The sequence below is a fragment of the Microbacterium sp. 8M genome, from assembly GCF_902506375.1.
In the GTDB taxonomy this organism is placed as follows: domain Bacteria; phylum Actinomycetota; class Actinomycetes; order Actinomycetales; family Microbacteriaceae; genus Microbacterium.
This window is the reverse complement of sequence record NZ_LR733284.1, coordinates 1,081,147-1,137,951: the sequence shown is the minus strand read 5'-3', so window position 1 is coordinate 1,137,951 and position 56,805 is coordinate 1,081,147. Positions and strand designations below refer to the sequence as shown.

Genomic DNA, 56,805 nt, shown 5'->3' with positions numbered 1-56,805 from the left:
ACCGGCGGTGCGGGTAGCCCGTCTGCCCCGCCATGTAGTTCACGGCGACCCGCCCCCACGGGATGTACCGCGCCGTGAAGATGAGGGCGGCGCCGCGCTTGTCGAGCTCGTACCTGGCCCACTCGAACATCTTGTGCACGCGCGGCCGGCGCATCCACGCCCACCGCTCGGTGCCGATCGTGCGTCCGAGGAGGTACGCCATGTTGTCGCCCGCCACTGCGCCGACGAGCGCGACGAGGCCGAGCACGACCAGGTTCGGCTCCCCGCTGTGCAGCGAGAGGGCGGCGAGCGCGACGAGCGCCGTCTCGCTCGGCAGGATCGTCGCGAAGCCGTCGACGAAGAAGAACACCAGCAGCACCGGGAACAGCCAGAGCTGTCCGGCCGCATGCAGCAGCCAGGTGTTCAGTAGGTCCATGCGCACCACGCTACGTCGCGCACGGACCGCCGTCGTCATCCCTGAGAGTGATGTTCCGAACTGTTCATCCAGCCCGTCATGAGCGGAGCGACGCGTGCTCAGGCCGCGCCGGCGTGCTCCGCGCACGGCACGGCGACGCAGGCCGGGCACACCACCGCCTGGTGGCGGCACGACGGATCGGGGCAGTTCGCGGTGCGGTTCGTGGACGCGCCGCACCCCGCGCACACGCCGATGACCGCCGCGTGGTCGGAGAAGTCCACGGATCCGCGACCGTCGAACACGTACAGGGACCCGTCCCACAGCCCGTCGTCGCCGAAGCGCTCGCCGTAACGGACGATGCCGCCCTCGAGCTGGTAGACCTCGCCGAACCCGCGCGCGGTCATCAGGCTCGACAGCACCTCGCAGCGGATCCCGCCGGTGCAGTAGGTGACGATCGGGCGCCCCTTGAGGTCGTCGTAGGCGCCCGAGTCCAGCAGGCCCACGAAGTCGCGCGTGGTCTCGACCTCGGGCACGATCGCGCCGCGGAACCGGCCGATCTGCGCCTCGAGCGCGTTGCGCCCGTCGAAGAACACCACCTCGTCGCCCCGCTCGGCCACGAGCTCGTGCAGGGCGTCAGGGGTGAGGCGGGTGCCGCCGCCGACCACGCCGTGCTCGTCGACGCGCAGCTCCTCCGGAGCGCCGAACGAGACGATCTCGTCGCGCACCTTGACGCTCAACTTGGGGAAGTCGACGCTGAAGCCGTCGGCGTCGACCGCGGTGCCCTCGCTCCACTTCACGTCGGCGTCGCGGAAGGCCGGGTAGGCACGGAACGACCGCAGCCACTTCTTCACTGCGGGAAGGTCGCCGCCGAGGGTGCCGTTGATGCCGTGCCGGGAGATCAGGATCCGGCCGCGCAGGTGCAGCGCGTCGCACAGGTCGCGCTGCCAGAGCCGGATCGCCTCGGGATCCGGCAGGGGCGCGAAGGCGTAGAACAGCACGATCTTCGGGGTGGGCACCCAGAGATCCTAGTTCGCCCTCAGATGCGTCGGCGGCGCCCGCGTCCGGGGTGGACGTCGTGGATCACGCGTCCTCGTGCACGGCCGACCGCCGCCGCGCCCATGCGCCGGCCGACTCGCTGGACAGAGCGAGCAGCGCGAGGCACTGCAGCGACGCCGACAGCAGCGTGCCGTTGACGGCGAGCACGGCCCGGCCGTCGAGGTAGTCGATCGCCGTCGAGAGCACGCCGATCGCAAGGAGCACCATGAGCACCGCGCGCGAGCGCCGGCCGCGCCGCAGCACCGCCCAGGCCATGAGCAGCTGTGCGAACGACACGAGAGCCCCGAATCCGATCGCCACGAGCAGCACGGTCGCCTCGTCCGAGGGCCCGTCGGTGAGGATGCGACGGGCATCGGGGTCGGTCAGCACTCCGACGACCAGCCCGACCAGGTCGACCAGCGCACCCAGCACCACGACGCCCACGGCGAAGAAGGTCGCGAGCGGCGCGCGTCGGATGGAGCGCTCCGCCGTGGTGCGGAGCGACTCGCCGTGGCCCTCGCGGGCGCGATGCCGCACCGGGTCCAGGGCCGAGCCGGAGTCCGCGGCGTACGCGGCGCCCGCAGCCGGAACGGCCCCGGGGTCGGCGGCGCGGTCGGCGGCGACCGCCTCCGCCGGCTCCGCCGCGCCCGGCACGGACACCCGGGTCACGTCGAGGATCGGCAGGTGCCCGTCCGTGATGAAGCGGTCGCCGCCGCCGTTGCGGGAGTGGTACCCGGTGGTGAAGTCGCGCAGGTCGCGCACCCGCACCGCCGGATCCGCGCCACGCGCACTCTGCACCACGAAGTCGCGTTCGATGTCGGTGTTCTCGTCGATGCGGTGCGTCACCTGCAGGGTGAACAGGCTCAGACCCACGTCCGTGTCGTAGGTGCCGGCGCCGAGCCAGTCGGCCCGCGCGCCGCCGGGCAGCAGCCAGCCGGGCGGAGTGTGCCAGAACCGTACGTGGTGCCGCTGCTTCGGGTTGCCGGCGACCTCCTGCTGATACGCGACATCGTGACGGCGGCCGAACAGCATCAGCGGCGACACCGGCGCCGTCGGGTAGCTGCGCCGGGTGAGCGTGGAGACGATGATCCCCCAGGTCGACGCGGCGGTGATCTCGTCGGCACGATGCCAGCCGGCTCGTGTCATCACCTCATCCAGCTGCTCCGCCGTGCCGTCGACGCCCAGGTTGACCGGATCCCCGAGCAGGCCGTCGGCGGTGCGGGTGCGCCCGAAGAAGTAGTCCGGCACGTAGAGATCGGACAGCATCCGGTGCAGACGCGGGAGCACGAGGTAGGCCATGATCGCCCACACCGGCACGAACAGCAGCACCGACCAGGCGTAGCGGAACGTCTGCAGCGAGATGATCACCGCGAGCCACACGGCGGACGCCGTCCCCACCAGGAAGGCGATCCGGTCGACGACCGTGGATGACGGCAGCGGCTGCTGCATCCGCAGCGCCCAGCGCCGCCGCGACGGATGCTGCCCGTCGGCGTGCTCTGGGTCGATGCCGGTCACGGTGGCTCTCCTTCGCGGTCGTCCTCATCCTGGCACGGGCGGCCGCCTCGCGCGCGGGGGCTGAGGGCCTGGTCCGGACCAGCCTTCGGGATCCGATAGACTGATCAGGTTGTCCTCCTGGTGACGTGTCCGAGCGGCCGAAGGAGCACGCTTGGAAAGCGTGTGTTGTGCAAGCAACCGCGGGTTCGAATCCCGCCGTCACCGCCAGGCAGAAGGCCCCGCCTCCCCGAGAAACACGGGAGGCGGGGCCTTCGTCATGAGCCGGCGGCTATTCGATGAGCGCCTCCGCGACCTGGGACAGATGTCGGGACAGCATCTCCCGCGCGGTCTCGGCCGATCCCGAAGCGATCGCCTCGACGATCTGCGCGTGCTCTTCGTCCGACGAGGACTGCCTCGCCTTGGTGATGTTGAGGAACTCCGACTGAGGATCCAGCGCCTGCCGCAGCGAATCGACCATCGCCGCGAGCACCGGGTTGCCGCTGGCCTCCGCGATCAGGCGGTGAAGGTCCCCGTCCAGGCGGACCCACGTCCGCAGGTCCGCCGTGTGGCGCATCCGGTCGACGAGGGAGCGCATCCGCTCGAGCTGCTCGGGCGTGCGACGCTCGGCGGCGTAGCCCGCAGCGGGGATCTCGATGTGCGGCCGCGCTTCGATCAGGTCGACCGCCGCATAGCCGCCGAACGTGAGCTTCGGCCGAGGGCTCTTCGCGCGGACGTATGTGCCGCTGCCGGTCAGCGTCTCGGTCAGCCCGAGGGTCGCACACGCCCCGAGCGCTTCGCGGAGGATCGCGCGGCTCACCCCGAACCGCTTCGCCAGCTCGACCTCTCCGGGAAGACGGTCGCCGACCGCCACGCCGTCGCTCGCGATGAGGGCCAGCAATGCCTGGAACGTCGCCTCCGCAGCGCTCACACGCTTGATCGGGGTGACGGGAACTGCGTCGTCGAGCACGATCTCCCCCAGCTCTTCGGGAAGCCCCAGCATACCGGCGGCCCGCCGCTGCCCCGGCGGGCTGTTGCGACCACCGTTTCCGCACTCTAAGCTGTCCGACAGCTAGACAGAATTGCCATCAATGGTGAGGGAAAGGTTCGAGGTGACGCGGAACAACGACGTTCAGGTCGACAACGGGATGCAGGAAGCCGTCGCCGACATCGGCGACCAGGGGTATCGGAAAGCGCTCAAGCGCCGGCACATGAACATGATCGCCATCGGCGGGTCGATCGGAACGGGCCTGTTCCTGGGAGCCAGCGGTCGCATGGCGATCGCCGGCCCGTCACTGGCGGTGGTCTACATCGTCTGCGGCCTGTTCGCCTTCATCGTCGTCAGGGCGCTGGGCGAGCTGGTGATGTACCGGCCGTCATCGGGCGCGTTCGTCTCGTACGCGCGCGAGTTCATGGGTGAGAAGGGCGCCTTCACGGTCGGCTGGCTGTTCTTCCTCGACTGGGGCACGACGGTCATCGCCGACATCACGGCGATCGCTCTCTACACCCACTTCTGGTCGTTCTTCACGCCGATCCCGCAATGGGTCATCGCGCTGGCCGCGCTCCTGATCGTCATGGCGATGAATGTCACCTCGGCGGTCCTGTTCGGCGAGCTCGAGTACTGGTTCGCGCTCGTCAAGGTGGGCGCGATCGTGCTGTTCGGCATCCTCGGCGTCTTCCTCATCGTCACCCAGACCCCCATTCACGGGCACCGGCCCGGCCTCGCCATGATCGCGGACAACGGCGGGTTCTTCCCGATGGGCATCGGCGCCATGTTCGTGATCGCGCTCGGCGTCGTCTTCGCCTACGGCGGCACCGAGATGGTCGGGGTCGCCGCAGGCGAAGCCAAGGACGCGCGCTCCGTCGTCCCCCGCGCGGTCAACTCGATCATGTGGCGCATCATGCTCTTCTACGCGGGTTCCGTCGTGCTCTTCACCCTCTTGATGCCCTGGAACGCGTACAAGGCGAACGAGAGCCCGTTCGTGACCGTCATGAGCGCCATCGGGATCCCGCACGCCGGCGACATCATGAACCTCGTCGTCCTCACCGCTGCCATGTCCAGTCTGAACGCGGGTCTCTACTCCACCGGCCGGACGCTCCGATCGCTCGCGATGGCCGGAACGGGCCCGAAGTTCGCCCGGCGGATGAACAAGGCGGGCGTGCCCTACGGCGGGATCCTGATCACCACCGGCCTGGGCGTGATCGGCGTGTTCCTGAACATGGTGGTCCCCGGACAGGTGTTCGAGATCGTGCTCAACCTCGCCGGGCTCGGGATCGTCGGCGTCTGGGCGTCGATCATCGTCTGCCATTGGCTGTTCATCCGGAAGATGAAGCGGGAGGGACGGGAGCGCCCTGCCTTCCGGCTGCCCTGGGCCCCCGTGACCAACGGCATCACCTTGGGCTTCCTGGCGCTGGTGGTGCTGCTGATGGCCCTCGACCAGGGGGTCGGCCGCATCACGCTCATCGCGTTCGTCGCCGTGATCGTGCTGCTGGTGGTCGGCTGGTACGCCGTCCGAGGGCGGGTCGACGCGCAGGCGCTCACGACTGCGATCGAGGTGCCGGACAGCCCCGACCGGGCCGTCGTGCGGGAAGGTGCGGATGCGGATGACTGAGCCGGCACGGAGCGGCGGCGGACTCCTCACGCTCGATGGATCCGCACCCGCGGGCCCGCTCGCGATCCTCTACACGGGGGGCACGTTCGGCATGGTGCCGTCCTCTCGGGGCCTGGTGCCCAACCCGCGCCTGCGGAACGAGATCGAAGCGCTCATGGCCGTCGTCCGCCCGCGCGGAAGGCGGGCGGTCGACTGGACCTACTCCGAGACGGCGCAGGCGGTCGACAGCGCCGAGCTGGACTGCGACGCGCTCGGTCGGCTGGCGGACCAGATCCGGGAGATCATCGTCAGGGATGATCCACGCGCGGTCGTCGTGATCCACGGCAGCGACACCCTTGCCTACAGCGCCTCCTTCGTCGCCTTCGCCCTCGCCGATCTGTCGACGCCGATCGTGTTCACCGGCTCTCAGCGCCCGATCGGCTTCGAGCACACGGACGCGACCGAGAACTTCGCGCTCGCGGTCGCCTCGGCCGACGGCACCGATGCGAACGGCGTGCACATCGCATTCGGCGGGCGCCTCCTGCCCGCCATCCGTGCGACCAAGCGCTCGACCGAGAGTCCTCAGGCGTTCGCGGCCCCGCGGCCGCTCGCGGGCGAACCGGTCGGAGTGGACCGGCGCGTCGCAACGGCTCTGCGCCGCGCCGCAGGCAGCCCCGCCCCCAGAACAGGGCTCGTCAAGGTCGTCCCGGGAGTGAATGCGGCGCAGCTCGTCGCCGTGATGAACGAATGCCCGACCGGGATCGTCCTCGAGTGCTACGGATCCGGCACCGCACCGATGGCGAGCGGCGGGCTCGGCGCCGCGATCCGCGCGGCGACCGAGCGGGACACGGTCGTGCTCGCGGTGACGCAGTGCGAGGACGGGCCGGTGACGCTCGACCGTTACGCGGTCGGATCCGCTCTGGCCGAGGCCGGCGCGATCGGGGCCGGCGACATGACGAGCGAAGCCGCACTCGGAAAACTGGGCGCCCTGGCGCGTGCCGGGTTCACCGGTGCCGAGCTCAGGGAGCTTCTCGGAAGGAACCTGCTCGGGGAGCGCCGAGGATGAGACGCCCCGCGGCGAGGCAGGACGGACATGCGCGACCGTCGGTCTCGGCGCGAGGGATCAGACGCGGTGTGCGGCGGACGGGATGTCGGGGGATCTCCCGCCCGCCGCGCACCGCCATCGCCTCAGGCCGCGGAGCTGCCGCGGATCCTCAGCTCTGCGCGCCGGGGATCCGGATGCCGTAGGTCGTGCTGCCCTCCCCGGAGGCGAGCTGCGTGAAGCCGAGCCGCTCGTAGAACGCGCCGGCGGCGGCGTTGTCCGCATTCATGGAGAGGTGCAGCGCCGGCACGCCGCGGCGGCCGAGTTCGGCGAGCAGCGTGTCGATCAAGCGCCGCCCGAGGCCCTGACCCTGGGTCTCCGGCAGCAGGTCGATGTGCAGGTGCGCCGGGTAGTCGCGGACGATCGCGTCGTCGCGGGGCGCCTGCCGGTCGCCGTAGGCGAGGAACCGGTCCTGCGCGGTGGGCTCCGGCGCACCGGAGGGACGGTAGCGGTCGCGACGCGACGGCCACCATTCGTCGCGGAACCAGGCGGCGAACGGGTTCGTGTCGTCCGTGGCGACCACATACCCGATCACGCGACCGTCCTCGGCCTCCACCACCCAGCACAGTCCCGGATCCCGCAGCGCGTACGGCACGGCGAACAGGTCGCCCCAGAGAGCGTCGTCGGACAGCATGCCGGTGGCGTCGCCGCCGACGTCGGCCGTCTTCACGCACACGTCGTAGAGGCCCTCGACGTCTTCGGAGCGGAACGGTCGGATGCGTGCCACGGAGTGCCCTTCGATCGGCGCCCCTCGATCGCTGAATGACCGGGGACCTGCGGATCTGTTCAGCCTAGCGAGGCGGATCCGCGCTCCTGCCGCCCGGCGCCTCGAGCTCGGCCGGCAGCCATACCCAGCGCCACAGCACCGCGGCGACGAGCAGGGCCGCGCCGGCGCCGATCAGCGCGCCGCCCACGGTGTCGCTGAACCAGTGCACGCTGAGCACGGTCCGCGAGAAGCCCATCGCCATCGTCCACACCGCGCCGCCGATGGCGACCCACAGCGTCGGGAACAGCAGCCACAGCACGACCGCGAAGGTCGCGGCGTGTGCGGTGTGCCCCGAGGGGAAGGATCCGAAATCCGAGGCGATCAGGAGGTCTTGCGGACGATCGCGCCCCAGCGCCTTCTTGACCAGCTGCACCAGGCCCGCGCTGGCCAGGAACACGATGAGGGAGAACAGCGCGCCGCGCCAGCCGCGCGCGATCCAGGCCAGCGCGGCGACCAGCAGCGGCGTGAGGATCGTCGCGACCCACCCGCCGCCGAGCACGTTCATCACCAGGGCCGAGCCCGTCAGCACCGGGTTGCGCCACTCGACCATCTCGAGGTTCCACGCGTCGTCCAGGGCGACGATGAGGTGCGGCGCGGTGGCGAGCACCACGGCCGTCGCCAGCGCCACCCCCACGCCGAGGAGGCCGAGGAGCAGAGCCAGCCGACGCGTCATCCGGCCATTCTCCCCCGGATCCGGTCCCTGAGCCCGTCGCAGGACCCGGATCCGGGGCGCGGACGCGGAACGGGGTGCGATCGACCAGACCGCACCCCGTTCCCGATCCGGTCCCTGAGCCTGTCGAAGGGCCCGGATCCGGACCACGTCGCTTCGACAGGCTCAGCGACCGAGGTCTCGCCCCTCAGCCCTTCGTCGCGCCGGCCAGCAGGCCGCGCACGAAGAAGCGCTGCAGCGCGAAGAACACGATCAGCGGGACGATGATCGAGATGAACGTTCCCGCCGACTGCAGGAACCACTTGTCGCCCCAGGATCCCGACAGCGAGTTCAGCGTCTGCGTCAGAGGCAGCGACGACTCGGGGGCGAAGATCGTGGCGACCAGCAGGTCGTTCCACACCCAGAGGAACTGGAAGATCGCGAAGGACGCGATGGCCGGCATCGCCAGCGGCAGGATGATGCTGAAGAAGATCTGCCCGTGACCGGCGCCGTCCACGCGCGCGGCCTCGACGACCTCGCCGGGGATCTCGGCGATGAAGTTGTGCAGCATGAAGATCGCCAGCGGCATGGCGAAGATCGCATGCGCGATCCACACCGTCGCGAAGCTGTGATCCACGTCGCGCAGCTCCAGGCCGGGGAAGATCTGCGTGCCGAACAGCGTCAGGCCGCGCGAGAACAGCGAGAGCAGCGGCACCAGAGCCATCTGGATGGGCACGATCTGCAGCGCGAACACGAAGACGAACACGAGGTTCTTACCGGTGAAGTTCATCCACGCGAAGCCGTAGGCGGCGAGCGACGCGATGAAGATCGGCACGATCGTGGCCGGGATCGTGATGGCCAGCGAGTTGATGAACGACGCCCCCAGCGTCAGCGCGGTGCCGCCCGAGGTGAGGGCGTCGGCGTAGTTGCTGAGCGTGAACGAGGGGTCGACGAACACCGTCCACCAGCCCGTGCTGTTGGAATCGGCGCCGGGACGGAACGAGGTGACGAAGAGCCCGAACGTCGGGATCGTCCAGAAGATCGCGATGATCACCGCCGCGATCGTGGCGCCCTTCGATGTGAGGCGCTTCTGCGCGGTCGCCTCGTGACGGCGGGTGTCCCGCGCGACCTGGCGCTTGTTGCGGTTGTCGGTGACGATCGCCTGGGTCGCACTCATCAGCGGATCTCCCTCTGCTTGGCCATCTGCCGGGCGTTGTAGATGATCAGCGGCAGCACGAACAGGAACAGCACCACGGCCAGTGCGGACGAGTGCCCGTAGCTCTGGAACCGCTGCTGCTGGTTGACCATCTCGAAGCCGAGCACGGTGCTGTTCGCCCGGCCGCCGGTCATCACGGCCACGATGTCGTAGACCTTCAGCGAGGCGATCGTGATCGTGGTCAGCACGACGATGAGCGAGGAGCGGATCCCCGGCACCGTCACGTTGCGGAACCTCTCCCAGGCGTTCGCGCCGTCGAGCGCCGCGGCCTCGATCTGCTCGGTCGGCACCGCCTTGATCGCCGCCGACAGGATCACCATCGCGAATCCGGTCTGCGTCCAGATGAAGACGATGAGGAGGCAGATCGTGTTCACGAGCGGCGTGGTGTCCAGCCAGCCGATCGGCTTGCCGCCGAACATCGTCACGATGGCGTTCAGCAGACCGATCTGGTCGCCCTGCCGGTAGTCGTAGATGAACTTCCAGATGATGCCCGCACCGACGAACGAGATCGCCACCGGCATGAAGACGAAGACCTTGAGGATCTTCTCGCCGCGGGCGCGGTCGATGAACACGGCGTAGGCGAGGCCGAAGATCGTCGACACGATCGGAGCGATGAGCGCCCAGATCAGCGTGTTGATCACGGACCAGAAGCCCTCCGGGTTCGTGAAGACCCACTGGTAATTCTCCAGGGCGACGAAGTCCTTGCCGGTCTTGTCGAAGAACGACTGGATCACCGTGCTCACCGCGGGGTAGATCAGGCCGATGAGCAGCAGCGCGGCGGCCGGCGCCATGAAGAGCACGAGCTGCAGCTTGTAGCCGGCTCCCTCCCGCGCCCGGAAGTCGGCGAAGAACAGCATGCCGCCGGCGAGGAGCGCGATGATCATGACGTAGACCACGGCGTGCTGGTACGGCCGCAGCAGCATGAACGCGAGCACCGGGATCACGAAGCACGCGACCAGGCGCAGCCAGAAGAAGCCCTTGCCGTGTCGCGGCGCGTACTCGATGAGCAGCAGCAGGATCCCGGCGACCACCGCGAAAGCGACCAGCACGATCGGGATCTGCAGCAGCGGATTGAGACCGCCGATCCAGACGAAGAAGCTCTTCAGCGAGAAGCCGAGGCTGGTGGGCACCGGCGTCTCGGGTTCGGGGCTGACCAGCAGCGCGAGGAAGACGCCGACGATCGCGACGGCTCCGATGGCCATGCCTCCGATCGTGACCGATCGGGAGGCGGTGGTGCGCCCGGAGGTGCGGGCTGGGGTCGCCTTGGGTGGCGACATCGTGGTTTGCGACATGTGGACCCCCTTCTGGGTTCGCCGTCGAACTCTGTCAGGATCTGGCCAGCCGAAGACTGCGGGGCCGTCCGCCGACGCGGACGGGCCCCGCAGCCTTCGCAGGTCGTGTCGTCAGACTAGTTCTTGTAGCCCGCCTGGATGTCGCTCAGCACCTGGTCCGTCGGCTTCCCGTCGATCCAGCTGACCATGCCCTTCCAGAACGATCCGGAGCCGACCGTGGACGGCATCAGGTCGCTCGCGTCGAAACGCAGCGTGGTGTTCGGGTCCTGCACCGTCTTCATCGCGTCCTGCAGGAACTCGCTCGAAGCCAGCGACGGGTCGGCGTTCTTGTTCGCGGAGATCACGCCGCCGAGCTTGACGCGAGCGTTGGCGAAGTCGGCCGACGACATGTACTCGAGCACCTTCTTGGTGGCCGCGTTGTCGCTGAAGCCCGCGACGAACTCGCCGCCGCCCTCCACGACCTTGTCGCCTTCCTTGATGCCGGGCATCACGAACGCGTAGACGTCGCCGTCAGGGGCGACCTTCGGCGCCGCACCCGCCTTGGTCTTCACGTCGAGGAAGTTCGACGAGAGGAACGAGGCCTGGTGGGTCATGATGCAGGTGCCGTCGGCGACCTTGGCCGCGACGTCCGCGAACGCGGTGGAGTTGATGCTCTTCACGTCGCCGAAGCCCGCGTTGACGTACTTCGGGTCGAGCAGGATGGAGCCCACGGCGTCGAACGCCTGCTTGATCTGCGGGTCGGTGAACTTCACCTTGTTGTCGACCCACTGGTCGTAGACGTCCGGGCCGCTCTGGCGCAGCACGAGGTCCTCGATCCAGTCGGTGCCCGGCCAGCCGGACGCGTCACCGGAGGCGAAGCCCGCGCACCACGGCGCGGCGCCGGTCTTCTCCTGGACCGTCTTGGTGAGCGTCAGCAGCTCGTCCCAGGTCTTGGGGACCTCGACGCCGAGCTCCTTGAACTTCGCCGGCGAGTACCAGACGTAGCCCTTCACGTTGGCGAGCATCGGCGCGGCGTAGAACTTGCCGTCGAACGTGCCGTACTTCTTCCAGTCCTTGGACCAGTTCTTGTCGACGTTCGCCTCGACCTCCTTGGGGGCGGTCTTGACGTCACCGGTGTCGACGAGGCTCTTCAGCAGACCCGGCTGCGGCACGATCGCGATGTCGGGAGCGCTGCCACCGGTCACCTTGGTGACGATGTTGCCCTCGAAGCTCTTGTCGCCGGTGTACACGACCTTGATGCCCGTGTCCTTGGTGAACTGGTCGAAGGACTTGTTCAGCAGGTCCGCCTCGGATCCCGTGATACCGCCGGAGATCTTGACGGTCTCTCCCTTGCCGGACGAATCCCCGCCGCCCGTCGAGCTGCCTTCGGCGCAGCCCGCGAGTGCGAGGCCGGACACCGCGACCAGCGCCAGGGGCGCGATCAGGCGACGTCGCTGAGACATTCCCATACGTTTTCTCCTTCGAATTCGCGGGGGCCATTTCCCCAACGCTGGGGGCTCCTCTCGGGAACCGCTTCCAGGCGACACTAGTGACCCTCCCACCGGTTTCGCAACGTGGTTCGGATCACAACTGGATAACCTGGGCCCTTCGGACGTGAGGAACGTGGGAGCGCTTTCAGGGAACCGGTTCCATGCGGCCCGGGATATCGCTATCGTGAGGAGATCGGTTTCGAGGAGGAAACGCCGTGACGGGGATCATCGATGTGGCGCTGCGCGCGGGCGTGGCGAAATCGACGGCCAGTCGGGCGCTCAGCGGCAACGGCTACGTGTCGGCGGAGACGCGCGAGCGGGTCGTGCGCGCCGCCCGCGAGCTCGCCTACTCCGCGCACTCGAGCGCGTCCAGTCTCGCCACGGGGCGCACGTCGACGATCGGCGTCATCATGCCGATGGTGGATCGCTGGTTCTTCTCGGAGATCCTCCTCGGCATCCAGCACGCGCTCATCGCGAACGGCCTCGATCTGGGCCTGTACTGCGCGCCCGAGGGCAGCGCCGACCGCGCCCGCATGCTCGATCACGCCCTGGCCGGACGGCGCTTCGACGGGATCATCGCGATCTGCCTGGAACCCGGCGCACACGAACTGGAGCGGCTCGCGGAGACCGGGCTCCCCCTGGTCTCCGCCGGCCCGTTCCCGGAGCTTGCCGACACCGTCACCATCGACGACGTCGCCGCCGCCAGAGTCGCCACGGAGCATCTCATCGAGCTGGGGCACGAGGACATCGCGTTCCTCGGCGCCGAGCGCCGCGAGGATCTGTTCAACTACGGCGAGGGTCAGCGCCACGAGGGCTACTGCCTCGCCATGTCGGCGGCGGGCCTGAGCTCCCGGATCCGGGCGGTGCCGACCGGATCATCCATTCCCGAGTCCTTCGAGACCGTCGCCGCGCTGCTGGCCGACCGCCGCCACCGCCCGACGGCGATCGCGGCCGTCTGCGACGAGGCCGCCATCGGCGCGATCCTGGCCGCGCAGCGGCTGGGGATCGGGGTTCCCAGCGAACTCAGCGTGATCGGCATCGACGATCACCGCTACGCCGAGATGTTCAGCCTCACCACGATCCGGCAGAACCCGCGCGAGCAGGGCGCTGAAGCGGTCCGGCTGCTGCTGGCCCGCATGCAGGCACCGGAGGCGCCGCTGGAGCACGTGACCGCCCCCTCGACCCTCATGGCCCGGCAATCGACCGCAGCGCCGCGCGTCGTGGCCTCCCGTTGACGCACGAATGCCCCGGGAGAACCCGGGGCATTCGCAGCGTCGGAACGCGAGGAGAGGCGCCGTGCACCTCGACCCGACGGACCTTACTTGAGGGTGACCGTCGCGCCGGCCTCCTCCAGGGAAGCCTTGGCCTTCTCGGCGGTCTCCTTGTTGGCGCCCTCGAGGACGGCCTTCGGGGCACCGTCGACGACGGCCTTGGCCTCGCCGAGGCCGAGCGAGGTGAGCTCGCGGACGACCTTGATGACCTGGATCTTCTTGTCGCCGGCAGCCTCGAGGATGACGTCGAACGAGTCCTTCTCCTCCTCGGCCTCAGCGGCACCCGCGCCACCAGCGGCGCCGGCGACGGCGACGGGGGCAGCAGCGGTGACGTCGAACTTCTCCTCGAACGCCTTCACGAAGTCGCTGAGCTCGACAAGGGTCAGACCAGCGAACTGGTCCAGCAGCTCCTCAGTGGTGAGCTTCGCCATGATGTATCTCCTAGATAGATGGGGGTTTGTGGATGAAGACCTCGAGGCTCAGGCGGCCTCGGCGGTCTCCAGCTTCTCGCGAAGAGCGTCGATGGTGGCCGCGGCCTTGCCCATCGTCGCCTTCATCATGCCCGCGGCCTTCGCCAGCAGAACCTCGCGGCTCTCCAGGGAGGCGTACTTGTTGACCTCGTCGGCACTCAGGGCGTTGCCCTCGAAGATGCCGCCCTTGATCACGAGAAGCGGGTTGGCCTTGGCGAAGTCACGCAGAGCCTTGGCGGTGGCGACGAAGTCACCGTGCACGAACGCGACGGCCGACGGACCCTTGAGGTCGTCGTCCAGCGCCGTGATCCCCGCGTTGTTCGCGGCGATCTTGGTCAGCGTGTTCTTCACCACGGCGTAGCTCGCGTCCTGACGGATGCTGTTGCGCAGCTGCTTGAGCTGGGCAACCGTCAGACCGCGGTACTCGGTCAGCAGAACGGCGTTCGAGTCCTCGAAATTCTTCGTGAGCTCGGCGACCGATGCATCCTTCTGCGCCATGGTCACTCCTTGATGAGTACGGGATGCTCCACGGCGGTGGAGCACCGGCCTCGACCGCCGCGCTCTGCAGGCAAACAAAAACGCTCCGGCGCAAGCGCACGGAGCGGGATCCAGGATATGGAGATCGTTCGTGTCACCTGCGCGGGCCTCTGCCGTACGGATCCGGGGATCCGGCAGTGCTTCGATCGTCTCGTGCTCGCGCACACGACGATGACCAGCGGTCTTCGGTTACCCCCAGACTACGGCATCCACCCCGCTCCCCCAAATCGGCCCTGTGGCCGGCCCAGCTCTTGCTCCCGCGCCGGGTCGGATCCGGACCCCGCGCCGAGTTGGATCCGGCTCTTGCGCCGAGCCACCCCTATCGGCGCGATCCACCCCTCTGCGCACCGCTCGGACAGGGGTGGCCGGGCGACAAAGGGGTGGTTCGGGGGCAAGCGCCGAGGCTCACAGCCAGATCCGGCGCGCGCCGTGCGGGGTGATCGCGAAGGCTCCCAGGAACGCGGCGAACCCTCCGACCGTGCTGACCGCGTCGGATCCCACGCGCGCCACGCCCCATCCCGTGCTGCCGCGCACCCAGTCCTCTCGCCGTTTCTCCTCGAGGACGACCTGGCCAGGATCCATCCCCCCGGCGAGCTCGGGATCGAGATACTTGCCGATTCCGTCGCACTCGAGGAAGATCCGGTGCTCATCAAGACCGATGTCCATCCAGTAGGTCGTGGAGTTCGGCCCCGGAACAGGCACCTGCACGCGAGGGCGCGGAAACCCGAGTTGGTGCAGCCGATAGCGCGTCACGCTCTCGAGCGGCCCCTGTGCGCGCCCCTCGGCGAGCGTGAACAGCTCACGGGCCTGACGGATCCCTCGCGCCCCCGGCCGGCGTGCGCGATCCTCGAGCTGCTTCCGCATCGAATCCTCGGCCGCTGCGTCAAAGTCCCACGGGACACCCGCGACCTGCGCCAGCGCGGCGTCCACGACCGCGAGCGCGGAGGCGGGCGGGAGCATTCGCCCCAGGTCGTACGCGGTGCGCACGAGTCCCGTGCAGCGGATCCCCCCGACCCGGACGATGTCGCCCTCGGTCAGCTCGCCCTCATGGCGGAAGACGTCGCGAGCGCTGTGCCGGTCGACCGAGCCCAGCATGACGTGCGCCGACCGTGGCACCCACCGATGGAGAGGGAGCCCCAGGAGAGCCGCCGCCGACTCGTGCGAGAAGACCGGATCGGATCCCCGTGCAGCCATCCACGTCGCCACGACCAGCGCCTTGTGACGCGACTCCGGCCACAGCTCGCGCCAGAACACGCCGGGGAGGTACCAGCCCCGACGAACCCGGTGCAGCTCACCGGTGGACAGCGCACGTTCGATCGCTCGTCCGCTCGCGCCGCGTTCGAGATCCTTCCGGGAGAGCAGAATCTGCCGGAGCTCATCGATCGAACAGTGGCGCATCGGTCCACTGTGCGCGCGGCGCGAGTCGCGTCGGCCTCTCGTCGCGGATCCCGTGCATTTCTCCCCGTCCGCTCGCCCTGTGCAGGACGGCCGCGCCGCTCCTGCCTGCTGTGCACGACGGCCGCGCCGCTCCTGCCTGCGGAGCCCCGAGCCACCCCGTTCCCACCGAACCACCCCCATATGCGCCGTACAAAGAGGGGTGGTTCGGCGCAAAAGGGGTGGTTCGGTGCGAACGGGTACCCAGGACGTGGCCAGGCGGGGCGGGGGTGGGGGGGGACGCCCTGCCCACTCGGCGCGCCCCGGCGTGCCCGGTGCATCGGCGTCGGCGGGCGGAGGTAGCCTCGATGGGTGACCCCGGAACTCGAAGCGCGCATCGTCGCCGACTCGCGTGACCGGGTCGCATGGCTGCGCGCACGGGCCCGCGGCATCACCGCGACCGACGTCGCGGGGCTCACCAGCGAGGCCTCGATCGCCCGCGCCGCAGACGCCAAGCTCGGCGCCGGTCCGCGGTTCGGCGGCAACGCCTACACCGACCACGGGCGCCGTCGCGAGCCCGAGATCGCCGCCTGGGTCGCCGCCACCCACGGCATCATGCCGTCGTCCGCGCTGTTCCGCGCCGAGGTCGAGGCGCGCCACCTGGCGACGCCCGACGGCATCATGCAGGATCCGGCAGGCCGGATCACCCTCGCCGAGATCAAGACCACCAACAAGTCGTGGCGGCAGATCCCGCGCACCTACCTGCGTCAGGTGTGGTGGCAGCAGCACGTGCTCGGCGCCGAGCGCACGCTGTTCGTGTGGGAGGAGCACGACGACTTCCGCCCGGTGCACGACGAGCCGCACTGCGTGTGGATCGACCGCGATGAGCGCGAGATCGAGAACCTGGTGCACCTCGCCACCCGGCTCATCGACGAGCTCTACCACCGCACGACGGGCCGCACTCCCCCGTCGCGGACGCCGGTGGTCGCCGAGAGCCGCCGCGAGGCGCTGCGCGAGCGCGACATGTTCCGAGCGCTCGCGCTCGCTGACTGATCCGCAGCCCGACAGGCCTTCCGGCGGTCAGTGGCACTGCGGGTTGGCCCCGAGCGCGCCCGTCGTCAACGTCTTCGTGAGGCTCGCCGACTTCCAGTTCGTTCCCGCCTGATCGACGACGGTGAAGGTGACCGTGCTGCCCAGAGCGTTGCTGAGGATCCCGCCGAGCAGCCCCTGGTTGAGAACCATCGTGTGCGTGTACGGCCCCGTGCCCGTGGAGCTGAACGTGCCCACGTAGTTCGACGGGTTGGCCGTCAGCGCCGAGATGGGCGCCGTCGTCGGCGACAGCGGGTACGCCGATTGCCAGGTGACCGTGACCCCCGTCAGGATCCCGACGGCCTTCGTCACCGTGCATGTCATGTTCGTGGGGTTCGAGAGCGTCCCCGCCGTGATGGTCCCGCTCGCGGCGTACTCCGCATCCGTGTACGAGGCATCGGTCAGCGCCGGCCGCGGAGCGAGCAGCGCCGCCGCGCACGCGCCGACGACGAGAGCTCCGAGGACGCAACGGCGCCAGGGCACGCGCCGCGCCGCGGTCAGGAGCCCTCTCCCCCGCGGCGTCGCCCGAGCAGCTGCAGCAGCGCCGCGGCCGAGAGCAGGGCTCCTCCGCCGGCTCGCAGGAAGCGACACGGTCCCGCCGGTGGGCGGCAGCTGCTCACCGGGACCGGCCTGGACCCGATCGCCGAGCGCCGCCGGAGCGCGCCCGACCCGAGGATCACGGCGACTCATGGGTTCCCCGCCGGGGTCCGGGAGCCTCCGCCTCGTCCTCGGACGCGCGACGGCGCGGCCAGAACGCCCACACCACCAGGACGGCGACCCCGATCGTGATCCCCCCGAGCACGAAGGGATTGCCGAACGCCACGATGACCGGCGCGAGACCGGGGATCGCGAAGCGCACGATCCGCACGGTCGAGACCGGATAGGGGGCCACGTCGTCCTGAGCGTTCGCGTCGCCTCGCAACGTCAGGAGGCGCTCACCCGACGTGGAGCCGTCCGCGATCGCCCGCACGCGGTGCGTGACCGGCAGCTCCCCGGGGCGATCGACGGTCACGACGTCGCCGACGTGCACCTGCGACGCGGGTATCTGCTGCACGATCGCGACGGATCCGGTCGGGATCGTCGGAGCCATCGACCCGGTGCGGAACATGATGAGCGTGATGTGCGCGGTGAAGGCGAGGATCACCAGCACGATGCACACGAGGCCCGCCAGCGCCGCGATCCAGAGCAGGACCTCGCTGAAGACCCCGCGGACGGATCCGCGACGCCGCCTGGTGCCGTCGGCGCCCGGTCCGGTATCGCGGATCTCCTCGGCGGCGATGCGGTCCGTGTCGGGCCGCCCATCGGTATGCGTGGCGGCTGCCGCGTTCTCGCGCGCGGCACGGCGAGTGGTCGGCTGCGTCGTCTCGGTCATGCTGTCCTTCTCTCCGTGTGAGCGGCGGCGGATGTGGGGTGGTGGATCGGGATCTGCGGTGATGGATCGGGGATCCGCGGGTGGTTGCGGGAGGGATCAGCCCGAGGTCGCGACGAGCTGCCAGGTCTGGCTGATCGCCAGGCCCTGCATGCCGTTCGACGCCCCGACAGGCAGAGAGATGGCGAAGCAGTAGTACACCGGCGTGCGGTCGGCGGCGAGCATCTGCGACACGGCGGCCGAGGTGCCGAGGGTCGAGCCGTCCGGGATCACCGATGCGCCGCTCGCGTAGCTTCCGGCGTTGCACTGCCCCATGGCGCCCACGGTCCGCACGCCGTAGCGGAGGTCCGACAGACCCCCGCTCGGCGTGCCCGCGGAGACGAGGACCCGTCCCGCGACCGAGCCGCTCGTCGCGCGCACGGCGAACGCGGCGTACGACGTGCCACCGGGGAAGAGCCCGGTCACCGCGGGGCTGAAGCTCAGCGCTGCGGCGCTCGTGCTGGTGTGCTCGGAGTAGTTCGTCCCGTCCAGCGAGCCTTCGATGCCGAACCTCGCCGCCGTGAACGTTCCGTTCGCGTACTCGGCGTCGTTCCAGCTCGCCAGTGTGGAGGTCGGGCCCGTGCCGAGCACGAGCCCGCCGGCGAGCAGAGCCCGGATCCGCAGCAGCCGGATCCTCCGCTCGCCGACGGGCCGCCCGACCCGCCTTCCCCCACTGGCCCGCATCACGGATCAGTTCGAGGTCGCCGTGAACTTCCAGACGGCCGTTCCGGCCCCGCCCTGCTGCAGCACCGCCTGGGTTCCGGCCGTCGCGACGAAGCAGAGCTTCTGCGCGACGCCGGCCGTGGTCGGCGGCGTGCCCTTGGCGAGCGAGAACGTGGTCGCGCCGGTGGCGGTGCTGAGGTTCGCGCCGGACAGGATGAGCGTGCCGGTCGTGGCGACGTTCACGTCGCACGCGGTGGCGCTGGGGATCGTGTAGACCTTGTACGAGATGGCCGACGCGTTGACGCCCGTGCCGGACGTCGCGTCGAGGGCGGGGGTGACCGTCGCCGGGCTGGTCGTGTTCTTGTCGAGCTGCAGCCAGTACGACGCGTACACGCTGTCGCCCGGCGTGAGGTTGCTGAAGTTCGCGGAGAACGTCAGGCCCGCCCCCGGCGCGGTGGCGTGATCGGCGTAGGTGGTGCCGTCGGTCGAGCCCTGGAGGTTGAAAGAGCCGGCGGTGAAGGTGCCGGTCGCGTACTCGGAGTCGTTCCACGCGGCGAGCGTGATGGCGGCGCCGACGCCGAGGACGAGGCCTCCGGCCAGCACGGCGAGGACCTTGCGGCGGGTACGAGTGGTGCGTGTCACGGTGGTCATCAGGAATCCTTTGAATCGGCTGGGACGTTTAACCCCATGCTGGATTCCGAAATACCGGTTGACAAGAGGACTGAACGGGTCTTCAGGCTTCCTTCGCACAACCTTGAGGTGAGGCCGACGCGCCTGCAGGGGACCTTGAGGAGCGGGCCCCCGTGCGGGCGAACCGCCTCGCTCCGGGCCTATTCCGCCGGGGCGAGCGCGATCACGGGCGCCAGAGCGTCCCGGCTCACCGTGATGGCGGGGCCCGCCGCGTCGATGAGCACGCCGTCCAAGCCTGGCTGCTGCACCATGACCGCGCCGATCTGCTCTGCGGAGAACGGCAGCGGCTGGTCACCCCGGCCGAGCGCGATCACCTCGAGCGGGTGGCTGAACAGCTGCAGGAAACGCCGCCCGTCGGGCGTGTGCGCCTCGGCGACGCCATACTGTCCGTCGCCGTCCACGTCGCTCACCGCCACCCACAGCCGCGCCGTGGTCAGGGCCTCCGCCACGCGCGCCTCGGAGTCTGCGGCGCGCGGCGTCGCCAGCAGCGTCTTGACGGCGAAGGTCGGATCCGCCTCTTCCAGCGCCTTCTGCAGGATCTCCGAGGGGAACACCACCCGGTGCGGCTCGGAGGCGTTGTCGATGATGAGGCCGGCGAACGGCCCCTGGACGACGTTCTGGTAGACCGCCTGGACCGGCTGGACGACCGCGGACGTCTCGGACGGATCCTCATCGCCCTGCTGCACGGAGTCGCGCACCGCGGCCGCCGAGCTGAACGCCAGCATGAACGAGTTCTCCCCGTCGTTGACCACGGCAACGGCGAGCGGCTTGCCCTCCCTGATCTGCTCGCCCGCGTCCCCGCTGACGCGCAGGAAGAGGTTCCCCTGCAGCGACTGGCGCAGCACACCGAGCAGCTCGGCCTGGCTCGGGTCCGGCCCGAGCATGGCCAGCGCTTCGCGCAGCAGCACGTTGTCGGGCATGCCGGGGATCGACTCGGTCTGCTCCGGCGGATCCGCAGGAGCGAGCGGAAGCGGCGGGCGGCCGGACGACGCCGGGGCGGACGGGCTCGGGGCGGACGCCGTCGGCGCCTCCTCGACGCCGGGGGCGGTCAGGTCGTGGCCCGCCTCGGGGGCCGGCGCGGGTGCTGCGACCTCCGGGCCGGCCGGAGCTCCGAGCCCGCGGAACGCCTGTACGGAGACGTTCACCACGGGCGTCGCGTCGCCGGCTGTGTCCGCCGCGACATCCGCGGTCGTATCGGCAGCGGTCGTGTCGGGAGCGGCGGCGTCCTCCTCGGCGGCGGGAGCGGACTCCGGCGTGACGACGTCGTCCTGCTTGCTACGGCGCGAGAAAAGGCCCATGGGCCCAGCCTAACCGCGCCGGCCGGCCGTGAAGGCCGCCGATCGACACCGGATCCTCAGAGCTTCTGGATCGGCGCGATCTTGACGAGCAGCTTCTTCTGCCCCGCGGAGTCGAAGCGCACGTGGGCGATGCGCTTGGCACCCTCGCCCGTGATCGCCTCGACCTTTCCCTCGCCGAAGTCGTCGTGGCGGATCCGGTCCCCGGCGTTCAGCTCGAGATCGCCGTTGTCGCGCACCTTCGCGGTCACCCGGTTCGGGAACTTGTCCATCGCGGTCGACAGGGGCTTGAGGCCCTCGCGCTGGGGCAGCGGTCGGGCGGCGAAGCGGTCGCCCGAGCCCCCGGAACCGCCGAAGCCACCAGGGCGGCGGGCGTTGAGCGCGCGCGACTGGGTGCCACCGCGGGAGTTCACGTCTCCCGGCGACTGCCGCCAGTCGATGAGCTCGGAGGGGATCTCCTGCAGGAACCGGCTCGGCATCGCCACCGACACCTCGCCGAACTGCGCACGGGTCATCGCCAGCGACAGGTGCAGCCGCTTGCGGGCGCGGGTGATGCCGACGTAGAACAGGCGGCGCTCCTCCTGCGGTCCGCCCGGCTCGTTCGCCGAGATGCGGTGCGGGATCAGGTCTTCCTCGACACCGGTCACGAACACGGCGTCGAACTCGAGCCCCTTGGCGGTGTGCATCGTCATCAGCGACACCACGCCGGACTCGTCGTCGAGGTCGTCCGCGTCGGAGACGAGCGCGACCTCGGTGAGGAAGTCGGAGATCGTGCCCTCGGGGTTGTTGCGCGCGAAGTCGCGGGTGACCGCGATGAGCTCGTCCAGGTTCTCCAGGCGCGCCTCGTCCTGCGGGTCCCGGCTCGCGCGCAGGGCGTCCATGTAGCCGCTCTTCTGCAGCAGCAGCGTGAGTCCCTCGGCGACCGCCGTCGGAGGTGCGATCTCGCCGCTGGCGGGCAGCATGATCTCGGTCGCCTCGCGCAGCACGGCGTCCAGCTGCGCGATCGCGGCCTGGATCTTCGGCCCCACCCCGAGCTGCGTCGGATGCGCGAGCGCGTCGCGGAAGCTCAGCGAGTGCTCCTCCGCGAAGCGTGCGATGGAGGTCTCGGTGACATCGCCGATGCCGCGGCGCGGCTTGTTCAGGATCCGCCGCACGGCCATCTCGTCGGCGGGGTTTGCGACCGCGACGAGGTAGGCGAGCGCGTCCTTGATCTCGGCGCGCTCGTAGAACTTGGTGCCACCCATGATCTTGTAGGGCACCGCGGAGCGGATGAAGATCTCCTCCAGCGCGCGCGACTGCGAGTTGGTGCGGTAGAACACGGCCATCTCGCCGTACGGCATGCCGGCGCGACGCAGCGCCTCGATCTCGTCGGCGACGAACTGGGCCTCGTCGTGCTGGGAGTAGCCGGTGAACCCGACGATCGCGTCACCGGATCCCTTGTCGCTCCACAGCTTCTTCTCCTTGCGGTCGAAGTTGTTGCTGATCACCGCGTTGGCCGCCGACAGGATGTTCTGCGTCGAGCGGTAGTTCTGCTCCAGCAGCACGACTTTGGCGCCGGGGAAGTCGCGCTCGAACTCGCTGATGTTGCGGATGTCCGCGCCGCGGAAGGCGTAGATGGACTGATCCGAGTCGCCGACGACGGTGAGAGCGGCGCCCGGCTCGGCCCCCGCGGCGTCGTGCGGATCGGGCTCAAAGATCATCATGCCGTTCGAGGCATACGGTTCCGGGGCGCCGCCGCCTTGGACCGGCCGGGTGAGCTCGTGGATCAGGGCGTACTGGGCGGCGTTGGTGTCCTGGTACTCGTCGACCAGGATGTGCCGGAAGCGGCGCCGGTAGGTGTCGGCGATCTGGGGGAACGCACGGAACAGGTAGACGGTCTGCCCGATGAGGTCGTCGAAGTCGAAGGCGTTCGCCTTCTGCAGCTGGCGCTGGTAGTCGGCGAACACCTCGGCGAAGACGCGCTCCGCCGGATCCGACATGTTCGCCTGCCGCGCGAAGGACTCCGCATCCTGCAGCTCGTTCTTCAGCTTCGAGATGCGCGACTGGATGGCGGCCGGGGTATACCCGTAGGCGTCGGCCTCGTGCTCCTTGACGAGCCGCTTGATGAGGGCGCGCGAGTCGCCGGAGTCGTAGATCGTGAACGACTTCGTGAAGCCGAACTGCTCGGCCTCGCGGCGCAGGATCCGCACGCACGCGGAGTGGAACGTCGAGATCCACATGCCTCGCGCGGTGTCGCCGACGAGCTGCTCGACGCGCTCGCGCATCTCCCCTGCGGCCTTGTTCGTGAAGGTGATCGCGAGGATCTGGCTCGGCCACGCCTCGCGCTGACGCAGCAGCAGGGCGATGCGACGGGTGAGCACGCTGGTCTTGCCCGATCCCGCGCCGGCGACGATGAGCAACGCTTGACCGCGGTAGGTGACCGCGTCGAGCTGCTGCGGGTTGAGCCCCGCGAGCAGATCGGCGTGCGCGCCGGCTGCCGCTCCCTGCCGGCCTCCGTGAGAGGACCCTTCGGCGGGCTCAGGGACCGGCGGGAGGATGACGGGAGAAGGGGCTTCGCTCATGACCTCTCAAGTCTAGGTCGGGCCACCGACCTCGAGTCCGGCCGTCGCTCCGGTCACGCCCGGAATGCGTCCGCCCCGAGGTCGGGATGGTCCAGGAACACCCCGTCGAGGCCGGTCTGCGCGATCCTCTCCCACTCCGCCCGGTAGTCGCCGTACGCCGCCGCGTCGTCGCCGATGCGGAATCGGGGATCGAGGAAGGCGTTCTCGGGACGGCAGGTCCAGGTGAGGACGCGCAGGCCGCGCCGGTGCGCCGCCGCGACGAGCTCCGGACCGTCGGCGCGCAGCAGGATCTCCTTGTCGACGCTGATGCCGTCCACGTCGCGGGCGAGCGCGTCGAGCCCGGCCGGCGTCAGCGCGTCCGCGTAGGCCGGCGCCGCCCCGCCGTCGCGGGCGACCAGATCCGCCGGCGATCCGCTCGCCTCGAGGAGGTAGATGAAGGTGCCGGCGACGCCGCGCGCCCGCAGCTCGGCCAGCACGGTCTGCTCGAACGACTCGACCCACAGAGGATGCTCCCCCGACGCCCATCCGGCGGCGCGCAGATCCCGCTCGACTAGTGCGGCCAGGTCATGCCCGATCCCGGCGAAGTACGTGGCGTGCTTGATCTCCAGGACGACGCCGATGTCGCGTCCGTGCTCGACCGACGCCTCCTCGACGAGCCGCAGCAGGTCGCCCAGTCGCAGGATCGGCTCGTTCCCGTCGTACTCGGCGGATCCCGGGCGCAGCGCGGGGATCCGCTCGCGGCAGCGCAGCGTGGCGAGCTCGGCCCAGGTGAAGTCCTCGGTGAACCATCCGGTGAGGGACTCCCCGTCGATGCGCTTGATGGTGCGCCGCTCGGCGAACTCCGGATGCTCCGCGACGTCGGTGGTGCCGGAGATCTCGTTCTCGTGCCGGATCACGAGCACGCCGTCTGCGGTGGCGACGACGTCGGGCTCCACGGCGTCCGCGCCCATCGCGAAGGCGAGCCGGTACGACGAGGCGGTGTGCTCGGGACGGTAGCCGGGGGCACCGCGATGACCGATGAGGAGCGGACCGGCGGCCCGGTGGATCGGCGGGACGTCGGGCGGGATCCGTCGGGTCACGCTCTCAGCGTACGGCAGTGCCCTGCGGAGATTCCGCGGCTATCGTAGAGGGAAGATGACCACCACTTCTGAGGAGTGAGGCCGACCATGAGCAACTTCGCGTTCAACAACCCGGCGTTCAAGGAGCGGGATCCGCGCGCCGTCGCAACCTATCCCGGAGGCGCCCAGGCAGGCCAGAACGGTCAGTACGCGCCGCCGCCCCCGGCGAGCCAGCTCGCCGCCGCCCAGCAGGCCGCCGTCAACGCGAACCTCGAGGGCATGTATGCGGCGCCGTCCGCCGGTGCCATCGAGACCGACCGGATGACCGTCGAGGACACGGTCTGGAAGACCGCGGGCCTGTTCGGGATCCTGCTCGTCTTCGCCGCGATCGGCTGGGTCTTCACCCTCGGCGGGGTCGCCGTGCCGCGCACGCCCTCCGCCATCGCGATCTGGCCGTGGGCCGTCGGCGCGCTCGGCGGCTTCGTGCTCGCCATGGTCGTGAGCTTCACCTCGCGCAAGAAGGTGCGCCCGGGCCTGATCTTCGCGTACTCCGCGTTCGAGGGCCTCTTCATCGGCGGCATCTCCGCGTTCTTCGAGGTGCTGTGGCCCGGCATCGTGCTGCAGGCGACGCTCGCGACCGCAGCGGTCGTGGCGGTCACGCTCGCGCTGTTCGCGAGCGGCAAGGTCCGCGCGTCGGCGAAGATGACCAAGATCGTGATGATCGCGATGCTCGGCTACCTGCTGTTCTCGCTGCTCAACGTCGTCCTGATGGTGTTCAACGTGCTGCCGGCGAACCAGATGTTCGGCCTGTACAGCGCAAAGGTCGCCGGGATCCCGCTCGGCCTCATCATCGGCGTGCTCGTCGTGTTCCTCGCCGCGTACTCGCTGGTGATGGACTTCGACCAGGTGCAGCAGGGCGTGCGCAACGGCGCCCCGCGCGTGTACGGCTGGCTCGGCGGCTTCGGCATCATGGTCACCGTGGTGTGGCTGTACGTCGAGATCCTGCGGATGATCGCGATCGCGCGCAACAACTGACGCCGTCGCAGACACCGCTCGAAGGCCGCTCTCCTCGGAGGGCGGCCTTCGTCGTCCCCGGAGCACGTACCGCGAGCGGACAGGTTCTGAGCGAGCGCCGCGGGACCAAGGACGCCGAGGCGCTGCGCGGTCAGCCGCGCGCCTTCTGCTCGAGCAGCGCGCGCTCGCGGTCGTTGCCGGCGAGGGCCGCAGCGGCGGCGAACTCCGAACGCGCCTCGTCGTCGCGCCCGAGTCGGAGCAGAAGCTCAGCGCGCGTCGCCGGCAGCAGGTGGTAGCCGCGCAGCGCGCCCTCCGCGATGAGGCCGTCGACGATGCGCAGCGCCGAAGCCGGGCCGGTCGCCATCGCGACCGCTGCCGCGCGGTTCAGCTCGACCACCGGCGACGGCGCGATCCGGCCCAGCGCCTCGTACAACACGACGATGCGCTCCCAGTCGGTCTCCTCGACCGACGGCGCGACGGCATGGCACTCCGCGATCGCCGCCTGCAGCGCATAGGCGCCGCGCCCGCGCCCGAGCCCGTCGGCACGAGCCAGGGCGGCACGCCCGCGCGCGATCCGTCCCCGGTCCCACAGGCTGCGGTCCTGGTCGGAGAGCAGCACCGGATCCCCGTTCGCGTCCACCCGCGCCGGGAACCGGGCAGCCGTCAGCTCCATGAGCGCGAGCAGCGCGTGCACGTCTGGTTCGCCCGGCATGAGCGCGGCCAGCACCCGGGCGAGCCGGATCGCCTCGCGCCCCAGGTCGGGGCGGAGCAGATCCTCCCCCGCCGTTGCGGCGTGCGCCTCGTTGAACACCAGGTACAGCACACCGAGCACGGCGCCGAGCCGGGCGGGGAACTCCTCACGCGGCGGCACCTCGAACGGTGCCCTGGCGGCGGCCAGGGTCTTCTTGGCGCGCACGATGCGCTGCTGCACCGTCGCCGTCGGCACGAGGAAGGCCCGGGCGATCTGCTCCGTCGTCAGGCCGGCCACGACCCGGAGTGTGAGGGCGACACGCGCCTCGCGGGAGAGCACGGGGTGGCAGGCGATGAACACCAGCCGCAGCACGTCGTCGTCGATCGCATCGGGATCCCACGGATCCGCGTCGAGTGCGGCGTCCTGCTCCTGCTCCAGGTCGTGCGCGATCACGGCGAGCCGGTCGTCGTAGCGCTCGCGACGTCGCCAGCCGTCGATCGCGCGGCGTTTCGCCACGGCGGTCAGCCACGCCGCGGGATTCGCGGGCACTCCATCGCGCGGCCACTGCGAGACCGCCTCGAGCAGCGCGTCCTGGGCCAGGTCCTCCGCAAGCCCGAAGTCCCCGGTGAAGCGGGTGAGCGTCGCCACGATGCGCGCCGACTCGATGCGCCACACGGCGGCGACGGCGCGCTCGACGTCCGAGCCCGCCGTCGCCGCAGGGGAGCCTGTCATCGGAGTCACTCGGCCGCGCGAGCAGCCGCCTCCTCGCGCCAGCCGGCCTCCTTCTGCACCCACTCGTTGTCGGCGGGGAAGTCCTCCAGCTCGGTGACGCGACGCACCTCCAGGAAGGATCCCGGCCCGAGCGGAGCGCGCTTCGCCCACTCCGCGGCTTCCTCGCGCGAGGACGTCTCGATGATCCAGAACCCGTTGAAGAGCTCCTTGGTCTCCCCGTACGGGCCGTCGGTGACGAGCGGCGTCTCCGCGGAGAAGTCCACGACGAAGCCCTCGGCCGCGTCGGTGAGCCCCTCGCCTGCCAGCAGCACGCCGGCCTTGATCATCGACTCGTTGTAGCGGCCCATCGCCGCGATGACCTCGTCGAAGGGCATGTCCTTGTACGCCTCGACGGCCTCGTCGGTCGCGCGCATGATCAGCATGAACTTCATGGTGTCTGTCTCCTCCTGGGGGTCGTCTCTCGACCCTCTCACTCAAGACGTCGAACGAGAAGACGACGGATCGACAGCCATCCGAAAAAAGTCCGACGGATTTCCTAGACTCGCGATGTGGAGTCCGCACACGCGCTGGTCGCGACGATTCGGGAGGCCCTGCGCGCGACGGCGGATCCGGCGTTCGCTCCCGGGCAGCAGGCCTACATGAAGTCGGCGATGCCGTTCCTGGGCGTGCGGGTGCCGGAGGCGCGCCGGCTGGCGAAGGAGGCCGCGGGCGGCATCGGCGATCCGGACCTGTTGCGCGACGCCGCGCTCGACCTGTGGCGCGGCGCGGCCTATCGCGAGGAGCGCTATGCCGCCCAGGCGCTGATGGCGCTGCGCCCGTTGCGCGGACGGCTCGATCTCCTGGAGGTGCACGAGGAGATGATCCGCACCGGCGCCTGGTGGGATCATGTCGACGAGGTCGCGCACCGACTGGCGGACCTGCTGGACGTGCACCCCGCCGAGCTGTCCGTGGAGCTGCGCGTCTGGGCCGACGACGAGGACCTCTGGATCCGCCGCGCCGCGATCATCGCGCAGCTGGGCCGCAAGGATCGCGTGGATCGTGCACTGCTGACGGACGCCATCGAGGCGAACATCGCGGATCCGGAGTTCTTCCTCCGCAAGGCGATCGGCTGGGCGCTGCGCGACCACGCCCGGACGGATCCGGACTGGGTGCGCGCGTTCGTCGACGCCCATCCCGGCCTCTCGCCGCTCAGCCGCCGCGAAGCGCTGAAGCACCTGACCTGATCGCCCACGGAACGCGAGAGGGCGCGAGCCGAAGCCCGCGCCCTCTCGTCATATCCCGGAGCTGCTGCGTCACTCCCACTCGACCGCTGGCGCGGCCGAGTGCCACCGGCGCCTCCTGTCGAGCGGGAGTTTCACTCCCACTCGACCGCTGGCGCGGCCGAGTGCCACCGGCGCCTCCTGTCGAGCGGGAGTTTCACTCCCACTCGATGGTTGCCGGCGGCTTCGACGTGACGTCGAGCACCACCCGGTTGACCTCGCGCACCTCGTTCGTGATGCGGTTCGAGATCTTCGCGAGCACGTCGTACGGCAGGCGGGTCCAGTCGGCGGTCATCGCGTCCTCGGACGACACCGGGCGCAGCACGACGGGGTGGCCGTAGGTGCGGCCGTCGCCCTGCACGCCCACGGAGCGCACGTCGGCGAGCAGGACCACGGGGCACTGCCAGATCGCCTGGTCGAGCCCGGCGAGGGACAGCTCCTCGCGGGCGATCGCGTCGGCCTCGCGGAGGATGTCCAGGCGCTCCCGGGTGACCTCGCCGATGATGCGGATGCCGAGGCCGGGGCCGGGGAACGGCTGGCGGCCGACGATCGCCTCGGGGATCCCGAGCTCGCGGCCGATCGCGCGCACCTCATCCTTGAAGAGGGTGCGCAGCGGCTCGATGAGCTCGAAGTCGAGGTCGTCGGGGAGGCCGCCGACGTTGTGGTGCGACTTGATGTTCGCGGTGCCGGATCCGCCGCCCGACTCGACCACGTCGGGGTAGAGCGTGCCCTGCACGAGGAACTTCACCTTCTCGCCCGAGGCCTTCGCCTCCTCGACGAGGTCGCGCTGCACCTGCTCGAACGCGCGGATGAACTCGCGGCCGATGATCTTGCGCTTGGTCTCCGGATCCGTCACGCCCGCGAGGTGGCCGAGGAACGTGTCGGCCGCGTCGACCGTGATCAGGCGCACGCCGGTGGAGGCGACGTAGTCGCGCTCGACCTGCTCGCGCTCGCCCTTGCGCAGCAGTCCGTGGTCGACGAACACCGCGGTGAGCTGGTCGCCGATGGCCTTGTGCACGAGCGCCGTGGAGACGGCGGAGTCGACGCCGCCGGACAGCGCCGAGATGACGCGCGCGTCCCCGACCTGGGCACGGATGCGCTCCACCTGCTCAGCGATGACGTTGCCGCTGTTCCAGTCGGCGGGCAGGCCCGCGCCCTTGTGCAGGAAGTTCTCGATGATCTCCTGGCCGTGGTCGGAGTGCTTCACCTCGGGGTGCCACTGCACGCCGTAGAGCTTGCGCTCCTCGTCGGCGAACGCCGCGACGGGGGTCGCCGGGGTCGAGGCGAGGACCTCGAAGCCCTCCGGCGCCTTCGCGACCTGGTCGCCGTGGCTCATCCACACGTTCTGCTCCGCGGGCTGACCGCCGAGCAGCGTGGAGTCGTTCACGGGGATCATGGCGTCGGTGGCGCCGTACTCGCGCAGGCCCGTGTTCGCGACCTCGCCGCCCAGGGTGCGCGCCATGTACTGGAAGCCGTAGCAGATGCCGAGCGTGGGCACCCCGAGGTCGAACACGCCCGGGTCGAGCTGCGGAGCGCCCTCCTCGTACACCGACGACGGACCGCCGGAGAGGATCAGCGCGACCGGGTTCTTCGCCGCGATCTCGGCGGCGGTCGCCGTGTGCGGCACGATCTCGCTGTAGACGCCGGCCTCACGGACGCGTCGGGCGATCAGCTGCGCGTACTGCGCGCCGAAGTCGACGACGAGGGCGGGGCGCTGCTCTGTGTCGGGAGTCTTGTCGGTCAACGGGCACCTTCCGTGGCGGGAGCGGTCGAGGAGGACTGTGGGGCGCCGGCGGCCTCGCGGCGGGCGAGGTAGGCCTTCACCTCGCGGGCGACGCGGGTCTCCATGATGAAGGAGAGGAACGGCACGACGCCGCCGAGGGCGAGCAGGATGAAGCGCAGGAACGGCCAGCGCATGAGGCTCCACACCCGGAAGCAGGCGAACAGGTACACGACGTAGAACCAGCCGTGCGCGACCAGGATCCCCATCGAGAGGTTCAGCCCGTTGCCCGTGGACTCGAGGCCTCCGTGCACGCCCTCGACGACCGGGGCGAACCACAGGAAGCCGCCGGATCCACCCGCGAAGAGCTCGAGGTGGATCGGGGTGTACTTGAGCACCATCTCCGCCACGAGCAGGAGCAGCATCACTCCCGTGATGATCGAGGCGATCTGGTAGAACTTCAGCGCGCCGCGGATGGCCTGGAAGCTCTCAGGCTTGGGTTCGGGCATGGATCCATCCTAGCCGCCGGATCCTGTGCGCCTCCGGGCCGCCCGCGATCCTCCGGGCCGCCTGCGATCCTCCGGGAACGACGAAGCCGCCGGTTCCGGGGGTTGCCCGGATCCGGCGGCCGCGTCGGAGGCGATCAGCCGATCAACGGATCACCTGTTCCTGCCCTTGTTGAGGCTCAGCGACGCCGTGGCCTCGCCGTTGCTCTGCACGACGGCGAGGGTCCACTTTCCGGCCTTCGCGTCGCGCGGGATCGTGACGGTCACCGCGAAGGTCCCGTCGGAGGTCACCACGGCGGTGCCCAGGTCGTACGTCTCCCCCTTCTTGCCGCGCAGCTCGAGGGTGAGCGACTCGTTCGCGAGGAACTCCGTGCCGCGCACCGTGAGGGAGTCGCCGGCGGCGACCTTGCCGCTGCCGACGCTGATCTTCCCGGTGAACGGACCCGGGTCGACGACCCCGGCGACGGTGATCGGCAGGTCGGCCGTGGTGCCGGTGCCCGCGACCGCGACGTGCAGCGCCTGCGCGCCGTTCACGCCCTGCGGGATCGTGAATGTCAGGGTCGCCGTGCCGGCCTCGTCGAAGGCGTCGACGGTGACCGCCGGGTTGACCGCGGACGTGGCGAGCGCCGTGTCCCCGAGGGAGACGGTCACGTCGCCCGGAGCCGGCTCCCCCGCGCTGAACGCGAGCGAGCTGAGCGTCAGGGTGACGCTCTCTCCCGGCTTGTAGCCGGCCGCGTCCGCGGGGGCCGTCAGCACCGCGCCGACCGCGCGCTGCGCGAGATCCGGCGAGGCCGTCTTGTTCGCGGCGAACCAGTCGACCATCGACTGCAGGTCCACCTTGCCGGTGTCCTTCTTGTCGGTGCCCTGCTGGAACGCCGTGAAGGCGTCACCGCCCGCCGCGAGGAACGCGTTCGCGCCCACCGTGTAGGTGGCGGTGGGATCGATCGGCGTGCCGTTCAGGCGGATGCCCGTGATGTGCGAGCCCGCCGCCGCGGACGGGTCGTAGGTGTAGGTGAGCTCCTTCGAGACGCCGAGCTTCAGGAACGGCCGCGCGGATCCCGCGGGCTGCCACTGCTGCTCGAGCACCTGCTTCACCTGCGCCCCGGTGAGCTTCACCGTCATCAGGGTGTTGGCGAACGGCTGCACGGTGGCCGCCTCCCGGTAGCTCACGCTGCCGTCCGTGTCCCCTGCGGCGGTGCTCGCCGCGTAGGTGAGGTTGGCGCGCAGACCGCCCGGGTTCATGAACGCGAAGTCCGCACCGGTCGACCACTTCTGCACGTCGGCGACGAAGTTGCCCAGGGTGGACTCACCACCGCGGTTCTCCGTCTTGCCGTCGCTCTGGCGTGCACGGTTGAAGTCGGCCGTGATGTCGCCGAGCTTCACCGAGCCCAGCTCGTCCGCCTTGATCTTGGCGGCGTCGACGATGGCCTGCACCGCCGGGTCGGCCGGATACTGCGGCACCTTGTTGACGGTCAGCGGCTTGATCTCGTTGGTGATCGAGAGCAGCTTCTTCGTGGTCGGGTCGACCTTCAGATCCATCAGGCCCATGTTCTCGCCGTACTGGCCCGCGGAGACCACGGGGCGGCCGTCGATCACATGGTTGTACGCGAGGTGCGTGTGCGCCGAGACGATCGCGTTCACGCTCTTGTCGACGCCGTTCACGATCTCGCCGAGACGCGACTCCGGCGTGATGCTGGCCACATCGGTGGTGGTCGCCCCTTCGTGCACGAGCAGGATGATCACATCGGCCTCGCCGTTGGACTCGTCGCCGTCCCGGAGGGTGGCGGCGACCTGGTTCACCGAGGTCGCGATGTCGCGGACCTCGAGGCCCTTCATGCCGTCCGGCGAGACGAGGGTCGGCAGATCCTCGGTGACCGCGCCGATGAAGCCCACCTTGACGCCCTGCACGTCCTTCACCCACGCCGGGGTGAGGGCCGGCGTGCCGTCTGCGGTCTGGAACACGTTGGAGCTCAGGTAGGTCCAGTCCGCGCGCGGGATCACCCGGTCGCGGAGGTCGGCGTAGCCCTGGTCGAACTCGTGGTTGCCCGCCGCGCTCACCTCGAGACCGGCCGCGTTGAGCGCGTCGATCGTGGGATTGTCCTGCTGGATGAAGGACGTGAACGTGGAGGCGCCGATGAGGTCGCCCGCGGCCGCGAAGATCGTGTTCGGGTTCTGCTTCCGGAACTGCTCGACCGCACCGGCCACCACCGCGGCACCGGCGGCGGCGCCGTCGGCCTCGATGCGTCCGTGGAAGTCGTTGATCGTCGCGATGTTGATGTCGATCGGATCCGCTGCGCCCTTCAGGCCGACGACGATCGGGTCGTGGTCGCTGGAGCGGTACGGCGTGCCCGGCTCGGTGGCCGCGAACGCGTACCCGCGGTCGCTCCACTCCGGCGAGTTGATGTTCCACACGCCCGCGCCGGTGATCGCCTTCGCCGCGGACGGCGACGCGATCACGTGGTCGAGGGATCCCAGCTCACCGTCGAAGGAGTAGGTGTACTGCCCGTGCGCGAAGGTCGGCTCCACGTCGGTCCACCCGGCCTGGGCGAAGACGTCGATCGGGTCCTCCTTGCCGTAGGCGTTGAAGTCGCCCACGAGGAACACATCGTCGCTGCCCGAGCTCTTCTGCACCTGCTGCGCGAACGCGAGCTCGGCCTTGGCCTGGGCGACGCGGTCGGCGTTGAAGAAGCCCCTGCCCGTCGGCCGGCTCCGGACCGGCGTTCTGCGGCGGCGACTTGGACTTGAGGTGCGTGGTGATGACCGAGAGCACGCGCCCCTGCGCCGTCTGGAACGTCTGAGCGATGGGCTCGCGGGCGTTGCCGAACACGGTCTCGTCCACGATGGTCGACGCGTCACCCTTGAGGGTCACGGACGCCTTCTTGTAGATGATCGCCGTCGTGATGACGTCGGTGATCGAGGTGTCGTTCAGCACCGCCGGCGTGCGGACGTAGTCCCACACGTCGGAGCCGGCAGCGTCGTTGAGCCCCTGCACGAGGTTCTGCAGCGGGGCGTCGAGCGGGAGTCCGAACTTCGGCCCGTTCTCGACCTCCATGAGGCCCACCACATCCGCGCCCAGGCCGTTGATGGCCGAGACGATCTTCGAGCGCTGGATCTGGAACTGCTCGTCGGTCTTGGCGCCGCGGGCGTTCGGATCCTGGCTCGAGAGGGTCGTGAAGAAGTTGTAGACGTTGAACGACGCCACCTTCACGTCCCCGCCCACCGCCGGAGGCGCATCCGTGCGCGGGTTCTCGTTGCCGAACGTGGGCTTGTGCGAGGCGTCGCTCGTGCCCGAGATCGGCACCACCGGCTGCAGGCGCCAGTCGTCGAAGCCGTACTGCAGGATCTCGCCCTCTGCGGGGAAGTGCACGACGTCGCCGTTGCGGACGACCGTCTCCTTCGTGAAGTACGGCTGACCGCCGGTGTGACCGCTCTTGCCGATCTGCGACGACCAGCCGTCGTCGAGCAGCATCCGGTTGGCGCGGTTCGCCGCGGTGATCGCGTCGGCCTCGGGGCCCGGGCGGACCACCTCGGTCGCCTTGACGTTCAGAGCCTCGCCGGCGTTGAGCCACAGCGTGCCGTAGTTGTACAGCTGGTGGCTGGAGGCGAGCTTGTAGGTGCCGCTGGGCGCGACGAGCATGTTCTCGTACGCCTCGCGGTCGCCGCCGCGCACGCTGTCGGGGAGCGCGACCGGCTGCGGGACGCCCGCACCGGCGGTCACCACGGTGACGTCGCCGAGGGATGCCGGCGTGATCTGGGTCTGCCCGAAGTACTCCGACACCTTGCCGGTGACGGAGACGAGGTCGCCGCGTGCGACGGCCGGGGCCAGCGCGTTCAGGTAGACGAAGATGCCGTCCGAGGCGCCCGCGGTCTTGGTCTCGCCGCCGGTGCCCTGGGTCTGGATCGTGACGCCCTTGTATCCGCCGGTGCGGTAGTCGCCCGTGACGACGCCCTGGACGGTGACGGTCTGGTCGACGAACGGCGAGACGTCCGTGGTGCCCTGCACTTCGGCGATGCTCTTGGTCTCGACCGGCGCCGGCGTGTCCGTCGGGGTCGGCGTGGGCGTGGGCGTGGGCTCCGGACCGGGATCGGTGCCGTTGTTCTTCGTGTTCGTCGGCGTGATGGTCGCGGAGAGCGCGAAGTCCGCGGCGTTCGCGTCGGAGTCGGCGCCCTGTGCGCGGTTCAGTGACTTGACGTCGGTGTTGCCCGCGGGAGCGCCGGCTGCCGCACCTTCGAACGTGTTGGACGTGCCGTAGCCGAGCAGATCGATCACGTTGGCGTCGCCGGTGACGGATCCGGTCGGCAGGGTGATCGCCGTGGTGCCCTTGACGAGGGCGATCGTGCCCGCGGAGCCGCTGGGGTTCAGGCCTCCCGTGGCGTCGGCGGCGGGCAGGGCCGCCCCGTTCGCGCCGTTGCTGCCGCCCTGGACGAGGTAGTAGCCGTGCGCGGGGATGGATCCGGCGAGAGGGACGACGCCGTTGGACGCGCCGGTCCCGCTGGCCGAGCGGTACTGGATCGAGGTGCCGTCGAGCGCGATCGCGGATCCGGTCGGGTTGTAGAGCTCGACGAACTTGTTCGTGAACGCCGCGCCGGTGCTGCCGCCGGAGAGGTACGCCTCGTTGATCACCACCCCCGTTCCCGAGGTGTTGGCGAAGGCGGGGAGCGCGATCAGGGCTCCCGCGCCCACGGCGCTGACGGTGGTGACGGCGAGGGCGCACAGGCGCACCCGCCTTCTGCGATTCGCGACGGGAACCGCGCGGCTCTCGTCGGCAGGGGCGTTCGTCACGGTGCTGTCTCCTCCGGAGGTCGGCGCCGGCCTCCTCGTGGGATGGCCGACGGCGCCGTCTGGGGACGGCGCATACGACCCGACACTAAGCGAGGCTGTGCGCGGGCTTCAAGGAGCTTAGGGAGGCGCTGAGAGGAGTTCACTGTCAGGACAACGGATCTTCACCGGCTCGCGCGCGAAGGTGCATGACGACCGCGATCTGCGCTCGAAAGAGCACTGAGCTGCCATGGTTCGTCGGGACGGGCTCGGTGACGGGGCGAACGACCGGATCCCTTCAACACGCTCAGGCGGCGCGCGGACCCGGGTCGGCGGCGCCGCCGCGTTCCTCGAACTCTTCGACCTCGCGCTCCCAGGCGTCCTTGGCGAGCCGGTACCAGAGGTAGAACGCGAAGCCGGCGAAGATCACCCACTCCACGGCGTAGAAGATGTTCAGCCAGTTGACCGAGGAGTGCTCCTCCGGCGCGGGCGACGAGATCGCCGCGAGCCCGCCCAGCGGGGCCGCCGAGGCCAGATACGGGCGGTACACGTCGAGCCCGGCGGTGTCGTGCCAGAATCCGAGCAGCGCGGCGGGCGACATCCGGTCCATGCGCGCGGGCTGGTCCTTGGGCGGCGCGACCGGGCCCTCGTCGGAGATCAGCCGGCCCTTCACGGTGATGACGGACCCGTCCGCGATCTTCTCCAGACGCTGCGCCGCCGCCTTGGCCGCCTTCTCATCCGCGGCCCAGCCGATCGCGACGGCGAGCGAGGTGGGCTCTGCCGTCCCCGCGATGCGCAGCTGGCCGGTGATCCAGTACCCCTCCACGCCGTCATTGAACCGCGAGGAGACGATGAGGAAGTCACCGGGGATCCAGGATCCGCTGGCCTCGGTCCGCTGCCCGACGAGCGGCGCGTCGAGATAGGCGCCGGGCTTTACCACCTGATCGATCGGCAGCACCTTCTCGGTCGCGCCCGGAGGCGGCGGGCTGGTGTCGATGGCACGCCCGAGCTGCCACTGGCCGAGCCAGGCGAACACGCCGGCCACGACGAGGCACAGCAGCAGCATCCCGATCCACCGGCCGCGCAGCATCACCTCGCGCAGGGTCGGCGGGAACTCCGGGGCAGGGGCTGCGGGGCGCTGCGGGGACGACACGGGATGGTTCAACGGCTGCGGGCTCAGGACTGGTACGGGGCCAGCACGACCTCGACGCGCTGGAACTCCTTGAGGTCGGAGTAGCCCGTGGTGGCCATCGACTTGCGCAGCGCGCCGATGAGGTTGGCGGTGCCGTCGGCGACCGGAGCCGGACCGTACAGGATCTCCTCGAGCGTGGCGACGCCGTCGACGCGGACCCGGCGGCCGCGCGGCAGCTTCGGGTGGTGCGCCTCCGGACCCCAGTGGAAGCCCTGGCCGGGTGCGTCGGTGGCGCGCGCGAGGGCGACGCCGAGCATCACCGCGTCGGCGCCCATGGCGAGCGCCTTCACGATGTCGCCGGAGGTGCCCACGCCGCCGTCGGCGATCACGTGCACGTAGCGCCCGCCCGACTCGTCGAGGTAGTCGCGGCGCGCCGCGGCGACGTCGGACACGGCGGTGGCCATCGGCGCATGGATGCCCAGGGTGGCACGCGTGGTGGACGCCGCTCCCCCGCCGAACCCGACGAGCACCCCCGCGGCGCCCGTGCGCATGAGGTGCAGGGCTGCGGTGTACGTGGCGGCGCCGCCGACGATCACGGGGACGTCGAGGTCGTAGATGAACTTCTTGAGGTTCAGCGGCTCGGCGACGCTCGAGACGTGCTCTGCGGAGACGGTCGTGCCGCGGATGACGAACAGGTCGACGCCGGCCTCGACGACGGTCTGGTAGAGCTCCTGGGTGCGCTGCGGCGTGAGGGATCCGGCGACGGTGACGCCGGCCTCACGGATCTCGGCCAGGCGCGTCTTGATGAGCTCCGGCTTGATCGGCTCGGCGTAGAGCTGCTGCATGCGGGTCGTCGCGGTGCCCTCGTCGAGGCCCGCGATCTCGGCGAGCAGCGGCTCCGGATCCTCGTACCGGGTCCACAGCCCCTCGAGGTCCAGCACGCCCAGGCCGCCGAGCTGGCCCAGCATGATCGCGGTGCGCGGGCTGATCACGGAGTCCATGGGGGCGCCGAGCACCGGGATCTCGAACGGGAAGGCGTCGATCGTCCACGCGGTGGACACGTCCTCCGGGTTGCGGGTGCGCCGCGACGGCACCACCGCGATGTCGTCGAACGTGTATGCGCGGCGCGCGCGCTTGCCTCGGCCGAGCTCGATCTCCTGGGTCACCCCCTCAGACTACCCGGGTTGCCCCCGGCTCTCCGCGGGCTCGGGCGCCCGACGAGGCGCGTCACCGGGGATCAGGCGGCGTAGCGGCCCGAGGCGATCGCCCGAGCGCGCTTCTTCTCCGCCTCCTCCTCGCGGTTCTTCGGCGGGGTGGTCGCGACGAGGGCGTCGAGCAGGTGCTGGGTGACGTGCGCGATCTCGGCGACGGCGTGGTCGAACGCCTCCTGGTTCGCCTTGGACGGCTTCGTCGTCCCCGCGATCTTGCGCACGTACTGCAGCGCGGCGGCATGCACCTCGTCTGAGGTCGCCGCGGGTTCGAAGTTGTGAAGGGTGTGGATGCTCCGGCACATGCCCGCCAGGCTACGCCGCACCGCCGACGTGCGGAAGCACGCTCCGCCCGCTGTCGCCGGGCGTCAGAGCCGGTGCTCGCTGCGCGGGAGCACCTCGAGTACGTGGGGCAGCTTGTTCGGGAAGCAGGCGCGGAACAGCTCGGTGATCTGCGGGTCGGATCCGTAATCGTCCACGATCCGCAGGCCGATCATGGTGCTGATCAGCATGCCCTCGGCGAGGAACTCGCGCGCCTCGTCGGCGTCGAGGCCCATCTCGTCACGGAAGAAGCGCCACACTGTGGCGAAGCCGCGTCGTGCGGCCGCGCCGATGGCCGGGTTGCTGCCGAGCAGGTAGGCGTGCGCGAGGGTCTGGTGCAGTCCGCGCACCTCGATGAGGTCGACGTAGGCCTCGCCGATGCGCCGGCCGACGGGGCGTTCGCCGCCCTCGTCGGAGGCCGCGAGCGCTGCGCGGAAGGCGGCGAGCAGACGCTCGAGGGCGAACTCGATGGTCGCGAGGAAGAGGTTCTCCTTGGTGCCGAACAGGCGCACGACGTAGGGCTGGCTGACCCCGGCGGCGCGGGCCACCTGATCGGTGGTGGCACCTTCGTATCCCCGCGATCCGAAGATCGTGAGCGCAGCGAGGATGATCTGCGCGCGTCGCTCGTCGGAGGACAGGCGACGACCCGGATCCTCGGTCGCGTCGGTGGCGGAGGTCGCTGCGGAAGTCATGCCGAAAGGTTATCAGCGAATGACTTGACTTTGTAATCATGCGATTACTACATTGTGCTCAGCGCTTGTGATCATCCAATTACAACTGGAGTCCACCATGACCGACACCTCCTCCCCCACGCCGGTGCGTCGCGAACGCACCGGCCTCTCGCCGCGCCGTCCTCGCCCCGTGGCGCTCGTGATCGCCGCAGCGTCGCTGCCGATGTTCATGGCCACGCTCGACAACCTGGTCATGACCAACGCCCTGCCCGTACTGCATCGCGAGATGGGCGCGACCATCGAGCAGCTGCAGTGGTTCGTGAACGCGTACACCCTGGCCTTCGCCGGTGCGATCCTCGTGGCCTCGGCGCTCGGCGACCGGTTCGGGCGCCGCACCGTGTTCGCGCTCGGGATCGCGCTGTTCGGCGCCGGATCCCTGTTCGCCGCGCTCAGCTCCGATCCCGGTCAGCTCATCGCCGCCCGGGCGGTGCAGGGGCTCGGCGCGGCCGCCGTCATGCCGCTCTCCCTCGCCCTGCTCACCGGGGCCGTGCCCGCTGCACGGCGCGCCCTGGCGATCGGCATCTGGGGCGGCGTGTCCGGACTGGGAGTGGCCGTGGGTCCGCTGATCGGCGGCGCGATCATGGAGGGCTGGAACTGGCAGGCGATCTTCTGGATCAACCTGCCGGTGGCCATGATCGCCATCCCCTTCGCGCTGCTCGTGCTGAACAACGACTTCGGCGCCCGTGTGCGCATCGACGTGCCCGGAGCGCTCCTGGCCGCCGCCGGAGTGCTCGCGCTCGTGCACGCGATCGTCCGCGGCAACGACGACGGCTGGGACACGATCGGCGTGATCTCGGAGCTCGCTCTCGGCGGCGCGCTCGTGATCGCCTTCCTCCTCTGGCAGCTGCGCGCAGCGGCGCCGCTCGTGCCGCTCCGGCTGTTCCGCGATCGCTCGTTCTCGGTCACCAATGTCGTCGGATTCGCGTTCAGCTTCGGCACGTTCGGATCCGTGTTCATCCTCATCCAGTTCCTGCAGGTCGTGCAGGGCGCGAGCCCGCTCGAGGCCGCCGTGCAGACCACGCCCTGGACCCTCGCTCCGATGTTCGTGGCCCCGATCGCCGGCATCATCGCCCCGCGGGTCGGCACCCGGGCGCTGCTGGTCGCGGGCCTGCTGCTGCAGGGCGTCGCCCTGGGCTGGCTCGCCGCGCTGCTCTCCGCCGACGTGCCCTACGCGGCGCTCGTGGCACCGTTCGTCCTCGCGGGCGTCGGCATGGGGCTCGTGTTCGCGCCGTCCGCCACGGCGCTGCTGGCCACCCTGGGCCTCGTCGACCACGCCAAGGCGTCGGGCGTGAACTCGACCGTGCGCGAGCTCGGCGTGGCGCTGGGCACCGCCGTGATGACGGCGATCTTCGTCGGCGCCGGCGGGCAGCTGCGCCCCGACCACTACGTGGACGCCGCGCGGCCGGCCGTGTTCACCGGGGCCGTGGTGCTGCTGGCTGCGACGCTCGTGGCGCTCTGGCTGCCGGTTGGGCGGGGCGGACACGGCGCCGGGGAGGTCGCCGCCGAGACGAAGGCGCGCTCGGCCGAGACGAACGCGGGCGCCGGCGAGACGAACGCGGGCGCCGCCGAACCCGTCCCGGCCTGAGCGACATGACGAAGGCCTCGGATCCGATCGCGGGATCCGAGGCCTTCGTCGTCGACCGAGGTCTTCGTGCGGGGTTTCGGCGCGGGCGCGCTGCGCGCGTCCTCGCTCAACCTTGAGTCGAGATCGCGTCGAGTCCGCGGCGCGGTCGTGACCCGACTCGACTCAACGCTTGTAGTTGGGCGCCTCGACCACGATCTGCACGTCGTGCGGGTGCGACTCCTTGAGGCCCGCCGGGGTGATGCGCACGAACTTGCCGCGCGCCTTCAGCTCCTCGATGGTGCGCGCGCCGACGTAGAACATCGACTGGCGCAGGCCTCCGACGAGCTGGTACGCGACGGCCGAGAGCGGCCCGCGGTAGGGCACCTGGCCCTCGATGCCCTCGGGGATCAGCTTGTCGTCGCTGGGCACGTCGGCCTGGAAGTAGCGGTCCTTCGAGTACGAGGTCTGCTTGCCGCGGGTCTGCATCGCGCCGAGGGATCCCATCCCGCGGTACTGCTTGAACTGCTTGCCGCCCTGGAACACGATCTCACCCGGCGCCTCGTCGGTGCCGGCGAGCAGCGAGCCGAGCATCACGGCGTCGGCGCCGGCGACGAGGGCCTTCGCGATGTCGCCGGAGTACTGCAGACCGCCGTCGGCGATGACCGGGATGCCGGCCGGGCCCGCGGCGAGCGACGCCTCGTACACGGCGGTGACCTGCGGCACGCCGACGCCCGCGACGACGCGGGTGGTGCAGATGGAGCCCGGTCCGACGCCCACCTTGACGGCGTCGACGCCCGCGTCCACGAGGGCCTGCGCGCCCTCCCGGGTCGCGACGTTGCCGCCGATGATGTCGATGTGCGCGAACGACGGATCCGCCTTGAGCCGCTTGACGAGGTCGATCACGCCCTGGGACTGGCCGTTGGCGGTGTCGACGACGAGCACGTCCACGCCCTTGTCGCGCAGCGCCTCGGCGCGCTCCCAGGCGTCGCCGAAGAAGCCGATCGCCGCACCGACGCGCAGCCGGCCCTGCTCGTCCTTGGTGGCGAGGGGGTACTTCTCGCTCTTGTCGAAGTCCTTGATCGTGATGAGGCCGGCGAGCTTGCCGTCCTCGTCGATGAGGGGCAGCTTCTCCACGCGGTGCTTGGCGAACAGCTCGATGACCTTCTCGGCGGGGACGCCGACGGGGGCGGTGACGAGGTTCTCGCTCGTCATCACGTCGCGGGCCAGCGTGGTCTGCTTCGCGGATCCGGAGATGAAGCGCATGTCGCGGTTCGTGACGATGCCGACGAGGTGACCCTCGGGGTCGACCACCGGGAGCCCGGAGATCCGGTACTTCGCGCACAGCGCGTCGACCTCGGCGATGGTCGCCTCGGGGGTGGTCGTGATCGGATCCGTGATCATGCCCGACTCGCTGCGCTTGACGCGGTCGACCTGCGCGGCCTGGTCGGCGATGGAGAGGTTGCGGTGCAGGATGCCCAGGCCGCCCTCACGGGCGATGGCGATGGCCATGCGCGCCTCGGTGACGGTGTCCATGGCGCTGGAGAGCAGGGGCGTGGCGACCGAGATGCGGCGTGTCACACGGGACGACGTGTCCGCCTCACTCGGGATGACGTCGGTGTGCCCGGGCAGGAGCAGGACGTCATCGTAGGTCAATCCGACAAAACCGAACGGGTCGTGCTGCTCCATGGGTTGCGGGGCTCCTCTTTCTCGCGCGCGTGTATCGAGTCTAAACGTCCGCAGGGGGGTGGTATTCCCAGGAACGGCGGGGGCGGGAACGGTCGCCGGGCGTCAGGGCACGGGGATCGAGTCGGTGCTGACGGGCGGTTCGTCGACGCTGCCGCGGTCGGCCCGCAGCCGTCGTGCGGCGAGGCCGAGATCGACGAGGAAGACCGCGATCGCCACCCACACGATGGCGAAGCCGATCCACCGTTCGAGCGGCATCGGCTCGTGCATGACGAGCACGCCCACGAGGAACTGCATGATCGGGGTGATGAACTGGATCATCCCGATCACGGTCAGCCCGATCCGGCGCGTCCCGGCGGCGAACAGCAGCAGCGGAACCGCGGTCGCGACGCCGGCGAAGGCGAGCAGGCTCGCGTGCAGCGGGCCGTTCTGGCCCATGGTGATGCCTGTGGTGAGCCCCACCGCGATGAGCTGCACGATCGCGACCGGCAGCAGCCAGAACGACTCCAGGGTGAGGCCGCTGATCGCGTCGACGGAGGGGCCGATCTTCTTCTTGACGAGGCCGTAGATCCCGAAGGAGGCGGTGAGCGACAGCGCGATCCACGGGAACGTCCCGTGGGCGAACACGATCACGAGCACCGCGATCGTGGCGATGCCCACGGCGACCCATTGCAGCCGGCGCAGCTTCTCCTTCAGCACGAAGACGCCGAGCAGCATGGTGCCGATGGGGTTGATGAAGTAGCCGAGGCTCGTCTCTACGATCTCGCCGTTCAACGTGGCGAGGACGAACACCTGCCAGTTGATGTAGATCAGTGCGCCGGCGAGTGCGGTGAGCGCCAGCAGTCGTGGCTGCCGGATGATCGCGAGCAGCGGCTTCCAGCCCCGGGTGATCGCCAGCAGGATCACGCAGAACACCAGGGAGAGGGCGACCCGCCAGGCCACGAGCTCCCACGGGCCGGTGGGCGCGAGCAGCAGGAAGTACAGGGGCAGCACGCCCCACAGCAGGTATGCGCCGATCGCGGACGCGACGCCGACGGTCTGTGCGCTGCGGGTGGTGGTCACCGATCAACCCTATGACCGGGAGCGGACAAGCAGGGCCGATGAGGATCCGTCGGAGAACGGAGGCGGCAGTCGGCGTGTCCCGCTTCCGCGGACCGGATCCGACACCGACGCGCCGGGAGCTCCTCCGTTTTCCCGCGTCGGCGCGGGGGACGGCGAAGGCCCGGATGCGCGGGGCATCCGGGCCTTCGGAACGTCAGTGCTGGCTCAGCGCACCACGACGGCGAGCACGTCGCGCGCGGAGAGCACGAGGTACTCCTCGGCGCCGAACTTCACCTCGGTGCCGCCGTACTTGCTGTAGAGCACGCGGTCGCCGACGTTGACGTCGAGCGGAACGCGGTTGCCGTTGTCGTCGATGCGGCCGGGGCCCACCGCCACGACCTCGCCCTCCTGGGGCTTCTCCTTGGCGGTGTCGGGGATGACCAGGCCACTCGCGGTGGTCTGCTCGGCCTCGACCTGCTTGATGACGATGCGGTCCTCGAGCGGCTTGATGGAAACCGACACGGTCTACCTCTTTCTTGACGGTTCAAGACGTTGTTAGCACCCTCGACCCGAGAGTGCTAACGACAGTCTAGGCGCATCGTTGGCACTCACGCAATCAGAGTGCCAATCGGACGACATCCGCGGATCCGGTCCCGGCCCGCACCGGTATCCTCACCCGCGAGACCGCAACCAGACGACGAGACTGCAGCACTCTGTTGCTGTCTCGTCGCGTGATTGCAGTCTCGCGGACAGTAGGGCGCGGTGAGGGGCAGCCAGCACACAGCGGGCCGGCAGCAGATCCGCGGATAGCCTGGAGCGCGTGGACATGAGCGAACTGCGGATCCTGCTGACGCCCGAGGCGCTGCGCATGCTCGACGCCCTCGGCGAGGTGGGATCCACGGACGCAGCCGCGCGCGCCGTCATGCGGCTGCGCGCCGAGGGGCACTCCCCCGAATTCGTGTCCGCCGTGGTGGGACAGGCACGGCTGCGCACCAGAGCGACCGCGAAGTTCGGCGAGTTCGCGGGACGCATGCTGTTCACGCGCGCCGGGCTGGAGCAGGCCACACGGCTCGGCGTCGCCGCACGGCACGCGGGACGCATGCGCGCCGCCGGGGTGACGCACGTGTCCGACCTCGGCTGCGGGATCGGCGGGGACGCGCTCGCCTTCGCGGGCGCCGGGCTGACGGTGACGGCGGTCGACGCCGACGAGGTCACCGCCGCCCTGGCCGCGTACAACCTCGCACCGTTCGGCTCCGACGCCGAGGTGCGGCACGGGTTCGCGGAGGAGCACGCGCCCGGCCCTTCGACGGGCTCAGGGACCGGAAGCACAGGCTCGGGGACCGGAGCCGGAGGCGCCGGGGTCGAGGCGGTGTGGCTGGATCCGGCCCGGCGGACGGCGGGGCACTCCGAGACCCGGCGCGTGTCCGCCGACGACTACTCCCCCTCGCTGGACTGGGCCTTCGCCCTCGCCGAGCGCGTGCCGACCGGGATCAAGCTCGGCCCCGCGCACGACCGGGAGGCGATCCCCGCCGATGTGGAGGCGCAGTGGGTCAGCGCGGACGGCGACGTGGTCGAGCTCGTGCTGTGGTCGGGTCCGCTGGCGCGGGACGGGGTGCGCCGGGCGGCGCTCGTGATCCGCGGCGACCGCGGGTACGAGCTGACCGCGCCCGCCGACGCGGAGGACGCCGAGGTCCGCGAGCTCGGCGCCTATGTGCACGAGCCCGACGGAGCGGTGATCCGCGCGCGCCTCATCGGCGATCTGGCCCGCACGCTCGACGCCGGGATGCTGGATCCGCACATCGCGTACCTCACCTCGGATACACCGGCCGAGAGCCCCTTCGCCGCGTCGTTCCGGGTGCGCGAGGTGCTGCCGGTGAACCCGAAGACGATCGCGGCGGCGTTGAAGAAGGCCGGCATCGGGCGGCTGGAGATCAAGAAGCGCGGAGTGGACGTTGATCCGGCGGTCTTCCGCAAGAAGCTGAATCTGCGCGGCTCCGAGGAGGCGACGCTCATCCTGGTGCGCATCGGCGACAAGCGCCACGCGATCCTCGCGGACCGGGTCTGATCAGTCCGCCGCCACGTGGTCGAGGTGGAACAGGGCGTCGTCCTGAGTGATGACGAGATACTGTCCGCCGTTCTGCGGCGCCCAGAAGTCGATCCGCATGGCGGGGTGCGCGCCGGTCTCCGGCAGCCGCAGCGTGAGCGCCGGCCCGTCCTGCCCCGAGTCGCCGCTCCCGGCGAAGTCCAGCGCCGCGGTGTTCACGTCACAGGTCTTTCGCGGGTCCGGATCCTCCACGATCAGGCACCGCCGCCCGCTGCCGTCGTCGCCGAGCCACACCGGAGTGTCGCCCACGCGGCCGACGACGCTCGCGTAGACGAGGCGATTGTCCGCGACGATACGGCGCATGTCGGCTCGCTCGCGGGACGTCGCCGTCCCGCCGTCGGTGAACGTGGCCTGGTAGCGCTGCAGCACCCCCGCAGGCACGCCGGCCCCTGCGAGCAGGAGCGATCCCGCATATCCCGACGGCGGCGCGGCGCCGGGATCCTCCGCATTGACGTAGAGGGGCCGGTCGCTCAGCTGATCGCGCGTCCCGCACTGCTGCTGCAGGTCGGCACCGCGCACGTCGAGGATCGCGCAGTGCAGCCGACCGTTCGCCTGGGTCGCGTACCAGAGCAGGCCGTCGCGTTCGCGGGCGAGCAGGAGCAGGGATCCGGGATCCAGGTCGTCGTGATGCTTCAGCACGACCGATGCCCGGTCGGACTCGCCGTCGCGCAGGGCGAGTCCGACATCCGGCGGCCGCGGGATCGCCCACCCGATCAGCACGCCGACGAGCAGGAGCGCGCCGAGACCGCCGACGAGGTAGCGCGGCCGCTTCCAGTCTCCGCCGGCGATCCACGTCCGGACCCGGGACCAGGCTGCCCCGAACAGCCGAGCGCGTCCTGGATCGCCGAGGATCCGACCGGATCCGTCAGCGGGACGCGACGTCGTCGGCGGGTCGGGCACGGGCGGGGTGCTCTCCTCATCCCGCTGCGCCCGCTCCGGAACCAGGGCTCCTTCGGACGGGGGTCCTTCGTCTCGCTGCGCGGTTCCTGAGCGAGGAGCGTCCTTCGTCTCGCTGCGCTCGCTCAGGAACCGACGAGACGAAGGGCGCTCAGGAACCAGGGGTGACGGCAGGTCGGTCCGCCGCAGCTCCGCGAGACGCGCGGCCTCGGCCTCGCTCAGGCCGGATCCGTCCCGGGCGAACGCGCGCCGCTCCAGCTCGCGACGTTCGCGATCATCCGCCGGATCCGACATGCGGCTACCCGAACCAGCCGAACCGGTAGGCGGCCCAGAGCAGCCAGCCCGCGCTGTACAGCGTGGCGACGATCCCGAGCACGAGCGCCCACACCGCCATCCCGCGGCTCTCCTCGGGGCGTCGCAGCGACATGATCGCCGCGGCGACCGACACGATCGCCACGGGGATCCCCCATCCGACGAACAGCGAGGCGAACAGGGCCACGACTGCCGACAGCAGCGCCCACGGGGCGAGCCGCGGCTCCGGCGCGGGGTGGGCAGGGAGCTCCGTGCCGTCGCTCGGATGCCAGTGCTCCTCGTGCACGGTCTCGCCGTCGCGCTCCAGCTCCACCGGCTCGGGCGCCGGCGCGTCGAGCAGGGGCCCGCTCTCCACGACGGCGGGCACGGGCGCGGTCGGCAGCCGGGTGTACCGCTCCGGATCCTTCCCGCCCGTGTGCGTCATCATCCGACCTCGGTCTCGCCGCCGGCGCCGTCGCGCTCGGCGACCTGGATCTCGGTCACCGGCAGCGTCGAGTCCGCTCCGAAGGCGAGCGTGGACGGGCGCCGGCCCGAGGCGATCAGCTCGGCCGCGAGCCCGGCGATCATGGCGCCGTTGTCGGTGCACAGCGACAGCGGCGGGATGCGCACGGTGACGCCGGCCTCGGCGGCGCGGGCGAGCGCGACCTCGCGCAGCCGGCGGTTCGCGATCACTCCCCCGCCGAGCAGCAGCCGCGGCACACCGCGGTCGGCGCAGGCGGCGAGCGCCTTCGTCACCAGCACGTCCACGACCGCCTCACGGAAGCTCGCCGCCACATCGGCGACGGGGATCGGATTCCCGGCCGCCTCTTCGCGCTCGATCCAGCGCGCGACCGCGGTCTTCAACCCCGAGAAGGAGAAGTCGTACCGATGCTTCTCCAGATCCGAGGCACGGGAGAGCCCGCGCGGGAACCGGATCGCATCCGGATCTCCGCCGGCAGCCGCGCGGTCGATCTCCGGTCCGCCCGGGTAGGGCAGTCCGAGGATCCGGGCGACCTTGTCGAACGCTTCGCCCGCGGCGTCGTCGACGGTCTCGCCGAGCAATTCCACGTCGGTGGTGAGGTCGCGCACGTGCAGCAGCGAGGTGTGCCCGCCGGACACCAGCAGCGCGATCGTCGGATATTCCAGCGGCACCGAGTCCGGAGTGAGGATGTCGGCGGCGATGTGGCCGACGAGGTGGTTGACGGCGTACAGCGGCGTGCCGAGCGACACCGCGAGCCCCTTCGCCGCCCCGATGCCGACCATGAGCGCCCCGGCGAGCCCCGGCCCGCTGGTGACGGCGACGGCGTCGAGATCCTGCAGCCGCACCCGTGCCTCGGCGAGCGCCCGCTCGATCGCCGGCTGCAGCGCTTCGAGGTGCGCTCGCGCGGCGACCTCCGGCACGACGCCGCCGTAGCGGGCGTGCTCGTCCATGCTCGACGCGATCGTGTTGGACAGCAGCGTCCGCCCGCGCACGATGCCGATGCCGGTCTCGTCGCAGCTCGTCTCGATCCCGAGCACGAGGGGTTCAGTCATGGGATCCCTCCTCGTTCTCGTTCTCGTTCTCGTTCTCAGGATGAAGTGGTGTTCTCGGCTCCGGGTGGCCGGATTCCCGCGGATCCGCAGAATCGGTCCTGAGAACGGTCGTCTCGCGGCCGGGCAGGATGAGCCGCATCACGATCGCATCCACGTCGTCGGGCTGGTAGTAGCCCGCGCGGCGTCCGATCTCGACGAACCCCTCGGCGAGGTACAGCCCCTCCGCCACCGGGTTGTCCGCGCGCACCTCGAGGAACACCTCGCGGGCACCGCGCTCCGCCGCCTCCGCGAGCAGCGCGCGCAGCAGCGCCCGGCCGCGGCCGGATCCGCGGTATGCGGCGTCGAGGGCGATGGTCTGGATGTCGGCGTCGGGCGATCCGCGCAGGGCGCGCACTCCCCCGTAGCCGACCACGAGCTCGCTGTCGCCTCCGGGCTCCACGTCGACGAAGTAGCGTCCGTGCGGGCCGGCGAGCTCGGCCGCCATCATCTCCTCGCTCCACGCGTCCGTCGGGAAGGAGCGCCGTTCGATGAGCATGATCGCGTCGAGGTCGTCGGGTGTCGCGGCGCGGATCACGGGCCCACCTTCTTGGGCGCGGCGGGCACGCGGGCGTCCGGCGGACGCAGGTAGAGCGGCTCGGATCCGGTCAGGGTGCGCCCCGCGGCGACAGCACGGCGAGCCACGCGCGCGATGGCCGCACCGGAGATCTCGGTCACCTCGAAACGGCGGAGCGCGCCGAGCTTGCGGTCGACGTCGGCCTGCGGCACGAGGACGGTGTCGACGACGACGTGCGGGATGCCGTCGACGTCGATCCCCTCGTACACCGTCACCGCGGTCTCGCGCCGCCGGGCGTCGGTGAGGATCGCGAACGGGTGCTGCGGCGGGTGCTCGCCCTCGATCACGGCGAGCGCGGCGGCGTGGTGGCTGGGCACCGCGACGACGGGCACGCCCCGGCCGAGCGCGAAGGCGCGCGCGGCGGCGATCCCGATCCGCAGCCCGGTGAACGGGCCCGGCCCCATCCCGGCGGCGACATGCGTGAGCTCCTCGGCGCCCCGCCCCGCGGCCTCCCCGGCCGACCCGGACGGAGAGGACGACCGCGACCCCGCCGAGGCCTCAGCGGGCACCGCGGCGAGCACCTGCTCCAGCAGCGCGCCGATCGCCTCCGCGTGCCCGAGGTGGCCCGCCTGGGCGACCTCGGCCAGGGTGCGACCATCGCGGCCGATCAGGCCGACGGCCGAGCCGAGTGAGGTGTCCACGCCGAGAATCACGTTTCCAGGTTAGCTATTGCGCGGCGAGGGCGCCGCCCGCATCACCGCATCGCCGCCTCGGCCCTCTCCCAGCGGTCCCCGCCGCGGCTCTGCGCGCGGGCTCCGGCGGCCCCGGCGGCCGCAATCAGCGCGTCCAGGTCGTAGCCGGCGTCGAGCGCCTTCGCCCAGCCGACGCTCGCCGACACCCGCAGCGCGGCGCCGGGTCCGGAGTCCTCGATCGTCGAGACCCGCGCGAGCAGCGCCCGCAGATGCCGACGCACCTCCTCGTCCGACCCGGGCAGCAGCGCGAGCGCCCTCCCCTCCGCCGTGCGCTCCACGTCGGCGACGACCGGCAGCGCGTCCCGCACATGCGCCTGGAACGCCTGCGCGATGCTCGCGAACGCGGCCGGCCCCACAGCCTCCTGGAGGTCGGCCGGATCGTCGAGGCGGATGTCCAGCAGCGACCAGGCCGGATCCTGGTGCTCCTGCGCGCGGGCGAGGCGGCCGCGCAGCGCCGCATGCTCCTCTTCGCCGCTCCTGCTCCCGCCGCGCAGCAGCGTCTCTCCCCGGGCGAGCAGCACGATGGTGATCGCGGCGCACTGGCTGGTCAGCAGGATCCCGACCCCGTTCACGTCGCGGAGCATCCGCAGCTCGTCCCCGGGGGCGGAGCCGATGCCGGCGATCCCCGCGGCCACCCCGAGCACGGCCACCACGACGAACGCCGCGGAGATGAGCGCCAGAGGCAGCACCACGTCGCGCGCGCTGATCCGCAGCCGGAACAGCTCCCAGGCCGACATCCCGGCGAAGACCGCCCCCGCCGTGAACACGATGCGGAACATGAGCGGATACGCGTCGGTGGTGGAGGTGAGGGTGAGCAGCGCGGGCCCGACCGCGATGTACGCGACCGCAGCGGGCCAGAAGGCGCGCCGTCCGGCATAGAAGCGGATGCCGACCCACAGCAGCGGCTCGAAGCACACGATGAGGCCCGATGACAGGGCGCGCAGCGGCGCACTGTCGAACTGGTTCGCCGCCACCCACAGGTACGTCGCCAGCATGGCGATCCCGAAGCCGACCGACCACGTGATGGTGGCTCTGCTCGGGCGCGGCATGAGGGCGAGCCCGAACACCAGCGCGGTGGAGAGCGTCACGAGGGCCACCAGTGTGGCCGACGTGTTGACGGTGATGCCGATGGGGGCGGTGATGGTGATCATGCGTCGTTCCTCTCGGGGCGACGGGGCAGGCGCACACGCACGCGCGTGCCCTCGCCGAGCCGGCTCTGCACGTCGACGGTGCCGCCGTGCGCGGTCACGATGTCGCGGACGGCGACCAGGCCGAGACCGGTGCCCGGCACGCCGCTGCGCGCGGCCTGCTCGCTGCGGAAGTAGGGCTGGAACAGCCGCTCGACATCGGCGGGCGCCATTCCCGCCCCGGTGTCGGCGACGACGAGCTCTGCGTGCGCGTCGTCGGCCACGCCGAGCGAGACCACGATGGATCCGCCGGGCGCGGTGTATTTGACGGCGTTGCTCAGCAGATTGTCGATCACCTGGCGCAGCCGGAACGCGTCACCGTAGATGAGGAGCGTGGCCGCCCCCATGACCTCGACGCGGAGCCGGCTCGCCGCAGCCGTCGGCAGGAAGGAGGCGACGGATGCGCGCGCGAGGGCGTGCAGCTCGACGGGCTCGGACAGGACGCGGGGCGCCGGCCGCGACGCGTCGAGGGCCGTGGTGACGAGGTCCTGCATGCGCTCGGCCGCGCCCGCGACCACGGTGAGCTGGTCGGCCGCCCGTGGCGGGAGGTCCTCCCGCTCCAGCAGCAGATCCACATGCCCGACGATCGCGGTGAGCGGGTTGCGCAACTCGTGCGTCAGGATCGCGGACATCAGGCGGCGCTCCTCGGCCGCCTGCAGCCGCGCGGTCACGTCGTCGATCTTGACGAGCACGACGGCACCCTGCTCGGGGTCGCTCGCCATGGGCTGGGTGTGCACCTCCAGCGCCCGCCAGGTGCCCTCCGCGTCGTACAGCCACACCCGCTCCCCGTCGAGGTGCTCCCCGCGCGCGGCCCGGGCGAGCACCGTGCGCCGCACCGGCACCGGCTCGCCCTCCCGGTCGTCGTACTCCACGGCCGCCGCCGGCAGCGCGACGCCGTCGGCGTCGACCCCGTACAGCCGCCGGTACGCATCGTTCATCTTCAGGATCACGCCGTCGTCCCCGATCGCGACGAGCGCGGTGTCGAGCGCGTCGATGATCTGCGTGACCCGGCGTTCGTGCGTCTCGGCGCGGCGCGCGATCCGGTCGATCTGCTCGGAGCGGCGCCGGAGCAGCCGGCTCGACGCGCGCGAGCGGCGCACCCCGACCCGGATCGTGGTGCCGAGGAACCCGAGCGCGAAGGCCGTGATCAGCACCCGCAGCACGACATCGGAGAAGAGCCCGGTCTGGTTGGCGATGGTGAACAGGAACGCGGTGATGAGTGCGATGCCGCCGACGACGGCGAGCATCGAGTAATAGGTGGCGATCCAGGTGATCGGGATCACCCAGAGGAAGCCGAGCCGGATGTCGGGGGCCTGCGTGGTGAGGCCGATCGCGGCGATGTCGACCATCGGCACCACGAGGATGCCCGCGGGCGGCACCCGGTCCCACGGCAGCACGAGCACCGCGACGGTGGTCAGCACCGAGAGGGCCAGACCCGCGGTGAACCCGGGCGTGGCGAAGACGGTCGGCTTGAGGGCCGCGACGAGCACCGCGATCGCCACCGTGGTGCCCACGAAGATGAGCTGCCAACGCCAGATCGACGCCCTGCGGGACATGCCGATCCTCTCCCCTGCGCGGCGCCGCGCCGCCTCCGGATGCGTCCGAGGGCCAGGATCCGGATCCGGGCCGCTCAACGCTTCCGCAAGGTTATCCAAAGAAGCGCCGAAGGCGGTTCAACCGGGATATCGCGGCGCCTAGCATCGCTGGCAGACGGACCCCCCTCCGTCGCCGGATCCGCGGCCCGAACGCGGATCCGGCACCTCCTCTCCCGCGCCGCACCTCGCGCCGCATCGGATCCGTCGCCACTCGCCGAAGGAGCATCTGAGATGACCGCTCCCTCGTCGGCCCGCGCGGACCGCCCCCGGGGCTGGACCGTGCTGATCGGCGCACTCGTGGCCCTCACGGTCGCCACCGGAATCGTCGCGGTGCCGTGGTTCCTGCTGCAGGACCGGGCAGCGCCTGCCCCGCCCGCCGGCCCGCGCTGGTTCGGCGGCTACGTCGACGTCACCGCGGGCGTCGGGACGGCCGGCACGACAGACTCGGCCGGCGACGCGGAAGTCCTGGCGTTCGTGGTCGCCGCAGCTCCGCAGACGTGCGCACCGACCTGGGGCGGCGCCTACTCGCTCGCCGAGGCCGGGCATGCGCTCGATCTGGACCACCTCGTCGAGCGCGCGCGCCAGGGCGGCGGTCCGGTGGCGATCTCGTTCGGCGGCCCCCGCGGCACGGAGCTCGCCGGCGCGTGCGTCTCGGTCGGCGCGCTGGCCGACGCCTACGGCGCGGTGCTCGACCGCTACGCGGTGACGACGATGGACCTCGATCTGAGCGGCCCCGCGCTCGACGACGCCACCGCCGGCGAGCGTCGGGCGCACGCCGTGGCGCAGCTGCAGGCCGGCCATCGCGCCCGCGGGATCGACCTGGCCGTCTGGATCACGCTGCCCGCCGGACGGGACGGCCTCGACACCGACGGTCTGCGGTCGATCCGTCAGATGCAGCAGGCCGGCGTGCAGCTCACCGGCGTCAACGCGATGACCGGGGACGACGCCGCATCCCCCGGCGGACCGTCCCCGGGGGATGCGGCGGTCAGCGCCCTCACGGCCGTGCACGATCAGCTCGGGCGCCTGTACGACGAGCTGAACGTCGCGCTGCCCGCGGACGGCGCCTGGGCGATCATGGGCGCGACCCCGACGATCGGGCGCACCGGCGGGCACGACGAGGTGTTCGGTCTCGACGATGCGGCGACGGTGAACGCGTTCGCGCAGAGGCAGCGGCTGGCCCGGCTGTCGATGTGGTCGGTGAACCGCGATCACGCCTGCGCGGCCGAGGATTCCGCGGACCCGGCCTCCGGGGGCTGCAGCGGGATCCCGCAGCAGGACGGCGCCTTCGCCTCCGTGCTGGGACGGGGATGGGGAGCAGGCGAGGCGGGCAGGGGCGCTCCGCCGCGGCTCGCCTCAGCTCCGACGCCATCGCCTTCGACATCCGCGGCGGAGCCGGACCCGTGACCGGATCTGCCGCGGCGGGCGCCTTCGGGAGGCGCCTCTCCGCCCCGGGACCCTGCCCGGGCGCGGATGCCGGACCTCGATCGGGATATCGGGATCCGGCCGTGGTTCCGGGAGCCGCGGGGACCGGCTCCCGGGACCGCCTCGGCGCGGGCTGGGGAGCCCCGCCGCTCAGGTGACGCGGGTCTCGAGGTCGCGCGGCAGGGAGAGCCGGCCTCGGGATCCGCGCCACAGGGCGCTCAGTCCTCGGCTGCGGTCCCGTCGGTGTGGGCGGTGAGGCGGTAGCCCACCCCGCGCACCGTCTCGATGTAGCGGGGCGCCGCGGTGCTGTCGCCGATCTTGCGCCGCAGGTTTGCCATGTGCGCCTCGATGGCGCGCTTGTCCGGCTCGCCGACGTAGGACGCCGATCCGAAGGCCTCCCCGCGCAGCACCAGGGCGAGGTCGGCCTTGCTGCGCACGCGGCGCTTGGACTCGAGCAGGGTCGCGAGCAGGTCGAACTCCGTCGGGGTCAGCTCGACCTCCCGCTGCGCCACCAGCACCGTGTGCGAGTCGAGGTCGAGGCTGATGTCGCGATGCGAATGCCATTGTCCCGCTGTGGTGTGCGAAGGGATGGCCGCGGCCTCGGAGGGGTTGCGGGCGACGGCGGGAACGGCCGCCGGAGCGCCCGCAGGCGCCGCCGGAGCGGCCCCCACGGACGCGGTTGCCGGGTCCGGGTTGCGAGGACGGCGCAGCAGCGCCTCGATGCGCGCTCGCAGCTCGCGCGGCCGGAACGGCTTGACCAGGTACTCGTCGGCGCCGGAGGTGAGGCCGAGCACGACGTCGGACTCCTCCCCGAGCGCGGACAGCATGATGATGAACGTCCCGCTCACGGCCCGGATCCGGCGCGCGGCCTCGAAGCCGTCGATGCCCGGCAGGTTGATGTCGAGCGTGGTGATCACGGGGCGGTGCTCGGCGACCGCGGCGACGCCCTCGAGCCCGGTACCGGCGAGCACCGTGCGGAAACCGGCGGCGCGGAAGACCTCGTCGAGGAGGGATCGGACGTCCGGATCATCCTCGATGATCACGGCGGTCTTCGTGGCGTCTTCGGTCATGCTCATCCCTGCGCGTCGGTCGTGAGCATCATATCGGCATGCCGGATCCGGCCCGGTTCCAGAGCGGGCGCAGCGTGGCCCGGTTCCAGGGCGAGCGCAGCGTGGCCCGGTTCCAGAGCGAGCGCAGCGTGGCCCGGTTCCAGGGCGAGCGCAGCGCCCTCGTCTCGTCGCGGCGCTCCTCGCTCCGGGACCAGGAGCCGTCCTGGGTTCCAGGGCGAGCGCAGCGAGACGAAGGACGTCGGCCCTCAGCCGCGTCCGGCGCGGGTGATCGTGACGACGCGCGGCGCATCCGCGTCGAGGTCTTCGGCGTCGAGGTCATCGGAGCCCGCGCCCACGGGACGCTCGAGCTCGATGTCCCACCAGGCGTCGGCGAGCTCCTCCGCCATCCCGCGCCCCCACTCCACCACGACGACGGATCCGGGCACGTCGACGTCCAGGTCGTCGAGCTCCGCCGCGGATCCGAGCCGGTACGCGTCCATGTGCACGAGCGGCGCACCGCCGGTGAGCGACGGGTGGGTGCGCGCGATCACGAAGGTGGGGCTCTGCACCGGCCCGCGCACGCCGAGGCCTTCCGCGAGACCCCGGGTGAACGTCGTCTTTCCGGCGCCGAGCGGGCCGGTGAGGATCAGCACGTCGCCCGCGACGAGGTCGGATCCGATCCGCCGCCCGAGCTCCTCCATGGCCTCGGCCGTACGGATCTCGTGGCGCCCCGCGAGGTCCTCGAGCGCGGTCATGACACGCTCCGCCGCGGCACCCGGGGACCGACCCGCGTCACGATCTCGTAGTCGATGGTGTCGGCGACGTCCGCCCAGTCGCGCGCCGAGGGCACCCCGAGCGTGGGGTCGCCGAACAGCACCACCTCATCGCCCACGGCGACCGGGTCGTCGCCCACGTCGACGAGGAACTGATCCATGGCGATCCGGCCGGCGACCGTGTAGCGGCGGCCGCCGATCTGCACCGGCCCGCGTCCGGACGCCTGGCGCGGCACGCCGTCGGCGTAGCCCAGCGGGATGAGCGCGAGCGTGGTCTCGGTCGCCGTGCGATGCGTGTAGCCGTAGGAGACGCCCGTGCCCGCGGGCACCCGGCGCACCGCGGCCACCGCGCCGCGCAGCGTCATCGCGGGCCGCAGGCCGAGGTCGCTCGAGGTGCGGTCGTCGAACGGGCTGACGCCGTAGAGCCCGATGCCGATGCGCACCGCGTCCAGCCGCGTCTCGGGAAGGTCGATGGCCGCGGCGGTCGCGGCGAGGTGGCGGATCTCCGGGACGATGCCGGATGCGGACGCCTCCGCGCACGCCGTCTCGAAGGCGGCGAGCGCGACGCGGTCGTCCTCGGGCGAGGTGTTGGAGACGTGGCTGAACAGGCCGACGATGCGGATCCGCCCGATGCGCTCCAGGCGCGCGGCCTCGGCGAGCAGCCGGCCGCGGTCGGCGGGGGCGATGCCGTTGCGGCTCAGCCCTGTCTCGAACTTGAGGTGCACGCGGAGCGGATCCGAGCCCCGGCCCGCCTCCGCGGCCGCGGTCAGCTGCTCGAAGCTCGAGATGCCCACCTCGATGCCGGCCTCGGCCGCGTCGTCGAACCGGCGGCCCGGCGCGTGCAGCCACGCCAGGATCGGCGCGTTCACGCCGTCGCGACGCAGCTCGAGCCCCTCGTCGATCGTGGCGACCCCGAGCCGGGTCGCTCCCCCGGCGAGCGCGGCGACCGCGGCTGCGGCGGCCCCGTGCCCGTACGCGTTCGCCTTGACGACCCCGATGACGTCGACGCCGGTGAGCCGGCGCAGGTGCCGGGTGTTGTCGCTGATCGCGTCGAGGTCGATCGTCGCCTCGCGGAACGGCGCGGTCATGCGGCGCCCTCCGCCACGGCCCCGGATCCCCCGGCGCCCGAGGCCGCCGCTCCGATCCGACGCCCCCCGCCGCCGTCCAGGCCCCCCTCTGTCGGCGTCGTTGCGAGGGGGTCTCGACGCTCTGAGGGGGTCTCGGCGGATCCGGCGGGCAGGGCCGTGTCGGGCCGGGCCGCGTTGTCCGCAGAGCCCTCCGCGACGACGTAGGCGGCGGCGAGGCCGGCGTCGTGGGTGAGCGAGAGGTGCAGGGTCGCGATGCCGCGCTCCGCGACGACGGCGGCGGTGCTGCCGCTCAGCACGAAGTACGGCCGGCCCGAGGGCTCCGACGCGATCTCGATCTCGGTCCAGTGCACGCCGTCGGATCCGCCGAGCGCCTTGATGAGCGCCTCCTTCGCGGCGTAGCGCGCGGCCAGCGACGCGAGCCGGAGCGCCTGCTCCGACGGCGCGAACAGGCGCTGCATCAGCCGCGGCGTGCGGGCGACGGTCCGTTCGAACCGCGGGATGTCCACGAGGTCGATTCCGGTGCCGATGATCACTGATTCAGCCTACCGGGCCGGATCCGCGGGCCCATCCGCCCCGCGCCCGTGCCCATCCGGCCCGCGCCCGGCCCGCGCCCCGGCCAGTCCAGCTCCAGACCCGCCGAGCCACCCCCTTCGACGCGAGCTACCCCCTGCACACGGTCTGCAAGGGGGTGGCTCGACTACAAAGGGGTGGCTCGGCGTCGGCCTCCGGTCCGTGTCCGGCCCGGCACGCTCGTCCCCGCCCAAGCCGCGCCCCCTTCC

At 70.9% G+C, this 56,805-nt stretch carries 51 protein-coding genes, 1 tRNA gene and 1 pseudogene (1 of these 53 only partly in view); 10 read left to right on the top strand and 43 right to left on the bottom strand.

The genetic code is table 11. From position 1 onward, the window contains the following. The 3 genes from AERO9AM_RS05375 to AERO9AM_RS05365 form a co-directional block, all read right to left on the bottom strand. Positions 1-415: the 5' portion of a DedA family protein gene (locus AERO9AM_RS05375; protein WP_159575217.1), read on the bottom strand. The gene continues 311 nt to the left of window position 1, outside the view; the window shows 415 of its 726 coding nt (coding positions 1-415); its start codon is at positions 413-415; its stop codon lies beyond the left edge, outside the window. A 98-nt stretch (positions 416-513) separates the two neighbouring features. After that, complete coding sequence (gene trhO / locus AERO9AM_RS05370; RefSeq protein ID WP_159575216.1) at positions 514-1,410, bottom strand: oxygen-dependent tRNA uridine(34) hydroxylase TrhO; 897 nt, start codon at positions 1,408-1,410, stop codon at positions 514-516. A gap of 64 nt (positions 1,411-1,474) precedes the next feature. After that, positions 1,475-2,944, bottom strand: coding sequence for an LssY C-terminal domain-containing protein (locus AERO9AM_RS05365; protein ID WP_236602495.1), 1,470 nt, complete (start codon positions 2,942-2,944; stop codon positions 1,475-1,477). A 119-nt stretch (positions 2,945-3,063) separates the two neighbouring features. Here AERO9AM_RS05365 and AERO9AM_RS05360 point away from each other — a divergent pair. Next, a tRNA-Ser gene (locus AERO9AM_RS05360) sits at positions 3,064-3,151 on the top strand. A 61-nt stretch (positions 3,152-3,212) separates the two neighbouring features. Here AERO9AM_RS05360 and AERO9AM_RS05355 read toward each other — a convergent pair. Next, complete coding sequence (locus tag AERO9AM_RS05355) at positions 3,213-3,923, bottom strand: FadR/GntR family transcriptional regulator (protein ID WP_159575215.1); 711 nt, start codon at positions 3,921-3,923, stop codon at positions 3,213-3,215. A gap of 109 nt (positions 3,924-4,032) precedes the next feature. Between AERO9AM_RS05355 and AERO9AM_RS05350 the strand changes: the two genes are divergently transcribed. Both AERO9AM_RS05350 and AERO9AM_RS05345 read left to right on the top strand, forming a co-directional pair. Next, the gene (locus AERO9AM_RS05350; RefSeq protein ID WP_236602494.1) at positions 4,033-5,532 is read left to right on the top strand and encodes an amino acid permease; all 1,500 of its coding nucleotides are present in this window, start codon (positions 4,033-4,035) and stop codon (positions 5,530-5,532) included. Continuing rightward, a complete protein-coding gene (locus tag AERO9AM_RS05345; protein WP_159575214.1) occupies positions 5,525-6,577 on the top strand; it encodes an asparaginase in 1,053 nt (350 codons plus the stop codon). Before AERO9AM_RS05350 ends, AERO9AM_RS05345 begins: the two co-directional genes overlap by 8 nt. A 148-nt stretch (positions 6,578-6,725) precedes the next feature. Here AERO9AM_RS05345 and AERO9AM_RS05340 read toward each other — a convergent pair whose 3' ends face one another. The 5 genes from AERO9AM_RS05340 to AERO9AM_RS05320 form a co-directional block, all read right to left on the bottom strand. Next, a complete protein-coding gene (locus AERO9AM_RS05340; protein WP_159575213.1) occupies positions 6,726-7,340 on the bottom strand; it encodes a GNAT family N-acetyltransferase in 615 nt (204 codons plus the stop codon). A 64-nt stretch (positions 7,341-7,404) separates the two neighbouring features. Beyond that, on the bottom strand, positions 7,405-8,052 hold the full coding sequence (locus tag AERO9AM_RS05335; RefSeq protein WP_159575212.1) for a phosphatase PAP2 family protein: 648 nt from the start codon (positions 8,050-8,052) through the stop codon (positions 7,405-7,407). A 184-nt stretch (positions 8,053-8,236) separates the two neighbouring features. Next, positions 8,237-9,205 carry a carbohydrate ABC transporter permease gene (locus AERO9AM_RS05330; protein ID WP_159575211.1) on the bottom strand — a complete coding sequence of 323 codons (969 nt, stop codon included), beginning with the start codon at positions 9,203-9,205 and terminating at the stop codon, positions 8,237-8,239. Next, the gene (locus AERO9AM_RS05325; RefSeq protein ID WP_236602493.1) at positions 9,205-10,446 is read right to left on the bottom strand and encodes a carbohydrate ABC transporter permease; all 1,242 of its coding nucleotides are present in this window, start codon (positions 10,444-10,446) and stop codon (positions 9,205-9,207) included. Before AERO9AM_RS05325 ends, AERO9AM_RS05330 begins: the two co-directional genes overlap by 1 nt. A gap of 206 nt (positions 10,447-10,652) precedes the next feature. Next, positions 10,653-11,984 (bottom strand): ABC transporter substrate-binding protein, encoded by a 1,332-nt coding sequence (locus AERO9AM_RS05320; protein ID WP_159575210.1) that lies wholly within the window; start codon positions 11,982-11,984, stop codon positions 10,653-10,655. A gap of 236 nt (positions 11,985-12,220) precedes the next feature. On the opposite strand from AERO9AM_RS05320, the gene AERO9AM_RS05315 reads away from it, so the two are divergent. Then, positions 12,221-13,240 carry a LacI family DNA-binding transcriptional regulator gene (locus tag AERO9AM_RS05315; RefSeq protein WP_159575209.1) on the top strand — a complete coding sequence of 340 codons (1,020 nt, stop codon included), beginning with the start codon at positions 12,221-12,223 and terminating at the stop codon, positions 13,238-13,240. 83 nt (positions 13,241-13,323) lie between these two features. Here the strand turns inward: AERO9AM_RS05315 and rplL are convergent, their stop codons facing one another. The 3 genes from rplL to AERO9AM_RS05300 form a co-directional block, all read right to left on the bottom strand. Then, positions 13,324-13,707 (bottom strand): 50S ribosomal protein L7/L12, encoded by a 384-nt coding sequence (gene rplL / locus AERO9AM_RS05310; protein WP_159575208.1) that lies wholly within the window; start codon positions 13,705-13,707, stop codon positions 13,324-13,326. A 48-nt stretch (positions 13,708-13,755) separates the two neighbouring features. Beyond that, complete coding sequence (rplJ, locus tag AERO9AM_RS05305; RefSeq protein ID WP_105686198.1) at positions 13,756-14,244, bottom strand: 50S ribosomal protein L10; 489 nt, start codon at positions 14,242-14,244, stop codon at positions 13,756-13,758. Positions 14,245-14,688: 444 nt separating this feature from the next. Then, entirely contained in the window at positions 14,689-15,681 is a 993-nt protein-coding gene (locus AERO9AM_RS05300; RefSeq protein WP_159575207.1) for a hypothetical protein, read from the bottom strand. Between the two features lie 348 nt (positions 15,682-16,029). Here AERO9AM_RS05300 and AERO9AM_RS05295 point away from each other — a divergent pair, with 348 nt between their 5' ends. After that, complete coding sequence (locus tag AERO9AM_RS05295) at positions 16,030-16,710, top strand: YqaJ viral recombinase family protein (RefSeq protein ID WP_159575206.1); 681 nt, start codon at positions 16,030-16,032, stop codon at positions 16,708-16,710. Positions 16,711-16,737: 27 nt separating this feature from the next. Here the strand turns inward: AERO9AM_RS05295 and AERO9AM_RS05290 are convergent, their stop codons facing one another. The 7 genes from AERO9AM_RS05290 to AERO9AM_RS05260 form a co-directional block, all read right to left on the bottom strand. Beyond that, the gene (locus tag AERO9AM_RS05290) at positions 16,738-17,229 is read right to left on the bottom strand and encodes a hypothetical protein (RefSeq protein WP_159575205.1); all 492 of its coding nucleotides are present in this window, start codon (positions 17,227-17,229) and stop codon (positions 16,738-16,740) included. 193 nt (positions 17,230-17,422) lie between these two features. Next, complete coding sequence (locus AERO9AM_RS05285; protein WP_159575204.1) at positions 17,423-18,118, bottom strand: signal peptidase I; 696 nt, start codon at positions 18,116-18,118, stop codon at positions 17,423-17,425. A gap of 96 nt (positions 18,119-18,214) precedes the next feature. Continuing rightward, complete coding sequence (locus AERO9AM_RS05280; RefSeq protein WP_159577383.1) at positions 18,215-18,838, bottom strand: SipW-dependent-type signal peptide-containing protein; 624 nt, start codon at positions 18,836-18,838, stop codon at positions 18,215-18,217. Between the two features lie 6 nt (positions 18,839-18,844). Further along, complete coding sequence (locus AERO9AM_RS05275) at positions 18,845-19,468, bottom strand: SipW-dependent-type signal peptide-containing protein (RefSeq protein ID WP_159575203.1); 624 nt, start codon at positions 19,466-19,468, stop codon at positions 18,845-18,847. 179 nt (positions 19,469-19,647) lie between these two features. Next, on the bottom strand, positions 19,648-20,805 hold the full coding sequence (locus tag AERO9AM_RS05270; RefSeq protein WP_159575202.1) for an SseB family protein: 1,158 nt from the start codon (positions 20,803-20,805) through the stop codon (positions 19,648-19,650). Between the two features lie 56 nt (positions 20,806-20,861). Next, positions 20,862-23,363, bottom strand: coding sequence for an ATP-dependent helicase (locus AERO9AM_RS05265; RefSeq protein ID WP_159575201.1), 2,502 nt, complete (start codon positions 23,361-23,363; stop codon positions 20,862-20,864). Between the two features lie 53 nt (positions 23,364-23,416). Beyond that, positions 23,417-24,442: a glycerophosphodiester phosphodiesterase family protein gene (locus AERO9AM_RS05260; protein WP_236602492.1), complete on the bottom strand. Its 1,026-nt coding sequence runs from the start codon at positions 24,440-24,442 to the stop codon at positions 23,417-23,419. 87 nt (positions 24,443-24,529) lie between these two features. On the opposite strand from AERO9AM_RS05260, the gene AERO9AM_RS05255 reads away from it, so the two are divergent. Continuing rightward, positions 24,530-25,456 (top strand): Bax inhibitor-1/YccA family protein, encoded by a 927-nt coding sequence (locus AERO9AM_RS05255; RefSeq protein ID WP_159575200.1) that lies wholly within the window; start codon positions 24,530-24,532, stop codon positions 25,454-25,456. 130 nt (positions 25,457-25,586) lie between these two features. On the opposite strand, the gene AERO9AM_RS05250 is transcribed toward AERO9AM_RS05255, so the two are convergent. Beyond that, on the bottom strand, positions 25,587-26,858 hold the full coding sequence (locus tag AERO9AM_RS05250) for an RNA polymerase sigma factor (protein ID WP_159575199.1): 1,272 nt from the start codon (positions 26,856-26,858) through the stop codon (positions 25,587-25,589). 5 nt (positions 26,859-26,863) lie between these two features. Further along, a complete protein-coding gene (locus AERO9AM_RS05245) occupies positions 26,864-27,289 on the bottom strand; it encodes a YciI family protein (protein ID WP_159575198.1) in 426 nt (141 codons plus the stop codon). A gap of 117 nt (positions 27,290-27,406) precedes the next feature. Between AERO9AM_RS05245 and AERO9AM_RS05240 the strand changes: the two genes are divergently transcribed. Next, the gene (locus AERO9AM_RS05240) at positions 27,407-28,081 is read left to right on the top strand and encodes a DNA alkylation repair protein (protein WP_159575197.1); all 675 of its coding nucleotides are present in this window, start codon (positions 27,407-27,409) and stop codon (positions 28,079-28,081) included. A 193-nt stretch (positions 28,082-28,274) separates the two neighbouring features. Here the strand turns inward: AERO9AM_RS05240 and guaA are convergent, their stop codons facing one another. The 8 genes from guaA to AERO9AM_RS05205 form a co-directional block, all read right to left on the bottom strand. Next, a complete protein-coding gene (guaA, locus tag AERO9AM_RS05235) occupies positions 28,275-29,861 on the bottom strand; it encodes a glutamine-hydrolyzing GMP synthase (protein ID WP_159575196.1) in 1,587 nt (528 codons plus the stop codon). Continuing rightward, entirely contained in the window at positions 29,858-30,346 is a 489-nt protein-coding gene (locus tag AERO9AM_RS05230; protein WP_159575195.1) for a DUF3817 domain-containing protein, read from the bottom strand. Before AERO9AM_RS05230 ends, guaA begins: the two co-directional genes overlap by 4 nt. A 150-nt stretch (positions 30,347-30,496) precedes the next feature. Next, positions 30,497-32,755, bottom strand: coding sequence for a 5'-nucleotidase C-terminal domain-containing protein (locus tag AERO9AM_RS17475; RefSeq protein WP_236602685.1), 2,259 nt, complete (start codon positions 32,753-32,755; stop codon positions 30,497-30,499). Positions 32,756-32,819: 64 nt separating this feature from the next. Continuing rightward, positions 32,820-35,126, bottom strand: a complete 2,307-nt coding sequence (locus tag AERO9AM_RS17470) for an ExeM/NucH family extracellular endonuclease (protein WP_236602491.1) — start codon at positions 35,124-35,126, stop codon at positions 32,820-32,822. A 283-nt stretch (positions 35,127-35,409) separates the two neighbouring features. Beyond that, positions 35,410-36,192: an SURF1 family cytochrome oxidase biogenesis protein gene (locus tag AERO9AM_RS05220; protein WP_159577381.1), complete on the bottom strand. Its 783-nt coding sequence runs from the start codon at positions 36,190-36,192 to the stop codon at positions 35,410-35,412. 86 nt (positions 36,193-36,278) lie between these two features. Beyond that, positions 36,279-37,400 carry a GuaB3 family IMP dehydrogenase-related protein gene (locus tag AERO9AM_RS05215; protein WP_159575194.1) on the bottom strand — a complete coding sequence of 374 codons (1,122 nt, stop codon included), beginning with the start codon at positions 37,398-37,400 and terminating at the stop codon, positions 36,279-36,281. A 71-nt stretch (positions 37,401-37,471) separates the two neighbouring features. Then, a complete protein-coding gene (locus tag AERO9AM_RS05210; RefSeq protein ID WP_159575193.1) occupies positions 37,472-37,747 on the bottom strand; it encodes a DUF2277 domain-containing protein in 276 nt (91 codons plus the stop codon). 63 nt (positions 37,748-37,810) lie between these two features. Further along, positions 37,811-38,455 (bottom strand): TetR/AcrR family transcriptional regulator, encoded by a 645-nt coding sequence (locus AERO9AM_RS05205; RefSeq protein WP_159575192.1) that lies wholly within the window; start codon positions 38,453-38,455, stop codon positions 37,811-37,813. A gap of 97 nt (positions 38,456-38,552) precedes the next feature. On the opposite strand from AERO9AM_RS05205, the gene AERO9AM_RS05200 reads away from it, so the two are divergent. Continuing rightward, positions 38,553-40,079 carry an MFS transporter gene (locus AERO9AM_RS05200; RefSeq protein WP_159575191.1) on the top strand — a complete coding sequence of 509 codons (1,527 nt, stop codon included), beginning with the start codon at positions 38,553-38,555 and terminating at the stop codon, positions 40,077-40,079. 162 nt (positions 40,080-40,241) lie between these two features. Here AERO9AM_RS05200 and guaB read toward each other — a convergent pair whose 3' ends face one another. The 3 genes from guaB to groES all read right to left on the bottom strand — a co-directional run bounded on the left by guaB (position 40,242) and on the right by groES (position 43,304). Next, positions 40,242-41,744 carry an IMP dehydrogenase gene (gene guaB, locus AERO9AM_RS05195; RefSeq protein ID WP_159575190.1) on the bottom strand — a complete coding sequence of 501 codons (1,503 nt, stop codon included), beginning with the start codon at positions 41,742-41,744 and terminating at the stop codon, positions 40,242-40,244. 102 nt (positions 41,745-41,846) lie between these two features. Next, complete coding sequence (gene rarD, locus AERO9AM_RS05190) at positions 41,847-42,803, bottom strand: EamA family transporter RarD (RefSeq protein WP_159575189.1); 957 nt, start codon at positions 42,801-42,803, stop codon at positions 41,847-41,849. Between the two features lie 204 nt (positions 42,804-43,007). Beyond that, on the bottom strand, positions 43,008-43,304 hold the full coding sequence (groES, locus tag AERO9AM_RS05185; RefSeq protein ID WP_159575188.1) for a co-chaperone GroES: 297 nt from the start codon (positions 43,302-43,304) through the stop codon (positions 43,008-43,010). Positions 43,305-43,608: 304 nt separating this feature from the next. Between groES and AERO9AM_RS05180 the strand changes: the two genes are divergently transcribed. After that, positions 43,609-44,847 (top strand): THUMP-like domain-containing protein, encoded by a 1,239-nt coding sequence (locus AERO9AM_RS05180; RefSeq protein ID WP_442923251.1) that lies wholly within the window; start codon positions 43,609-43,611, stop codon positions 44,845-44,847. On the opposite strand, the gene AERO9AM_RS05175 is transcribed toward AERO9AM_RS05180, so the two are convergent. The 7 genes from AERO9AM_RS05175 to AERO9AM_RS05145 are packed head-to-tail and all read right to left on the bottom strand — an operon-like array spanning position 44,848 to position 51,655. After that, positions 44,848-46,077 carry a hypothetical protein gene (locus AERO9AM_RS05175; RefSeq protein ID WP_159575186.1) on the bottom strand — a complete coding sequence of 410 codons (1,230 nt, stop codon included), beginning with the start codon at positions 46,075-46,077 and terminating at the stop codon, positions 44,848-44,850. It lies immediately after the preceding gene. A 4-nt stretch (positions 46,078-46,081) separates the two neighbouring features. Further along, positions 46,082-46,522, bottom strand: coding sequence for a DUF4190 domain-containing protein (locus AERO9AM_RS05170; RefSeq protein ID WP_159575185.1), 441 nt, complete (start codon positions 46,520-46,522; stop codon positions 46,082-46,084). After that, positions 46,519-47,607 carry a tRNA (adenosine(37)-N6)-threonylcarbamoyltransferase complex transferase subunit TsaD gene (gene tsaD / locus AERO9AM_RS05165; protein ID WP_159575184.1) on the bottom strand — a complete coding sequence of 363 codons (1,089 nt, stop codon included), beginning with the start codon at positions 47,605-47,607 and terminating at the stop codon, positions 46,519-46,521. The genes AERO9AM_RS05170 and tsaD overlap by 4 nt, the downstream gene beginning before the upstream one ends. Continuing rightward, positions 47,600-48,181: a ribosomal protein S18-alanine N-acetyltransferase gene (gene rimI / locus AERO9AM_RS05160; RefSeq protein WP_236602490.1), complete on the bottom strand. Its 582-nt coding sequence runs from the start codon at positions 48,179-48,181 to the stop codon at positions 47,600-47,602. The genes tsaD and rimI overlap by 8 nt, the downstream gene beginning before the upstream one ends. After that, positions 48,178-48,873 carry a tRNA (adenosine(37)-N6)-threonylcarbamoyltransferase complex dimerization subunit type 1 TsaB gene (tsaB, locus tag AERO9AM_RS05155; protein ID WP_159575183.1) on the bottom strand — a complete coding sequence of 232 codons (696 nt, stop codon included), beginning with the start codon at positions 48,871-48,873 and terminating at the stop codon, positions 48,178-48,180. The genes rimI and tsaB overlap by 4 nt, the downstream gene beginning before the upstream one ends. 41 nt (positions 48,874-48,914) lie before the next feature. Next, entirely contained in the window at positions 48,915-50,063 is a 1,149-nt protein-coding gene (locus AERO9AM_RS05150) for a hypothetical protein (RefSeq protein ID WP_159575182.1), read from the bottom strand. Then, positions 50,060-51,655 (bottom strand): sensor histidine kinase, encoded by a 1,596-nt coding sequence (locus AERO9AM_RS05145; protein ID WP_159575181.1) that lies wholly within the window; start codon positions 51,653-51,655, stop codon positions 50,060-50,062. The genes AERO9AM_RS05150 and AERO9AM_RS05145 overlap by 4 nt, the downstream gene beginning before the upstream one ends. 270 nt (positions 51,656-51,925) lie before the next feature. Between AERO9AM_RS05145 and AERO9AM_RS05140 the strand changes: the two genes are divergently transcribed. Then, positions 51,926-53,098, top strand: coding sequence for a glycosyl hydrolase (locus AERO9AM_RS05140; protein ID WP_159575180.1), 1,173 nt, complete (start codon positions 51,926-51,928; stop codon positions 53,096-53,098). A 236-nt stretch (positions 53,099-53,334) separates the two neighbouring features. Here AERO9AM_RS05140 and AERO9AM_RS05135 read toward each other — a convergent pair whose 3' ends face one another. The 4 genes and pseudogenes from AERO9AM_RS05135 to AERO9AM_RS05120 all read right to left on the bottom strand — a co-directional run. Then, entirely contained in the window at positions 53,335-54,192 is an 858-nt protein-coding gene (locus AERO9AM_RS05135) for a response regulator transcription factor (RefSeq protein ID WP_159575179.1), read from the bottom strand. A 239-nt stretch (positions 54,193-54,431) separates the two neighbouring features. Beyond that, positions 54,432-54,920: a tRNA (adenosine(37)-N6)-threonylcarbamoyltransferase complex ATPase subunit type 1 TsaE gene (tsaE, locus tag AERO9AM_RS05130; protein ID WP_159575178.1), complete on the bottom strand. Its 489-nt coding sequence runs from the start codon at positions 54,918-54,920 to the stop codon at positions 54,432-54,434. After that, the gene (gene alr / locus AERO9AM_RS05125; RefSeq protein ID WP_159575177.1) at positions 54,917-56,026 is read right to left on the bottom strand and encodes an alanine racemase; all 1,110 of its coding nucleotides are present in this window, start codon (positions 56,024-56,026) and stop codon (positions 54,917-54,919) included. The genes tsaE and alr overlap by 4 nt, the downstream gene beginning before the upstream one ends. Before the next feature lie 182 nt (positions 56,027-56,208). Continuing rightward, positions 56,209-56,559: pseudogene (locus tag AERO9AM_RS05120) on the bottom strand (holo-ACP synthase); the annotation flags it as partial. Positions 56,560-56,805: the final 246 nt, after the last annotated feature.

Bases quoted from the DNA above. Each gene is read 5' to 3' on its own strand.
- AERO9AM_RS05355 (WP_159575215.1), bottom strand. From the start codon at position 3,923: ATGCTGGGGCTTCCCGAAGAGCTGGGGGAGATCGTGCTCGACGACGCA.
- AERO9AM_RS05345 (WP_159575214.1), top strand. From the start codon at position 5,525: ATGACTGAGCCGGCACGGAGCGGCGGCGGACTCCTCACGCTCGATGGA.
- AERO9AM_RS05335 (WP_159575212.1), bottom strand. From the start codon at position 8,052: ATGACGCGTCGGCTGGCTCTGCTCCTCGGCCTCCTCGGCGTGGGGGTG.
- AERO9AM_RS05330 (WP_159575211.1), bottom strand. From the start codon at position 9,205: ATGAGTGCGACCCAGGCGATCGTCACCGACAACCGCAACAAGCGCCAG.
- AERO9AM_RS05325 (WP_236602493.1), bottom strand. From the start codon at position 10,446: ATGGCCATCGGAGCCGTCGCGATCGTCGGCGTCTTCCTCGCGCTGCTG.
- AERO9AM_RS05320 (WP_159575210.1), bottom strand. From the start codon at position 11,984: ATGGGAATGTCTCAGCGACGTCGCCTGATCGCGCCCCTGGCGCTGGTC.
- rplL (WP_159575208.1), bottom strand. From the start codon at position 13,707: ATGGCGAAGCTCACCACTGAGGAGCTGCTGGACCAGTTCGCTGGTCTG.
- rplJ (WP_105686198.1), bottom strand. From the start codon at position 14,244: ATGGCGCAGAAGGATGCATCGGTCGCCGAGCTCACGAAGAATTTCGAG.
- AERO9AM_RS05300 (WP_159575207.1), bottom strand. From the start codon at position 15,681: ATGCGCCACTGTTCGATCGATGAGCTCCGGCAGATTCTGCTCTCCCGG.
- AERO9AM_RS05285 (WP_159575204.1), bottom strand. From the start codon at position 18,118: ATGACCGAGACGACGCAGCCGACCACTCGCCGTGCCGCGCGCGAGAAC.
- AERO9AM_RS05280 (WP_159577383.1), bottom strand. From the start codon at position 18,838: ATGCGGGCCAGTGGGGGAAGGCGGGTCGGGCGGCCCGTCGGCGAGCGG.
- AERO9AM_RS05275 (WP_159575203.1), bottom strand. From the start codon at position 19,468: ATGACCACCGTGACACGCACCACTCGTACCCGCCGCAAGGTCCTCGCC.
- AERO9AM_RS05270 (WP_159575202.1), bottom strand. From the start codon at position 20,805: ATGGGCCTTTTCTCGCGCCGTAGCAAGCAGGACGACGTCGTCACGCCG.
- AERO9AM_RS05265 (WP_159575201.1), bottom strand. From the start codon at position 23,363: ATGAGCGAAGCCCCTTCTCCCGTCATCCTCCCGCCGGTCCCTGAGCCC.
- AERO9AM_RS05255 (WP_159575200.1), top strand. From the start codon at position 24,530: ATGAGCAACTTCGCGTTCAACAACCCGGCGTTCAAGGAGCGGGATCCG.
- AERO9AM_RS05250 (WP_159575199.1), bottom strand. From the start codon at position 26,858: ATGACAGGCTCCCCTGCGGCGACGGCGGGCTCGGACGTCGAGCGCGCC.
- AERO9AM_RS05245 (WP_159575198.1), bottom strand. From the start codon at position 27,289: ATGAAGTTCATGCTGATCATGCGCGCGACCGACGAGGCCGTCGAGGCG.
- AERO9AM_RS05230 (WP_159575195.1), bottom strand. From the start codon at position 30,346: ATGCCCGAACCCAAGCCTGAGAGCTTCCAGGCCATCCGCGGCGCGCTG.
- AERO9AM_RS05220 (WP_159577381.1), bottom strand. From the start codon at position 36,192: ATGCTGCGCGGCCGGTGGATCGGGATGCTGCTGCTGTGCCTCGTCGTG.
- AERO9AM_RS05210 (WP_159575193.1), bottom strand. From the start codon at position 37,747: ATGTGCCGGAGCATCCACACCCTTCACAACTTCGAACCCGCGGCGACC.
- AERO9AM_RS05205 (WP_159575192.1), bottom strand. From the start codon at position 38,455: ATGACTTCCGCAGCGACCTCCGCCACCGACGCGACCGAGGATCCGGGT.
- AERO9AM_RS05200 (WP_159575191.1), top strand. From the start codon at position 38,553: ATGACCGACACCTCCTCCCCCACGCCGGTGCGTCGCGAACGCACCGGC.
- guaB (WP_159575190.1), bottom strand. From the start codon at position 41,744: ATGGAGCAGCACGACCCGTTCGGTTTTGTCGGATTGACCTACGATGAC.
- AERO9AM_RS05180 (WP_442923251.1), top strand. From the start codon at position 43,609: ATGAGCGAACTGCGGATCCTGCTGACGCCCGAGGCGCTGCGCATGCTC.
- AERO9AM_RS05175 (WP_159575186.1), bottom strand. From the start codon at position 46,077: ATGTCGGATCCGGCGGATGATCGCGAACGTCGCGAGCTGGAGCGGCGC.
- AERO9AM_RS05170 (WP_159575185.1), bottom strand. From the start codon at position 46,522: ATGATGACGCACACGGGCGGGAAGGATCCGGAGCGGTACACCCGGCTG.
- tsaD (WP_159575184.1), bottom strand. From the start codon at position 47,607: ATGACTGAACCCCTCGTGCTCGGGATCGAGACGAGCTGCGACGAGACC.
- AERO9AM_RS05150 (WP_159575182.1), bottom strand. From the start codon at position 50,063: ATGATCACCATCACCGCCCCCATCGGCATCACCGTCAACACGTCGGCC.
- AERO9AM_RS05145 (WP_159575181.1), bottom strand. From the start codon at position 51,655: ATGTCCCGCAGGGCGTCGATCTGGCGTTGGCAGCTCATCTTCGTGGGC.
- AERO9AM_RS05140 (WP_159575180.1), top strand. From the start codon at position 51,926: ATGACCGCTCCCTCGTCGGCCCGCGCGGACCGCCCCCGGGGCTGGACC.
- AERO9AM_RS05135 (WP_159575179.1), bottom strand. From the start codon at position 54,192: ATGAGCATGACCGAAGACGCCACGAAGACCGCCGTGATCATCGAGGAT.
- tsaE (WP_159575178.1), bottom strand. From the start codon at position 54,920: ATGACCGCGCTCGAGGACCTCGCGGGGCGCCACGAGATCCGTACGGCC.
- alr (WP_159575177.1), bottom strand. From the start codon at position 56,026: ATGACCGCGCCGTTCCGCGAGGCGACGATCGACCTCGACGCGATCAGC.